Source organism: Megasphaera vaginalis (ex Bordigoni et al. 2020) (genome assembly GCF_900240295.1).
GTDB lineage: Bacteria > Bacillota > Negativicutes > Veillonellales > Megasphaeraceae > Megasphaera > Megasphaera vaginalis.
Genome location: NZ_OEQB01000005.1, coordinates 170969 through 214085, shown reverse-complemented (window position 1 = coordinate 214085; position 43117 = coordinate 170969). Strand labels below are relative to the sequence as shown.

General features: G+C 45.0%; 30 protein-coding genes, 1 rRNA gene and 1 pseudogene. 26 read left to right on the top strand and 6 right to left on the bottom strand.

Annotated features, from left to right (window positions below; translation table 11 throughout):
• Positions 1-8 precede the first annotated feature (8 nt).
• Positions 9-125 (top strand): 5S ribosomal RNA (rrf, locus tag C0977_RS08145).
• A 63-nt stretch (positions 126-188) separates the two neighbouring features.
• On the opposite strand, the gene C0977_RS08140 is transcribed toward rrf, so the two are convergent.
• Complete coding sequence (locus C0977_RS08140; RefSeq protein ID WP_101913051.1) at positions 189-2084, bottom strand: sigma 54-interacting transcriptional regulator; 1896 nt, start codon at positions 2082-2084, stop codon at positions 189-191.
• Positions 2085-2315: 231 nt separating this feature from the next.
• On the opposite strand from C0977_RS08140, the gene C0977_RS11185 reads away from it, so the two are divergent.
• From C0977_RS11185 to C0977_RS08105, 8 genes are all read left to right on the top strand, one after another.
• Positions 2316-2741: a hypothetical protein gene (locus tag C0977_RS11185; protein ID WP_234987619.1), complete on the top strand. Its 426-nt coding sequence runs from the start codon at positions 2316-2318 to the stop codon at positions 2739-2741.
• A complete protein-coding gene (locus C0977_RS08135; protein WP_234987618.1) occupies positions 2650-3456 on the top strand; it encodes an aconitase family protein in 807 nt (268 codons plus the stop codon). Before C0977_RS11185 ends, C0977_RS08135 begins: the two co-directional genes overlap by 92 nt.
• A gap of 12 nt (positions 3457-3468) precedes the next feature.
• Positions 3469-3981: a 3-isopropylmalate dehydratase small subunit gene (locus tag C0977_RS08130; protein WP_023054277.1), complete on the top strand. Its 513-nt coding sequence runs from the start codon at positions 3469-3471 to the stop codon at positions 3979-3981.
• A 2-nt stretch (positions 3982-3983) separates the two neighbouring features.
• The gene (locus C0977_RS08125; RefSeq protein WP_101913049.1) at positions 3984-5237 is read left to right on the top strand and encodes an aconitase/3-isopropylmalate dehydratase large subunit family protein; all 1254 of its coding nucleotides are present in this window, start codon (positions 3984-3986) and stop codon (positions 5235-5237) included.
• 11 nt (positions 5238-5248) lie between these two features.
• Positions 5249-5869, top strand: coding sequence for an RraA family protein (locus C0977_RS08120; protein WP_101913048.1), 621 nt, complete (start codon positions 5249-5251; stop codon positions 5867-5869).
• A 13-nt stretch (positions 5870-5882) separates the two neighbouring features.
• The gene (locus C0977_RS08115; protein WP_159459051.1) at positions 5883-6866 is read left to right on the top strand and encodes a 2-keto-3-deoxygluconate permease; all 984 of its coding nucleotides are present in this window, start codon (positions 5883-5885) and stop codon (positions 6864-6866) included.
• 297 nt (positions 6867-7163) lie between these two features.
• The gene (locus C0977_RS08110) at positions 7164-8930 is read left to right on the top strand and encodes a 1-deoxy-D-xylulose-5-phosphate synthase (protein ID WP_101913046.1); all 1767 of its coding nucleotides are present in this window, start codon (positions 7164-7166) and stop codon (positions 8928-8930) included.
• A gap of 111 nt (positions 8931-9041) precedes the next feature.
• Positions 9042-10220: an alanine racemase gene (locus C0977_RS08105; protein WP_101913045.1), complete on the top strand. Its 1179-nt coding sequence runs from the start codon at positions 9042-9044 to the stop codon at positions 10218-10220.
• 103 nt (positions 10221-10323) lie between these two features.
• Here C0977_RS08105 and C0977_RS08100 read toward each other — a convergent pair whose 3' ends face one another.
• The gene (locus C0977_RS08100) at positions 10324-11205 is read right to left on the bottom strand and encodes a DMT family transporter (RefSeq protein WP_023052597.1); all 882 of its coding nucleotides are present in this window, start codon (positions 11203-11205) and stop codon (positions 10324-10326) included.
• 232 nt (positions 11206-11437) lie between these two features.
• On the opposite strand from C0977_RS08100, the gene mgsA reads away from it, so the two are divergent.
• The 10 genes and pseudogenes from mgsA (at position 11438) to C0977_RS08050 (ending at position 27832) form a co-directional block, all read left to right on the top strand.
• Positions 11438-11830 carry a methylglyoxal synthase gene (gene mgsA / locus C0977_RS08095; protein ID WP_101913044.1) on the top strand — a complete coding sequence of 131 codons (393 nt, stop codon included), beginning with the start codon at positions 11438-11440 and terminating at the stop codon, positions 11828-11830.
• Between the two features lie 24 nt (positions 11831-11854).
• Positions 11855-13603 (top strand): pyruvate kinase, encoded by a 1749-nt coding sequence (gene pyk, locus C0977_RS08090; RefSeq protein ID WP_101913043.1) that lies wholly within the window; start codon positions 11855-11857, stop codon positions 13601-13603.
• A gap of 868 nt (positions 13604-14471) precedes the next feature.
• The gene (nifJ, locus tag C0977_RS08085) at positions 14472-17990 is read left to right on the top strand and encodes a pyruvate:ferredoxin (flavodoxin) oxidoreductase (RefSeq protein WP_101913042.1); all 3519 of its coding nucleotides are present in this window, start codon (positions 14472-14474) and stop codon (positions 17988-17990) included.
• Between the two features lie 155 nt (positions 17991-18145).
• Positions 18146-19561: an FAD-binding oxidoreductase gene (locus C0977_RS08080; protein WP_101913041.1), complete on the top strand. Its 1416-nt coding sequence runs from the start codon at positions 18146-18148 to the stop codon at positions 19559-19561.
• Positions 19562-19782: 221 nt separating this feature from the next.
• Positions 19783-21453 carry a dihydroxy-acid dehydratase gene (ilvD, locus tag C0977_RS08075; RefSeq protein ID WP_101913040.1) on the top strand — a complete coding sequence of 557 codons (1671 nt, stop codon included), beginning with the start codon at positions 19783-19785 and terminating at the stop codon, positions 21451-21453.
• Positions 21454-21476: 23 nt separating this feature from the next.
• On the top strand, positions 21477-21917 hold the full coding sequence (locus C0977_RS08070) for a MaoC family dehydratase (protein WP_234987617.1): 441 nt from the start codon (positions 21477-21479) through the stop codon (positions 21915-21917).
• 18 nt (positions 21918-21935) lie between these two features.
• Complete coding sequence (locus tag C0977_RS08065; RefSeq protein WP_101913039.1) at positions 21936-23078, top strand: acyl-CoA dehydrogenase; 1143 nt, start codon at positions 21936-21938, stop codon at positions 23076-23078.
• A gap of 36 nt (positions 23079-23114) precedes the next feature.
• Positions 23115-24392, top strand: a pseudogene (locus tag C0977_RS08060) (MFS transporter).
• A 307-nt stretch (positions 24393-24699) separates the two neighbouring features.
• Positions 24700-26271: a histidine kinase gene (locus C0977_RS08055; RefSeq protein ID WP_159459050.1), complete on the top strand. Its 1572-nt coding sequence runs from the start codon at positions 24700-24702 to the stop codon at positions 26269-26271.
• Between the two features lie 7 nt (positions 26272-26278).
• Positions 26279-27832, top strand: coding sequence for a response regulator transcription factor (locus tag C0977_RS08050; protein ID WP_159459049.1), 1554 nt, complete (start codon positions 26279-26281; stop codon positions 27830-27832).
• A 336-nt stretch (positions 27833-28168) separates the two neighbouring features.
• On the opposite strand, the gene C0977_RS08045 is transcribed toward C0977_RS08050, so the two are convergent.
• The 3 genes from C0977_RS08045 to C0977_RS08035 form a co-directional block, all read right to left on the bottom strand.
• A complete protein-coding gene (locus C0977_RS08045) occupies positions 28169-29371 on the bottom strand; it encodes an IS256 family transposase (protein WP_101913036.1) in 1203 nt (400 codons plus the stop codon).
• A 292-nt stretch (positions 29372-29663) separates the two neighbouring features.
• Positions 29664-31289, bottom strand: a complete 1626-nt coding sequence (hcp, locus tag C0977_RS08040) for a hydroxylamine reductase (protein WP_200814247.1) — start codon at positions 31287-31289, stop codon at positions 29664-29666.
• Between the two features lie 18 nt (positions 31290-31307).
• Positions 31308-31664, bottom strand: coding sequence for a cupin domain-containing protein (locus C0977_RS08035; RefSeq protein WP_101913035.1), 357 nt, complete (start codon positions 31662-31664; stop codon positions 31308-31310).
• Positions 31665-31854: 190 nt separating this feature from the next.
• Between C0977_RS08035 and C0977_RS08030 the strand changes: the two genes are divergently transcribed.
• Both C0977_RS08030 and C0977_RS08025 read left to right on the top strand, forming a co-directional pair.
• Positions 31855-32814 (top strand): L-lactate dehydrogenase, encoded by a 960-nt coding sequence (locus C0977_RS08030; protein ID WP_023052673.1) that lies wholly within the window; start codon positions 31855-31857, stop codon positions 32812-32814.
• A gap of 106 nt (positions 32815-32920) precedes the next feature.
• On the top strand, positions 32921-34135 hold the full coding sequence (locus C0977_RS08025) for a L,D-transpeptidase family protein (RefSeq protein WP_023052660.1): 1215 nt from the start codon (positions 32921-32923) through the stop codon (positions 34133-34135).
• Between the two features lie 161 nt (positions 34136-34296).
• On the opposite strand, the gene C0977_RS08020 is transcribed toward C0977_RS08025, so the two are convergent.
• Entirely contained in the window at positions 34297-35835 is a 1539-nt protein-coding gene (locus tag C0977_RS08020) for a phosphate--AMP phosphotransferase (RefSeq protein WP_101913034.1), read from the bottom strand.
• A gap of 220 nt (positions 35836-36055) precedes the next feature.
• Between C0977_RS08020 and C0977_RS08015 the strand changes: the two genes are divergently transcribed.
• From C0977_RS08015 to C0977_RS07990, 5 genes are all read left to right on the top strand, one after another.
• The gene (locus tag C0977_RS08015) at positions 36056-37096 is read left to right on the top strand and encodes a CobW family GTP-binding protein (protein WP_101913033.1); all 1041 of its coding nucleotides are present in this window, start codon (positions 36056-36058) and stop codon (positions 37094-37096) included.
• A gap of 1 nt (position 37097) precedes the next feature.
• The gene (locus C0977_RS08010) at positions 37098-38663 is read left to right on the top strand and encodes a permease (protein WP_101913032.1); all 1566 of its coding nucleotides are present in this window, start codon (positions 37098-37100) and stop codon (positions 38661-38663) included.
• On the top strand, positions 38660-39424 hold the full coding sequence (locus tag C0977_RS08005) for a TIGR03943 family putative permease subunit (protein ID WP_234987616.1): 765 nt from the start codon (positions 38660-38662) through the stop codon (positions 39422-39424). Before C0977_RS08010 ends, C0977_RS08005 begins: the two co-directional genes overlap by 4 nt.
• Positions 39425-39592: 168 nt before the next feature.
• Positions 39593-40420, top strand: a complete 828-nt coding sequence (locus C0977_RS08000) for an ATP-binding protein (RefSeq protein WP_101913030.1) — start codon at positions 39593-39595, stop codon at positions 40418-40420.
• A 451-nt stretch (positions 40421-40871) separates the two neighbouring features.
• Positions 40872-42698, top strand: coding sequence for a subtype B tannase (locus C0977_RS07990; RefSeq protein WP_101913028.1), 1827 nt, complete (start codon positions 40872-40874; stop codon positions 42696-42698).
• Positions 42699-43117: the final 419 nt, after the last annotated feature.

The following is a 43117-nucleotide window of genomic DNA, read 5'->3' as shown; positions in this document are numbered from 1 at the left end:
GAGAGGAATTCAGTGACGATAGCTGTAGGGATCCACCTGTTCCCATACCGAACACAGCAGTTAAGCCTACAAACGCCGAACGTACTTGGGGGGAGGCCCCCTGGGAGGATAGGAAGTTGCTGATTACGAAAAAAGAGAGACACACAATCGTGTGTCTCTCTTTTTTTGTCACCAATGGGGTGTAACCACTAACCACTAACCTCTTTTTTGATACGCCATAGCGTAGTACGACTGAGACCAAGTTCTTGAGCCAATTCTTCGTAGGTTTGGCTGAAAAATAGATGTAATAGTTTCAAGCCGGCATAAAAGGATGCCATATCTTTAATAGGGCGTTCCAATAGGGCATGATATTGTGTGTAAATGTCATGCCGCAACGTATCTTGCCCGATGGCATTCAATAAAGATTCATAGCGGTGCTGAACAGTGTGACGCGCAGCTTTTTTTAAGAGGAGCACATAGCGAGTGCTTACGGCGCGAAGTTCTCGAACATTTCCTGGCCAACTGTACTGTGTTAAAATTTCCTTCATCAATGGCGTCAATTGGTGAGCGCGTTTATCTGGTGACAACTGCATAACATAGCTTTGAAATAACTCGCAGATGTCTTCTTTCCGGGTACAGAGAGGGGGCAATGTGATGTGTAAAATATCAAAGCAGCAGCGCAAATCGGAACGCAAATGGTGGTATTCCTCATCGGTTACGATTGTGTAGAAAACGATGTCAAAGGTAATCGGAGCGATCATACCGGGGTGAAAAAATTGTTGTTGCTGTATGATTGACAATAAGGCTGCTTGTAATTTTGGCCCGGCAATCGATATATTTTTAATAATCATACTTCCTTCGTTAGCATTCAAAAGCAATCCGTCTACAGAACGTTTATCTATGCCATAGCCATAAAGCATTGTCGCAACATGGTCCTCATCAAGGGTTGCACAATCTAAAATGATGCAAGGTTTGCTTGCCCGTCGTGAGGCGTTATGAAGGCAGTGGGCTATCTCTTCCCGGCCGGAACCGGAAGGGCCGATGATGACGGTGGGATGTTCAATGGGAGAAAGATGGTAACATTCTGTGACTACGCGTTTCATGATTGGAGAGTTCATCGTAATTTTTTCCAGTTTATAAATCGGTTTAACGACGAATTTGGGGCGTGAGCGTTCTTTCTTCAAATTATGAGGATTTGGATGAATTGTCAACAGGGTGCCGCCTGTATGCATTCCGACCATGATTTTTTGAAAAATGCATCTCATCATCGTATCGTTGATGAGATGATAACTGTCATTTTGTAATAGGCCGCTTTTCACAAAACGGTGTAGCGGTAAGTTGGGAAATACTTCTGTCAAGGCACGATTGCTGACTTCGTGAAGACCCATACCGGTATATTGTTGCATCGTGCGGTTAAAGAATTCAATATTTCCTTGCGCGTTGGCAACGATAATTCCTAATTGCGCTGTATTGAGCACAGATTCGGCGATTGCTTTTCCACGTTCCGTATCATATAACGTGTGCGCCAGTTCTCCGGCCCGTATACAAGCATCACGGATTGCTTCCTTGCCGGCATAGAGTAAAATTGCCTGTTTATCTGCCGCCTTTGCAGCATGTTGCGTCAGATAGTTGCCGATGAAAATATCACAGGAGGCTCTTTTGACCAGCGGATAGACTTGAGGTATTTCATCATAAATAAGTTCTGTCAGCGAAATATTTGTCAATTCACGGAGTAGCGGTAAGTCAGGAGCAGGAGAATAACGGTAACGGACGAGCCCTAAATGAGTGCCGCCCAATTTTACAGCTTGGTTGATGGCTATGATGTAGTCAATGGGCCGAACTTCGTAAGGAATCAGCGGGTACGTGTAATAATTCATAAATCTCGCTGCAGAAGCGGGGCCTGCCACGAAAACTTCACAGCCCTGTTGTCTTGCCTCGGCAACGCAAATATCTTGCTTTTCGTCCAGTCCCGCATTGAAGATCAAATATTTGACATCATTGTCCGGCAATTTTTCGATAACGTCCTGTGCTAAGGTCATCGTAAAATCATAGGCTAAAATACAAACCTTGTAGGGCGTAATTGAAGATTCGGTATGGTTAAGCATACAAACTCCTTTATGCAAATGTTGACTACTTGCTTTACAACGGTGTTCATGGATAAAAAAGACGAGAATTTAGTTGGAAATTAGAAAATTTGTTTCATTTATAAAAATATAATATATTATGAAACATTTAACAAGATAACTCGGATAAAAACCGATAAATTGGTTGTCCCGAAAATACATTCTATAATAAGGGCATACAGGAAATGGTAGTTAATCTGAGGAGGAGACGGCATGAGAAATAGCTTTGTAAGGGAGATAAAAGAAAAACGATATCATCAACCATGGACTCTCCCTGTTGATTACAGCATTATTACAGATGCTGTTTCTGATGATTTTGTGGAAACCGTGCAGCATATTTCCATAAAAGATCGAGACAGGGTAATTGTTTGCATTGATCATGATACGCCAAACAGCAGTATTGCTATCGGAGCTAAACAGAGAAAGCTTATTGATTGGGGGGGTGCAAAACAATCTGTTATTGGAAACGTGTTGTGGCGTAGGGTACTTGCGAGTAATGGAAACGTACGGCAATATGAATCAGGTTATCGTCGGGACAGGGGAACATATGGCTGGATTTGGTGCTGTAGGGATACTCGGGTTAACGGTGACGGAAGCGGAATTGGCGGATGTATTGCGCGATCAGCATATTACGCTTAGCCAGCCGGAGTTATTTGTCATAGAACTGTCCGGTACTCCCGCTTCAAGGACCATGATGCAAGATGTCGCTTTGTGGTTGTTGGCGCGTCTTAAATCATTCGACGTAAAAGGGAAACTCGTGGTTTTTACAGGGGTAGGAATAGGGGACTTGTCACGTAGTCAGCGTTTTGATTTGTGTCATCTGACGCAACAGGCCGGTGCAATGAGTGCAGTTTTCAGTGACGGCGAGGCAAGACTGGAAGGACATATTAGGCTGTCTTTGTCGGATATACCGGCCATGGTAGCATTGCCGGGAGCCGTTCATCAGGCACAGCCTTTGTCCGATATAGAGCCTGTTAAGGTGGATGAAGTATTTATTGGCGGCTGTCGCGGTGGCAAATTGGAAGACTTGCGGATAGCGGCGTCGATTTTGCGTGAACAAAAGGTGGCATATCGAACCCGACTTATCATTGCTCCGGCGACGAGCGATATTTATCTGCAAGCCGCTAAAGAAGGATTGTTGGAAATCTTCTTGGATTGTGGGGCCATTGTCATGAATCAGGGGTGTAGCGTGTGCTGGGGAAAAGCGCAGGGAATTCTTGATGACGGAGAAGTGCTTGTATCGACAGGATCGTATAATTTTGACGGCTGTTCCGGATCAAAGACGGCCAGCGTTTATCTGAGTTCTCCGGCTGTAGCGGCGAAAACGGCTATTTACGGTGTCCTTGGCGAGTAGGAGGAAAAGTGTATGAAAAAGAAGTTTTCGGGGAAAATATGGAAATTAGGCGATGATGTTGATACCGATATCATCATTCCGACACAATGGCTTACACTGGATACGATGGATGAAATAAAGACACATGCTTTTGAACCGCTGCGGCCTGAATTAGCCGGCCAAATTCAGCCGGGAGATATTCTTGTAGGCGGCAGTAATTTTGGATGCGGCTCTTCGCGGGAACAGGCGCCGGAATGTATCAGTGCTTTACAAGTGCCTTGCATTATCGCAAAATCTTTTGCCCGGATTTTTTTCCGCAATGCCATTAATAATGGACTGTTGCTGTTGGAAAGTCGGGAACTGCCGGATCATTGTTCAGAAGGGGATATTGTGTCCGTTGATTTGAAGGCGGGTACAGTAGGTGTCAACGGACAGTCTTTTAACATTCCAAGCATTCCGGATAATGTGTTTAAGATTGTTGCTGATGGAGGCTTGGTTCGTCATATGCAGATCCGGAATCGCATCATAAAAAGAGAGGAGAAATGAAGATGGGACATACATTAGCGGAAAAGATCCTTATGCATAATACTGGTGTAAAAGACTGCAAACCGGGCGATATTCTAGTTACACATCCCGATTGTGTCATGTTCCATGACATTTATACGACGAATGTATACCGGAAATTTAAAGAAATGGGCTTTACGAAATCATGGGATTCGCAGAAGGTTATCATCATGTTTGACCACTTAATTCCGACTTGTCTGCCGCTGGATGGCGATCATATGAATTACGGTTACCGCTATGCAGAGGAATGCGGTGCCAGAAAAGTGCATGTTGGCGATGGCATTTGCCATCAACTGATGCCGGAAATGGGGTACGTCAGACCGGGAGATCTTTCTTTCGTTACAGATTCGCATACGACAACGTATGGTGCTGTCAGCTGTTTTGCCACGGGTATTGGCTATACGGAGATGGCAGCCGTATTGGGAACGGGGGAGATGTGGCTCCGCGTACCGCAAGCGATTCAAATCAGAATCGACGGTACTTTGCCGAAAGGAGTCTATTCAAAAGATATTGCTTTACGGGTGCTCGGAGATTTACAAGCTGCAGGCGGCACCTATAAATCGCTGGAATTCTGCGGCAGTACTGTTGACAAGCTGACTGTAGATGAGCGGTTGACGATTTCCAATATGGCTGTGGAATGCGGTGCCAAGGTGGGACTCTTTGCGCCGACGCCGGAAACAGCGGCATACAGTCAGGTACGGTATGACGATATTTCCTGGATATGTTTTGACGATGACGCCGCCTATGAACGGGTGCTGTATTACCGGGCAGAAGAGCTGGAACCGTATATTGCCGCGCACCCGCACGTAGACAATGTCAGACCGCTGTCAGCGCTGGCGGGCATGAAAGTGGATAAGGTTTTTATCGGCTCCTGCACGAACGGCAGATTGGCGGATCTGGAGATTGCTGCCGAAATTTTGAAAAACAGGACGATTGCTCCGGCCGTCGAACTGCTTGTTACGCCGGCGTCACGTAAGATTTTCAAGGAGGCCTTGCGGCTAGGATACGTAGAGATATTGGTCAAAGCAGGTGCCATGTTCACGCATCCATATTGTTCTCTTTGCGAAGGTCGCAGTGGTGGCTTGTTAGCTGACGGTGAAGTGCTTTTGGGCACGAACAATCGGAATTTTCTCGGCCGTTTGGGCAGTCCTGCATCCAGGACGTACCTTAGCTCTCCGGCGGTAGCGGCGGCCACTGCCGTTACCGGGAAATTGACTAATCCGGTTGAATTGGGATAGGAGGAGAAGTGGTGAATTTTCAAAAAGATGATTGGCAAGGTGTTTCCACGACGTCTCTTGCCGATGCGTTACAAGGTGTTGGCACGATGAATAGCCATATCAAACCGCTGAATAAATATATGAGGATGGTCGGGCCGGCTTTTACTGTACAAATCATAAAAAATGACTGTGCCGTTGTTTTTAAGGCACTGCATGACGCTGCTCCCGGTGAGGTCCTGGTTATTGATACCGACGGTTCCGCAGATGTGGCTTTTTTAGGTGAAATTGTCGTTCATATAGCCCAAAAGCGAGGGCTGGCAGGCATTGTTATTGATGGCTGTATTCGTGATAGTCTGGACATCAGTGAAGGATCATTTCCTGTTTTTGCAAAAGGAGCGGTACCTAAAATTCCTGCTGCCGTTTACTTGGGAAAAACGCAGCAGGTGATACAATGTGGTGGTGTCGTCGTGAAACCGGGCATGATTATTTATGGTGATGCCGATGGAGTAGTTGTTGTGCCGGAAGAAAAGCAGACCGATGTCGTAAAAAATGCAAAAAGTAAAGAAGCGGCAGATCGATGGAAACTGACCAGGATGATACCAGATTCCGATATGCTTCAGAAATTCCTTGACGAACAATGTGTTCATGAATAAAGGAGAGATAAACATGAGTTATATTTTATACGATATCCCCTGTATGGCCTTTCGGAAGATCCCAGCGGCAGCCATGATTATTCCGATGTTTTTATCGATTATTTTCAATTCTCTGTTTCCTGATTTTGTCAATATGGGCAGTCTTACAACGGCACTTTTCGGGAAAAAGGCTGTTGTACCGTTAACTGGGGTGGTCTTATTCATGGCCGGAACGGGATTACGATTAAATGAAGCGCCAGAAGCATTGAAGCGTGGCGGCATGCTCCTGCTGGGGAAATTTGCAGCCGGCTATGTGACGGGAACCATTTTTGGCATGATCTTTGGACCTGCAGGCGTTTTCGGTGTTTCAGCGCTGGCTGTTTACACGGCGCTGCTCAGTTCTAACGGTTCTATTTATCTTGCCATTACTGCCGAATACGGAGAAGATATTGATCTCGGCGCATACAGTTTACTATCTTTAAAAGACGGACCTTTTCTGGCTATGGTGGCGCTGGGGGCTTCCGGGGCAACGCATATTCCGCTGATGTCACTGTTTGCGACGATTTTTCCTATGCTGTTCGGTATCGTGTTGGGGAATCTGTATCCCGGTGTACGCAACTATTTTAAGGGAGGTTCACGGCTGATGATTCCTTTTGTCGGCATTTCAATTGGATCATCCATCAATTTGGGCATGATGTTTTCTGCCGGTATTGGCGGCGTTCTCTTGGGCGTGGTAGCGTTCATCGTTGGCGCGATTGTGTTGACGGGAATCGATAAACTTATTTTGCACCGCCCCGGATATGCAGGCGCATCGCTGGCTTCTGTTGCCGGATCGGCAGTGGCGACGCCGACGATTATTGCCGGAGTTGTGCCGGAATTGACGGACGCCGCTGCGCTGGCTTCTGTGCAAATTGCGGCGGCAGTTATCGTGACGGCGATTTTATGTCCTATGTGGACTGCCTGGGTATTAAAGAAATGGGGAGCTCCTCAGTATTCACCAGAAGTGGAGCATTCATAAATATGTTCTGTTCGATGCGGTAACAAATTCGTGTTTCCTGAAAGTCGATATGTATCATTTGGCTTTCAGGAAATTTTTTTGCAGTTTATGCCAGCCGGAAATAGCTGGTTTATTATTGATGACTATGTCGTAACGGATTTTCGGTTACTCACAAAAAGGGGCTTTCGTTCTGGAGATGTGCAGTGTTCCGGCAGGGATAGGGCAGATTTTTTTGCGAACCGGACTATGCTTGAACGTGTAAGAATGATACACTATTATCACAGGCAATATACTATTTTGTTAACAGAGAGGAAGACCATGCAATATTTGTCACAGATAGATAGTCCGAAACAATTGAAACGACTTTCCCTTCCTGAGCTGGAAGTGCTTGCCGGTGAAATTCGACAGGTCCTGATTGACAGCGCATTGGCTTCAGGCGGTCATTTGGGACCGAATTTAGGCGTTGTGGAGTTGACACTTGCGTTGCATTATGTTTTCGATTCGCCGCGGGACAAGTTTATTTTCGACGTGTCGCACCAATGTTATACCCATAAGATTTTGACGGGGAGAAAGCGGAAGTTTCTCGATCCTGCCGCAGATTCTCTGTTTACCGGATATACGAATCCCCGGGAAAGTGAGCATGATACCTTTTTGATGGGACATACGTCTACATCGGTCAGTTTGGCGGCGGGATTGGCGGCCGGCAGAGATCGCTGCGGCGACGACTACCGGGTTGTCGCCGTTATCGGTGACGGCGCCTTATCGGGCGGCGAAGCCTTCGAGGGATTGAATAATGCCGCTGAATTGGACGGTAATTTGCTTATCATCGTCAATGATAACGATATGTCCATTGCCGAGAATCATGGCGGCATATATAGAAATTTACGGGAATTGAGGCGAACGGGGGGACAGTCGGCCAATAATTTTTTCACCGCCTGCGGTCTGGCCTATCGCTTTGTAGAAGACGGGCATGACCTGGGCGCGTTGATTCGGGTTTTTACCGAAGAAAAGGATCGTCAGCGTCCTCTCGTCATTCACGTCTGTACACAAAAAGGGAAGGGCTATGAGCCGGCGGAAAGAGACCGCGAGGCTTATCATCATCTTCATAAGCCGGGGAAGAGCGTGGCCGGTGAACGCGGCGACGCCATTACGCGGCAGGTTCTGCTGAAAAAGATGGCGGCAGATCCGTCTGTCATCACGGTCTGTCCCGCCGTCCCCCGCAACGTGGGAGCGGATACGGCATTTCGGGAGCAGGCAGGCCGGCAGTATATTGATGTCGGCATTGCCGAAGCGCACGCAGTTTCTTTTGCGGCCGGGATGGCAAAAGCCGGCGCTAAGCCTGTCGTCCTCGATTATGGAACCTTTCTGCAACGTACGTATGACCAGCTTATGCATGATCTGGCAATTAACGGCAGCAGCGCCGTCATCCTCTCGTTTACGTCAGGCGGCGGCATATCCGCCATGGATGCCGCGCATGCCAGCATGTACGATTTGGCTATGACGGCCTCTATTCCGGGATTGCTCTGCCTGGCGCCGGCCACGAAGGGGGAATTTGTGGAGATGCTGGAGTGGGCTGTCGATCAGCAGGAAGAGCCGGTCGTAATCAGAGTACCGAATCGGATCTATACGTATCAGGCCGGCAGACCGTTTACAGCGGCGAACAGGCGGCAATTTCAACTGGTCAGAACCGGTAAAGAAGTCGCTTTCATCGGCTTGGGACAGTTTTATGATCTGGCTTGTCAGGCATGCAACCTGTTGGCGCGGCGATACGGCATTGCAGGAAGTCTGATCAATCCCCGCGTGTACAGCGAAGTGGACGAAACGGTTCTGCAGGAGCTGGCAGCGTCGCATCGCTTGGTGGTGACCTTGGAAGACGGCATTGTCAGCGGCGGTTTCGGGCAGCGTGTCGCCTCTTTTTACGGAACGACTGCCGTACAGGTGTTGTCTTACGGGGCGGAAAAGGAATTTACGAACTGCGTACCCTTGTCAACGCTGTACAGTCGCTATCGTTTGGATCCAGCGTGTATTGTCGCCGATATCGCCAGAATCTTGCAGGCGCAAGAACCGGAACGGACTGAGGAGTAACGTGAAAAAAAGAACGGCCGCAGTTTTTTGACAGCCGAGGCACCGTGACCGTTTGTCATTTTTTTTCGCGCCGACGCTGCGCGAACCGATGATAAGGTGGAGGTGAAGCGCATGGGGCAATCCTTTATTCGCGATCATGCGCCCTGTTATATTTACGATCAGGCTTGTATTACGGCTCGGTGTCTGCAGTTGAAGGCAGCGCTGCCGGGACTTTCCGTATTGTATTCGGTAAAAGCCAACCCGTATCCGCCAGTTGTCAAAGCGGTGCTGTCCCAGGTCTTCGGTGCCGACGCGGCTTCCGTCCGGGAAGTGGAATTGGCTTTGTCGCAAGGCGCTGCGTCCGATCGTATTTTTTATTCGTCACCTGGGAAAAGTGACGAAGATATATGCCGTGTTTGGGGGAAATGTGTCTTTGTTGCCGACAGTCTCGGCGAAGTGGAACGCTTGGCTGCGGCTGCGGCGGCAAGACGGGAAATTCTTTCTATCGGCCTGCGCATTCAGCCGCAGCGTTCTTTTGACGGAGGACTTGCCGGTCCGTCCCCATTCGGTATTGATGAGAAGCTGCTGCCGCAGTTGGCAGCTATTGTAAAACAATGGCCCCAGGTGCGCATTACGGGCATTCATGTCCATTTGCGTTCTCAGGTGCTTGATGCGGTTCGGATCGGCGCGTATTATCGGGCCTGTTACGAGTTGGCCGAACGGGTGTCGGTTCTTTTCGGCGTTGCGTTGCAATATATTAATTTTGGCAGCGGCATCGGTGTCGTATACGGAAGCGGAACGGAGGCGCCTGTTGATTTTTCCGTGTTGGCGGCTGCTGTTTCGGATATATGCGCTCGTAATGCCGCGGCTTTGCAGGCGAAGTTGTATATAGAAAGCGGCCGTTTCCTTACTTGCACGGCCGGCACGTACTATACGCCGATTATCGATAAAAAAACATGCGGCGGAAAAACGTACCTTGTCGTGCAAAATGCTTTAAACGGTTTTTTACGGCCCGTAATTGCCCGATTTGTTCGGCAGTTGGCGCAAGACGCCGAACCTGCCGGCATGGAGCCGTTGTTTACGACGTACGATTCATCCCGCGTTTTTCTGCTGAGCGACGTGAAAGAAATGGAAAGGGTCACCGTTGTCGGCAATCTCTGCACGGCTCTGGATATTCTCTGTGAAGATGTCGTTTTGCCGAAAGCGGCGGCAGGCGATATACTGGCTTTTTCTCACGCCGGCAGTTACGGTCGGACTCTTTCGCCGCTCTTTTTCTCCAGTGCGGGAGATGTGGGAGAATATTTGGTGTAAAAAAGTGCCTGCATTCAGCTGAACAGCGAATGCAGGCGCTTTTTTGCCGGATTCTGTCTGGCGCCGGATGTCGGCGGGGATGTCAGTCGGCAAGGTCCGGCCGTTATTTGGTTGCCGGCGCACGTACGATGGTCACGATACCGGCTAGGATCATGACCATGCCGATGGCGATTTGCGGGGTCAGCGGTTCGCCGAAACAGATGACACCGCCGAGGACGCCGACGACAGGGACGCCGAGAACGGCGGTGGAAGCGGTTGAGGCTTCGATCAGCGTGAGCAGATGGTTCCAGAGGAAAAAGGCCAAAGCCGAAGCAAAGAGACAATTGTATAGGAGGCAGGCAGCGGCGAGGGGCGTCCAGACAGCAGGCGGCGGTGGCGAAATCGCCATGTAGGCGAAAAGACTGAGCGAGCCGACCACCATTTGCCAAGCCGTGTATTGGATGATGTGACACGCAGCGCGGCGGCCGTTTCGTTGATTTTCCGTTATGACGCGGCCTTGGATCTTCATGAGGATACTGGCGGCAGCCCAGGCGACGGCGCCGCCTAAGGTAATAAGAATGCCGTTCGTACTGCCTATGACGTCTACTTTCATGAGAATGAGGAGTCCGGCCATGCTGACGGCGATGCCACCGAGCTTGCGTACCGTCAGCCGTTCGTTCAAAATGAAATGGGCCATTATGGCAACCCACACAGGCATGCTGTAGTTCAGTACCGCCGCGAGCCCTGCACCGAGGGCGACGACGCCGATCTGTATGGCAAGATTATTGACGGCGATCTGCAGGATTCCGGTAACGGCGATCCATTTCCAATACGGCCGCGGCGGCAGCGGCAACTTCAGCCAGGCGGCTGTCGCCAGAAGCGCTATCGCGCCGCCGGCAAAGCGGAGTGCGACGAACATGGTCGGCGAAAAGAAAAGGTTGGCTTCCTTCATTACGACCCAATTGAAGCCCCATAACATGTAAATAACAGAAAGTATTTTCAGCAATACACTCTCCCCCTTCTTCTCTTATTCTCCTCTTGGAGCGAGCGCTTTGTCAAGAATGGGAAAAAACGTATGATCTTTGTAAGAATGTCCTTTTTCCTGGCGTTTTTCTTGCAATCTCCCGAGGGATACGATACAATCACTGTAGACACGGAAAAGGTGTATTGCTATTGTTTATGTGGGACAAAAAGAGAACCGGTGGGAACGGAAACGTATTAGGAGAAGGAGAGACCCGATGAAAAAGTATATTGCACTGATTGCGCATGATGCGAAAAAGGATGCGATCGTAGCTCTTGCCGATACATTTCAAGCGTTGTTGAGAAGGTATCCTTTAGTCGGTACCGGTGAAACGGGGCGGCGGATTCATGCCGCGATGGGACTTGACGTCAAGCAGATGCAGCCCGGTCCTATGGGCGGCGATCAGCAGATCGGCGGGATGATCGCCGCCGGGGAAGTATTGGCAGTCGTCTTTTTGCGCGATCCGCTGACGGCGCAGCCCCATGAGCCGGATGTATCGGCTTTTTTGCGGCTTTGTGACGTTCATTCGATTCCTGTTGCGACAAATGCGGTCAGCGCTAGGATTTTGCTGACCGCTCTTGATGGGCAGATGGCTGTGTTTTCTGAATAAGACAAATATGGGGAGATAACGAACATGTTGAAAAAAACCAAAATTGTTTGCACCTTGGGGCCGAGCTCGGAAACGCCGGAAAAATTGGAAGCCATGATTCAAGCGGGAATGAATGTGGCTCGCTTTAATTTTTCGCACGGTTCACATGATGAACATAAAGGGCGGATAGAAGCCGTCAGAGCGGCAGCCCAAAAGATGCAGCGCCCGATCGCGTTGATGTTGGACACGAAGGGACCGGAAATTCGCCTCGGTTTATTTAAGAACGGCTCGATCGAAATGAAAGCCGGCGCGCCGTTTACGTTGACGGCGCGGGACGTAATCGGCGATGAAACGATTTCGTCGATGAATTATAAAGAACTGCCGCAGGACCTTCATGTCGGCGACCACATTCTTCTTTCCGACGGGTTGGTCAACTTGGAAGTAACCGGTATTGAAGGCGAAGATATTCATACCGTCATTCTCAACAACGGGAAGATGAGTGATCGTAAGCGCGTTGCCGTACCGGGCATTGCCATCAATTTGCCGGCCGTTTCGGAAACAGATGAAAGGGATATCGAATTCGGCGTCCGCATGAATATGGATTGGATCGCCGCTTCATTTATTCAACGTGGCAAGGATGTCGTGACGATCCGCAAGATATTGGAAAAACACAACAGTCCGATGAAAATCATTTCCAAGATCGAATGTCAAGCTGCCGTACAGAACATCGATGAGATTATCAAGATGAGCGACGGCATCATGGTCGCCCGCGGCGACCTCGGGGTGGAGGTGCCGGCAGAGGAAGTTCCGGCACTGCAAAAGATGCTGATCATCAAATGCCAGCAGGCCGGCAAGCCGGTGATCACGGCGACGCAAATGCTGGAATCAATGTGCAATAATCCGCGGCCGACGCGGGCGGAAACGAGTGACGTTGCCAATGCTATTTTGGACGGTACCGATGCGATCATGCTCAGCGGAGAGACGGCCGGCGGACTCTACCCGGTCGAAGCCGTGCAGACGATGGCTCGCGTCGCCTTGTATACGGAAGGAACCTTCGAACCGAATTCTCATGAAGATGAGCACGCGTCGTCATCGACGACGACGGAATCAATCGGCAGAGCGACGGTGCGGATCGCAAAGGATCTTCACGCCGCCGCGATTATCGCTTCTACCGAAGGCGGCAGTACGGCGCAGATGATTTCCAAATACCGTCCTGATTGCCCGATTATTGCCGTATCGCCGCACGAAACGATCATTCGGCGGCTGCAACTGAATTGGGGCGTTCATGCCGTTTTGGGAAAAGAAGCGGGAGATTCCGATGAAGTCGTTGAAAATGCAATTTTTGCGGCGCTCGACAATGAGTTGATTAAAGCCGGTGATCTCGTCGTTTTGACGGCAGGCGTCCCGGTCTCGCAGGCAGGTTCGACGAATATGATCCGTGTGCAAGTGGTCGGCGACGTCTTATTGCGAGGTACCGGCATCGGACGAAATTCGGCGATCGGTAAGATCTGCCTGGCCAAGGACGAGTCTTCGTTGGCGGCGGACTTTACAGATGGAGCCGTCCTCGTCATCCGCAGTGCAGTACCGGCGCTCATCCCTTACATGAAACGGGCCGGCGCCATTATTTCCGAGGAAGTTGGGCTTTCCAGCGAATCGGCTATCGTTGCTATTACCTTGGGGATCCCGACGATTATCGGGACGACAAATGCCCTGGAGCTTTTGGAAAACGGGGAAACCGTTACGGTTGACAGCAGCCGTGGCACCATCTATCGCGGCGAGGCCAACGCACGGTAGTTAGGGTACGAAATAATAAAAAGAAAAAAATTATGTGCATAAATTTTTAATAGAACAGTCACAGTATAAATGTATGTATAATAACTTTTTACACTTTAAATAATTATGAACTATAATTTCAATTAATTCTTTTGTAAGAGATAAAAGCCTACAAATAAACCTACCTGATGCCAGGGGGAGTATTTGTAGGCTTTTATCTCTTATATATGATATGTATTGAATGTAAATTTATTTAAATAATATTAGTGATATGAATTCTAATGGTTCGTCATTAACATTTAAAAGACTATGTTGATTGCCATCTCCACAAAATAGTATGTCATCCTGATTAATAGAACGGTTGATTCTGTTATTTATACCAGTATCGGTACTCTAAGTATATAAATAGTTTCACTATCTTTACGATGTAGATGTAAGCCGATTTTGCAGTTTTTATTAAGTCTATTGTGTGAAAAGACTCTTTCGTTTCTATACATTTCATACTCTAATTCTACAATTGCTTCAGATTTTAAATGGCCATGACCGTTATTTGAAATATTTGATAATTTCGGAGAAATTTTATGTTTCTTATGAAATTCGTGGATGAATCATTCTTTTTTTAGGATATTTTGAGGTTATTTTAGAATATAATGATGTGATTTTGTAAATGTCAATTTTTTTTCTGATGTAATATATACAGATATATTATACCCATAGAATTAATAAGTGAACAAAAATACTAATGAAAATGTCAAAAATTTCAAAGAAAAAAAATATAAAAAGCTATATCTTAAAAAAAGATACCGATTTATAAAAGGCCATTTAAGGTATTGGTAACACAAGTGTAGAGCCATGTATTTATCGTAGAGTATAGAAGAGGTGTAGTTAAATGACTAAGGGTAAAGAATTTAAAACGATGGATGGAAATACGGCAGCTGCATATGTAGCATATGCATTTACCGAAATTGCTTCTGTATTTCCAATTACACCATCATCTCCAATGGCTGAACATATCGACGAATGGGCGGCGGAGGGACGTAAAAATTTATTTGGTCATACTGTAAGAGTCCAGGAAATGCAGTCTGAAGGGGGAGCAGTTGCGACGATGCATGGGGCTTTACAATGTGGCTCATTAGCAAATACCTTTACATCATCTCAAGGTCTTATGCTTATGATTCCAAGTATGTTCAAAATTGCTGGTGAATTATTACCGGGCGTATTTCATGTAGCCTCCCGTACTGTGGCATCTCATGCATTAACCATTTTTGCAGAACACAATGATGTTATGACTACTCGTTCTACAGGTATTGCGATGCTAGCAGAATCTAGTGTTCAAGAGGTTATGGATTTATCTGCGGTGGCTCATGCAACGGCTATTTCGAGTCGAATTCCCTTCATGAATTTTTTTGATGGATTTAGAACTTCTCATGAAATACAAAAAATAGAAGTGCTTGATTATAAAGAATTAAAAGAATTTCTTGATGAAAAATCTTTATTAGAATTTAGACAACGGGCTTTAAATCCAGATAATCCTGTCTGGAGAGGCGCCTGTGAAACTGGGGACATTTATATGCAGCACCTTGAATCACGTAATAAATTCTATGATGCTATTCCCGATATGGTTGAAAATTATATGAAGAAAGTCAAAGAAATTACAGGACGAGAATATCATCTTTTCAATTATACAGGCGTTGCAGATGCTGAAAGCGTTATCGTAATTATGGGGAGTGGTGCGGAAGTAACGGAAGAAACGGTAAGATACCTGAATAAACAAGGTCGTAAAGTCGGATGTTTAAATATTCATTTATTCCGGCCGTGGTCTGAAAAGCACTTTATTGATGCGATACCCAAAACGGTTAAGAAAATTGTAGTATTGGATCGTTCGAAAGAAGCAGGTGCCAATGGTGATCCTGTATATCAAAGTGTGGCATCAACATTTGCAACTGTAGATAGCGCTCCTAAGGTGTATGCTGGTAGATTTGGTCTTGGGGGCAAAGAATACTTACCGGCAGATGTGGTCGCCTGTTTCGACAATCTGGAAAAAGAAATTCCTAAAAATCACTTTGTCGTAGGTATTGTTGATGATGTCACTAATTTGTCTTTAGATAGAACTGAGGCGCTAGACCTTGGACAAACTGGGCTTCATGCTTGCAAGTTTTGGGGATTCGGTTCAGATGGTACAGTAGGCGCTAATAAAACGGCAATTAAGATTATTGGCGATAATACAGATTTATATGCTCAAGGATATTTTGCTTATGACTCCAAAAAGTCTGGTGGGGTAACAGTTTCTCATTTGAGATTTGGAAAAGAAACAATTAAGATGCCCTATTTAATTCATACAGCTGATTTTATTGCGTGTCATAGACAATCTTATGTGAAGAATTTTGATTTATTACAAGGAGTAAAAAAAGGTGGTACTTTCTTATTAAATTGTACTTGGACAATAGAAGAGCTGGATGAAAAATTACCGGCTTCTTTAAAACGCAGTATCGCAAGAAGTAATGTCAAATTCTATATTGTGGATGCCGTTGGCATTGCTAAAAAAATTGGATTAGGCGGCCGCATTAATATGGTGATGCAATCAGCATTTTTTAAATTAGCCAATGTTATTCCGTTGGATTTAGCGATTTCTAAATTAAAAGAATCAGTTGTTACTTCTTATGGAAATAAAGGGCAACATGTTGTCGATATGAACTGGGAAGCGATTGACGCAGGCGTTAATGCTATCGTTCCGGTAGAATATCCTGCATCATGGGAGCAATGCACTGATGATCTTGTTGATGAAATGAATCATTCGGAGTTCTTTAAAAAATTTGCAGCACCTATGGAAGCTCTGCAAGGAGATTCTTTCCCTGTCTCAATTTATGATGGTTGGGAAGATGGAACGTATCCTTTGGATACTGCAAAAGAAGAAAAAAGAGGCGCTTCTGTATCAGTGCCTAAATGGGACGTATCTAAATGTGTGCAGTGTAATAAGTGTTCGTTTGTATGCCCTCATGCAGCTATTCGTCCCTTTTTGACTACTGACTCAGAAGTAAAAGAAGCTCCGGCCGGATTGGAAACAAAAAAAGCGGTTGGTAAAGAAGCGTATAATTTCAGTATTGCCGTATCGGTAAAGGATTGCCTCGGTTGTACTTCTTGCACGAAAGTTTGTCCTGCAGGGGCTTTGGAAATGGCTGATTATGATCAAGAAGAATATAAATCTGATTTGTGGAACTATTTAGTGAAACTCCCGCAAAAAGAAAACTTTATGAATAAAAATACGGTAAAAGGCTCGCAATTTGAAATGCCGTATTTAGAATTTACTGGGGCTTGCGCTGGTTGTGCTGAAACACCTTATGCAAAAGTTATTACCCAGTTGTTTGGAGATCGGATGATAATTGCTAATGCCCATGGGTGTTCTAATGTTTGGGGGGGGAGTGCCCCTACAAATGGATATAAGAAAAATCAGCAAGGTCATGGACCTGCTTGGGGCAATTCTCTTTTTGAAGATAATGCTGAATACGGTTATGGATATTTCTTGGGGGATCGGAATAATCGTCAGTTATTGAAAGGTTATGTTGACGAGGCAATGTCTGTTGCATCGTCTGAATTAGCGAGTGTCCTTAAGAATTGGGCAGATAAAATGGAAGAGTCCGAAGGCACGCGTGAACGTGCGGATGCCGTTGTTGCTGCTCTTGAAAAAGAAAAAGAAGGCAAGTTTGAATTAGAACGTATTTATGATTTAAAACAAAATCTCATTAAAAGAAGTACGTGGATTTTCGGCGGTGATGGCTGGGCTTATGATATTGGTTTTGGCGGATTAGATCACGTGTTGGCACTTGATGAAAATGTAAATGTGTTTGTTTTTGACACAGAAGTCTATTCTAATACAGGTGGACAACCGTCTAAAGCAACACCTACGGCGGCAGTGGGAAAGTTCGCTACAATGGGTAAACGTACGAAGAAAAAAGATTTGGGTATGATGTGCATGAGCTATGGATATATATATGTTGCTCAAGTTGCGATGGGTGCGGATCCTAATCAGTTTATGAAGGCTATTGCAGAAGCCGAAGCTTATAATGGTCCGTCTATTGTCATTGGGTATGCACCGTGCATCAATCATGGTTTGAAATCAGGGCAAGGTAATAGTCAACTTGAACAAAAACGAGCTGTGGATTCGGGGTATTGGCACTTATACCGGTATAATCCGGATTTAAAAGACCAAGGGAAAAATCCTTTCAGTTTAGATTCGCAAGTACCTCAAGGTAATTTCCGGGATTTCTTATTAGGAGAAGTACGGTTTGCTTCCTTGCAAAAAGTAGATGCTGCATCGGCAGAAGCTCTTTATGCAAAGACAGAAAAAGATGCTAAAGATAGATACGAAAATTATGTTCATATGCAAGAGATTATGAAACCAAGAAAATAATTTAAAATTTGTAACTAATAGTTTTTTGAACACATTTTTTTGAGAGGTGAGATCAGTGGTTAATTGAACTTGAATTGTATTTATATGCTCTCGTTCAAATAACCACTGATTTATTTTATTGTATGAGAATACAATATGAAGGGGAAAAGGATAAAATGAAAAATTATCATGCAGTGGATTCCACAATTATTAAAGAATTAAAAGAGATTGTGGGTGATCATTACGCAGTAAATGATGCTGATCGTTTAGAAGCATATAAAACTGATGAAGAAGCGAATCCTAAATATCATCATTTGCCGGAGGCTGTGGTTTATCCAGAGACAACCGAACAAGTTGCTGCGATTATGAAATTAGCTAATAAATATATTATTCCGGTTACGCCTAGAAGTGGAGGAACAGGGTTAGCAGGAGGAGCGATCCCTGTATTAGGGGGGATCGTTTTAGCTTTTGATCGGATGAATAAAATTTTAAAATTGGATCCTGATAATTTGTTTGTTCGAGTACAAGCTGGAGTTCAGACTATTGATATACAAAATGCAGCTAAAGAAGAAGGCCTAATGTATGCAGGAGATCCATGTAGTGTGGATGCTGGCTGTGAGATTGGTGGTAATGTGTCCACTAATGCAGGAGGAAATAAAGCCGTACGATATGGTACGACAAGACAACAAGTGTATTCCGTTCAGGTTGTAACTGCCGCAGGAGAAATTGTTGAGTTTGGAGCTAGATTAAAGAAAAAAAGCACAGGGTACGCTATGGAGCAATTGATTATTGGGGCGGAAGGGACTTTAGGAATTGTTACGGAAATTACTTTAAAATTGCAACCGCTACCAAAGTATACGTCAGACTTATTGGCTGTATTTACCAATTTAGATAATGCGCTTAGTGTACCCAATAAGATTCTCAAAGAAGGCGTTTGTCCAATGTCTCTGGAGTTTATGGATACGAGTTGTATTCAACTTTGTAAAAAGAACTTAAAAGTTGATTTGCCTGATGCGGATAAAGAGAATGTTGTATATGTCATTATTACAATTGACGGATTAACAGAAGATGAGATTGATCAGAAAATGGAAAAAGTTGACTTAATCTGTTCGCAAATGGGGGCTATAGATATGCTTATGGCAGATCAAGACCGCATTTGGAGAGCACGAAGAGATATAGCGGAGGCTACTAGAATAGAAAGTTTAGTGTTTTATGCAGAAGACATTGTTGTGCCTGTAGATCAAATTAGTGTTCTAATAAAAAAATTAACTGAGTTTGAAAATAAATATTCTATTCGGACAATGACTGCAGCGCATATTGGCGATGGTAATATACATGTACATGCAATGCAATGTGATACGCCGAATGCGATTTGGAATCAGAAACTTGATGATTTTCATAATGATTTGTATCATTTTGTCTATTCTATAGGAGGAAAATTATCAGGAGAACATGGAATAGGATCTAAAAAAATTAAGGAAATGAAATTATTTACAGATCCGATAGAAATGAAATACATGAAGAGAGTAAAAAAAGTATTCGACCCAAATTTAATTCTTAATCCAGGGAAAATATTTTTATTTGAAGAATGAGGCGTCAAATACTATTTTGATTTATTAAATTATAGATAATTATATAAGTGTGCAAAAATATTAAAGTTGATGTCAAAAATTTCTACAGTCAAATAAAATATAAAATGATATTCTTTGATTAAGAAATGAATTTTATTATATGCAAAATACGCATATTAATGATTGTTAAAAATAGCACAAATATTGACGTGGTTTCACACGAATATAAAGGAGATAATTTTATGAGAAGCGAAGTCACAACAAAAGGAATTGAAAGAGCGACACATCGGGCGTTGTATTATTCCATGGGATTCATTCCTGAAGATTTAGAAAAACCGATAGTAGCAGTTGTTAATTCACAAAATGAGGCTATGCCTGGTCATGTTCATTTGGATACAATTGCTAAAGCTGTAAAAGAGGGAATTATTGCAGCCGGTGGCACACCGGTGGAATTCCCTACGATCGCTATTTGTGATGGAATTGCACAAGGTCATTATGGGATGCATTATCCGTTGGCAAGTAGAGAATTGATTGCAGACTCTGTAGAATGTATGGTTAATGCTCATCAATATGATGCCATGGTTATGATTACAAATTGCGATAAAATTACGCCAGGGATGCTTATAGCATCGGTTCGTCTAAATATCCCCACCATTCTTATTAGTGGTGGAGCTATGATCACTGGATGTATTGATGGCAAAAAGATTAATTATACAGATCTTATGGCGGATCAAGGTGACGTGGTTCGGGGAGTTATTACTCGTGAAGAGCTGTCTCGGCGCGAACAAGTCGCTTTACCGGGGTGTGGTGCTTGTAATTTATTGGGAACGGGAAATACCATGAATTATATGACTGAAGCTTTAGGGATGTGCCTACCTGGATCGGATATATTGGCTGGAACGGGTCGACGATTAGCTTTAGCTAAAAGAACTGGTATGAAGATCATGGAACTCTACCGTAATAATATATTACCAAAACAAATTGTTACTAAAGAAGCTATTGAAAATGCAATTGCAGTTGATATGGCGATTGGTGGATCTACCAATACAATATTACATTTGACGGCATTAGCCTATGTGGCTGGGATAGACGATTTCAGTGTTGATTGTTTTAATAAAATGGCAGCAAAGGTACCTCATCTTGTGAAAATCAAACCGGCTACCAACGGATGTTATCCTGCAGATTTTCATAATGCGGGTGGTGTAAAAGCTGTTATGAAAAATTTAGATGCAATGGGACTAATTCATAATGATTTATTAACGGTAACAGGTAATACTGTTGCTGAAAATATAGCTGACGGTCAAGTAGTTGATGACCAAGTCATTCGCAATAGAGATAATGCATACTCTCAGACTGGAGGACTTGAAGTCCTGTATGGAAGTCTTGCTCCGGAAGGCGCAGTTTGTAAGAAAGCGGCAGTTGATCCAGAAATGTTATACCATCAAGGAACGGCGCGCGTGTTTGATCATGAGGAAGAAGCGGTTGAAGCCATTTATGGTGGAAAAATAAAGCCAGGAGATATTGTAGTTATACGCTATGAAGGGCCTAAAGGGGGACCGGGAATGAGAGAAATGCTCACCGCAACAGCCGCAATTGTTGGGATGGGTCTTTCGAAAGAAGTTGGGCTAGTAACAGATGGAAGATTCTCGGGCGCTACATCTGGTGCTTGCGTTGGTCATGTTTCTCCAGAAGCAGCGGAAGGAGGGCCCATTGCGCTTGTAAAGGAAGGAGATCAAATCGAAATCGATCTTAATAACTGTAAGGTGAATCTTTGTATAGATAAAAGAGAATTAGAACGGCGAAGAGAAAAGTGGAAGAGACCCAGCCAGAATTATTTGCAAAAAGGAAGTTATTTAAAGCGGTATTCTAAAATAGTGAAGTCTGCAATGGATGGAGCTGTTTTTGAGGATTAATTTTTATAAAAGGAGGCAGTGCAATGGTAATGCATAGAGAATTTGTTCCAGAACGTGCTTATGAGAGTATTGAAATAGGGGAGACTGCAAGTATTACAAAAACGATTACCGAATCTGATGTAATAAATTATGCGGGGATTATAGGAGATTTTAATCCATTACATGCGAATTCGGAATATGCTAAAACTTCTATGTTTGAAGAACGAATTTGTCATGGTATGCTAACCGCTTCATTTATTTCAACGTTAGTGGGATGTGGTATTCCTGGAAAAAATGGCTTGTATCTCTCCCAAGAAATAAAATTTGTAAAACCTGTAAAAATTGGAGATACAATTACGGCTACAGCAGAAGTAATTGAAAAGATTGATGCAAAACGTAGGATAATTATGAGTACTATTATAAAAAATCAACATGATGAAGTAGTAATTGATGGTAAAGCGGTCGCTATGGTTATGAAAAAATAAAATTTAGGAGGTAAATATATGTCAATATTAAATGAAGAACAGGAAAGTTTAAGAAAGGTTGTTGCTGATTTTGCAGCACAAGAAATAGCACCTAAAGCAGCTGAATGGGATGAAAAAGAAGAGTTCCCCTGGGAAAATATTCACAAAATGGCAGGATTAGGTTTGATGGGAATGCCTGTTCCAGAAGAATTGGGAGGTGCCGGAACCGATACCGTTACTTATATAAGTGCTATTGAAGAGATATCAAAAGCGGATGCATCTACAGGGGCCATAATGGCAGTGCATACTTCAACTGGAATTATGCCTATTCTCTATAATGGTACGAATGAACAGAAGAAGAAATATATACCAGATTTAGCAATGGGGAAAAAAATAGGAGCATTTGCGTTGACGGAACCTAATGCGGGATCTGATGCCGCCGGCGTTCAGACTACAGCACTTTTAAATGGAGACGAATATATTTTAAATGGGAGTAAATGTTTTATTACAAATGGTGGTGAAGCGGATATCTATACGGTTCTTGCGAGTACAGATAAAAGCCAAGGGACCAAGGGAATCACGGCATTCATTGTCGAAAAAGGGATTCCGGGATTTTCTTTTGGAAAAAAGGAACATAAGTTAGGTATCCGGGCATCAGAAACTCGTGAATTAATTTTTCAAGATTGTCATATTCCTAAAGAGAATATACTTGGTGTTGAAGGCAAAGGTTTTTCTAGTGCAATGGTGGTTTTAGATGGGGCTCGTATTGGTATTGCATCTCAAGCGGTAGGTATTGCGCAAGCTGCATATGAAGCTGCTTTGGAGTATTCTAAAATTAGAGTTCAGTTCGGAAAACCAATAGGGAAACAGCAGGTGATTTCATTTATGTTGGCTGATATGGCTGTACAAATTGAAGCTGCTCGGCAATTAGTTAGGCATGCTGCGGAATTAAAGGATAGAGGTTTTTCCTTTTCTAAAGAGGCCGCGATGGCTAAAACTTTTGCTAGTGATATCGCTGTGAAAATTGCTTTAGATGCTATTCAAATTCTTGGTGGATATGGATATACACGTGAATATCCGGTTGAACGTTATTTGCGTGATGCTAAAATCACACAAATATACGAAGGGACTAATCAAATTCAGAGATTAGTTATCTCGCGCTCTATTCTCGGTAAGTTTTAATTTATTATGTGAAAATAAATCGGGAGGGTGGATTTAATGGAAAGTAAAGCATTTGATGAGTTAAAAACGATAAGTAAGCTTCGATGGCGTCTAATTCCACTAGTTATGCTTATGTATATGATATCTATAATGGATCGGGTAAATATAAGCTTTGCCGCATTAGAAATGAATCGTGAATTAGGTATTACTCCAGATGTGTTTGGTTTGATTGCGGGGATATTTTTCTTAGCATATTTTTTCTTTGAAGTTCCGAGTAATGTCCTTATGCATCGATTTGGAGCACGTATTTGGATTTCTAGAATTTTAATTAGCTGAGGCATTGTTACTATTATTACGGCCTTTGCTGATTCGGTTTTCCATTTAGAAATTTTGCGAGTGCTATTAGGGGTTTGTGAAGCAGGATTCTATCCCGCTATGATATTATACTTAACATATTGGTTTCCTGAAAAATATTTTGCCAATACAGTATCCATTTTTATGTGCGGTCAAGCATTAACCAATATTATTACAGGACCTATATCTACTTTTATTCTAGATAATGTAGCATGGTTAGGACTTCCTGGATGGAGATGGCTATTTATAATTGAAGGCATTCCTGCCGTATTGTTGGGAATTGTTGCGTTATTTATTATGATAGATAGACCAGAACAATCTAAGTTCCTAGATAAAGAGGAAAAGGAATGGTTATTAACGACTTTGGCGAAAGAACGTGAAGTAAAAAGTGCGATTGTTCCGACTAATAAATGGAAGGTTTTTCTTGATATAAAAGTTTGGCATTTATCATTTTCCTACCTTTGTTATGTTATTACTTTATATGGTCTTGGATTGTGGATGCCACAAATTATTAAAGCTTTATCTAGCACCTTGACTAATACTTCAGTAGGCTTAATTTCATCTATTCCATATATTTGTGGTGGGATTGCGATGGTTTTAGTTGCTCGACATTCAGACAAAACGATGGAGAGAAGATATCATGTTGCATTACCGATTGCAATTGCTTTCTTTAGCTTGATTGGATTGACGTTAACTCATAATTTATGGCTGTCGGTTGTCCTTTTATGTGTTAGTACGGCTGCTATCTATTGCTTTGTAGGAACTTTTTGGACATTACCTACAATGTTCTTAACTGAAGCTTCTGCTGCCGTTGGCATTGCGATTATTAATTCTGTTGCCAATTTAGGTGGTTTTATTGGACCATATGTTGTAGGATATCTTAAAACGATTACACAATCAGATGTTTTTGGAATGTATTTTTTAGCAACGTTTGCTCTTTTGGCAACAGCATCTGTGTTATTTTTAAAGAAACGATATTAACTTTAATCCGTGCGGAAGGCTACATAATAAATCAAAATACATTATGTGGTCTTCTGCTATTTGTACATGTTGAGTATGGTAGTAATTTTTGTTTATTATAAAAATATTTTGAAGATAGAATTATTTTAATAAAAATTAAATAAATATGTAGTTTTTATATCAGTGGTATAGTATAAAAGCTTTTGGATTTTTGTAATGAGTTGTGAAATCACCAATTAAGAGAAGGAATAGGGGGATACTAAAAATTAATGTAATAATCTCCTAATGAAAGATGCCAAGCAGCATAATATGGGGAGTGATATTATTAATGGAAATTAGGAATAAGATTAGAGAATTTTATAACGTGAAAATTATAAAAGAAGTTACTTTTGTGTGGGGAGAACAGTGTTGGTTACAACTAGATCCAGATGATTCTAAATCTCAACCTATTATTTCTGTCGTTACGGTGTATCCCTTACATGAGCAAATGCCTCATGAACATTTTGGATACCACGAAGTCCTTGTAGGGATTACGGGTACATGTATTCATTGGTGTAACAATAGAAAAATAATATTGGATCAAGGGAAGATTGGATATATTAGCACTAATAGTGTACATCATATCATTAATCCAACTAATTCTTCGGTGGCTTTTATTAGTATTATTTATTCAGATATTCCCCAAACTGTAAATAAAATAGGAGATTTAATAGATATTGACTATTCTAAACTACTTCAGGAGTATAATCTTAATAATCCAATTGATGGGTTTGCTGAATTATTTCATATGAAAAGTGTTATGACTGATGAAAAAGGACATGTTATTGGGAATCGAAAGAATCTGACAACCCTATGCCAATTATGTATTCAAGATAAAGTCGGAAACTGTCCTTTAGTGGATCCTCAAAATATTAAGAATGTGGTTTCTTCGGGTCCTTATCAGTGTCATTTAGGGGTAGCTATTAACCGCGGTCCAATTATCGTAAACGATAAAATTATAGGATATCTTTGTTGCGGTTTTGGACAACTTTCAGATATAACAGATTATCATTACATTCAAAGTCTTAGCGCGAAGATGAGAAAAGCGTATCTAGAACTGCCTTTTTTGTCTCGTAATCACCTTGTTTCTGTTGGAAAAACCATGTCATTCATGACCAATTCTTTGGTTGAACTATTGATTCAGCAGAAAACAGAGAGAGAATTAAAGAAATATAAAGATACGTTAGTTCAAGAAAAGAAGATGCAAACGATGCTTGTTGATTCATTGAAAAAGACAAATATAAAATTTTTAGAATCTCAGGTAAATGTACACTTTTTATTTAATACATTAAATACCATTGCTCAACAAGCCATAATAGATGGAGATGATAAAATTGCCATGTTGACGTATGCATTATCTAATTTATTAAGGCTTAGCTTGGGCAAAGAAAAGTCCTTAGTGAGGGTAGAAGAAGAATTAAAGTATATAAAAGATTATTTATATATCCAACAAACAAGATTTCCAGATCGATTTCGATTTAATTTTAATCTTGATTCCAGAATTCAAGCAATTACTATCCCTCTAATGTCTATATTAGTTTTGGTTGAAAATGCAATTTTACATGGATTTCAGGGAATTGCCTATGAGGGAGTATTATGTGTAAATGGAGTTATTAAAAATGGATGGGCAATTATAGAGGTTATTGATAATGGGAAAGGAATGCCCAAAGAAGAGATGTATCGACTAAAACATTTAGATAAAAAAGCGATAAATCAAAATAATTCTAGTGGACTCGGAATCAATAATATTTATTTTAGACTAAAACATTATTTTGATGGACAGTTTAAATTGGAATTTAATCATCGTACTGGTGGAGGAACTATAGCGAAAATAACAATTCCATATAAAAATAATGAATGAGGGATCCATGTATAAATTAATTGTCGCTGATGATGAGTACATTGTTCATCAATTTATAGAGTATGTTATAAAAAAATATCATTTGCCATTCGAAATTTGTGGCACGGCTAAGAGTGGAGAAGAGACGTTGGCTTTAGTTAAAAAATGTGCCCCGGATTTTATTATTTTAGATATTAATATGCCGGAAATTAATGGTTTAGAGGTAGCCAAAGAGATTCGAAAAATTAACACAGATATAATTATATATATATTAACTGCTTATAAAGAATTTGACTATATACATACAGCTATGCATGTAGATGTAAATGATTATCTTGTTAAGCCTATACGACCATTAGAACTTGTAAAAATTTTGAAGAAAGGCATTACAATCGTTTTGAAAAAAAGAATAGAGCAGTCAAAGAAAAAAAGAGTGGAGCAGCAATTGCAGGAAAAATCCGCAATAGTAATGAACAGGCAATTATTGGAACTGTTAAGAAATGGGGCAGAAGAAAAAGCTGTGTACAATCTTTTTTATAAGATTAGTCATAAAAAAAACTTCTCCCCTATTGCTATTATTGGAGTTGAACCGTGGAATAAGGAAGGTACTAATAAATTTAATGATATTAAAGATCTCAAACTATCTATATTGAAAAAATATGGGATCATATTGATGGACGAGTATAGGATTTTTATATTTTCAGAACGCTGGAATTTGGACATTCTAAAAACATTGAATGATAGTCTTATAAAAGACGAAAAAACATATGACATACATTTTTGTACTGCGGTGATCTTTATAGATAAAAACAAATCCATTTTTGATAGTTATCATCAATTGCAAGATAGGATTGATTTTAATTTATTTTGGCGGAAACCTCATAATCTCTCATACCTTAGTAAGAGCGAACAAAAAGATAAGGAGATAGCATTTGATAGTATATTTCGATTAATTGATAAAGCTGTTAAGGAATATGATGTGATACAGGCTAATAATATTGTTAAGCAATTATTTAATGAGATGGAAGACCTCGAGTATAAGCCAGGCTTGGCTAAATTAATAATTATTCGATTGGGGAGTGCATTAATTGATGGATATGGAGAATATATAGAAGATAACGAAAAAATAAGTTATAGAAAACGTTTTGTTTATAGAATTAACGAAGCTAATTTTGTAGAGGTATTATTTGATGAGATTTATATTATAATAAATAGTATTATATCTAAATTGTCTATGACTCAAAATAATGCAGAACAAATTGTTGGATTAGCGATGACTTATATTAATAATAATTATCGAAATAACATCACTTTAGAAGGGGTTGCAAAGAAATATTTTGTGAGTAGCGCGTATCTTAGTAGGATTTTCAAGAAATATGTAGGAAAACGATTTGTAGAATATCTAACAGAAGTTCGAATGAAAGAGGCAAAAATATTATTAGAGAAAGATAAATTTACGGTAACCGAAATAGCTCATCAAGTTGGTTTTAATGATACAAGTTATTTTAGTACAGTTTTTAAGAAATATTATACATGTACCCCTAGTGAATTAATTAACCTTAAAAAAAGAGATAGGAAGTAAGAAAAAAACATAATATATGCTAATTTGATGTATGTGAATAATATGAAGATAAATTAAATAATTGTAATTTATTATGATTTTTCTAAAATTATATAATGTTTTAAAATATTATCACCCAATCGGAAAGTGAGAAGCTTTAATTGATAAATTAATAGTTTGAGAGATAAAATGACTGAGAAGAGATAAATTTATCGGAATATTTGTAGATGATATTGATTGTTAAAATAAGATTGAGAATTAATTATCGATCGTTTTTTAATTGTTAGCAAAAAAATAATTAAGAGATAGTGTCAATAATCTTTCGCAAATTCATTTTCAGCCACCGGTGTACCATAGTTAACTGGTTGCAGACTGATCGTCAACCTTGCGCTGGAGTTCCAGATCAAACAGGTGATTCATGTTGAGATACCGCTTGGATCCCCATTCCGACGCTGCTACATGGCGCAGTCGGGCACAGACTAGCATCAAAGCACTTTGACCATCAGGGAATGCTCCAATCGCTTTTGTTCGGCGTTTGATCTCCCTGTTGACGCGTTCAGTGGTGTTGTTGGTCCGGATCCGGTTCCAGTGTTCCGTTGGATAGTCCATATATGTGAGCGTCTCTTCGATGCTTTCCTCCACTTTCCGGGCGGCAGCGGACAGCTTCATTTCGCGGAGTTGCTGTGCTGCAGAAGCTGCTTTTTCTCTGGCAGCCTTTTTGCTTTCCTGGGCATGGATGGCTTTCAGCATCATTGCGACGGTTCGCATCTTTGTTCTTGGTGTAACGGTGAATACATTTCGGTAGAAATGTACTGTACAGCGCTGATAGCGGGCTTCCGGAAAGACTTCAGGAATACTCTCGAGCATTCCAAGACACTTATCTCCAATGATGAGACGAACCCCTTTAAGCCCACGCTCTTTCAACCATACAAAGAAGTTTTTCCAGCTTTCGTGATCTTCTTTCATACCTTCAGCAGCTCCAAGGATTTCGCGATACCCTTCATTGTTCACACCGATGGCCACAAGGACAGCGACATTCTGGATTTCTCCGCCCCAGCTGCGTTTAAAGTAAACACCGTCAACGTAAACGTAAGGGTACTCCTCAGTAAGGGGACGAGAACGCCATTCCTCAATGTGTTCATATGCTTTCTTATTGAGGTTGCTGATGGTTCCGGGGGACACTTTGCTTCCCCAGAGTGCTTCCGTGATGTCTTCAACACGACGAACGGAGACGCCGGCCAGGTACATCTCAATCAGGGCTTCTTCGACGGAACATTCGCGACGCTTGTAACGTTCGATGATAGCGGTTTCAAACTGAATGCCCTTGAGTTTGGGAACTCTGCGCATCACATCACCGGATGTGGTGGAGAAATTTCTCTCATAATGACCGGAGCGGTAGCCCTTCCGTTCACCGGAACGCCCGTATTTACCAGCGTTCACAAGCTCATCAGCCTCATGATCAAGCAGAGCATTGAGGGTTTCCTCGACGCTGCTGCGCACCAGATCTTTGAGATTGTTCTTTATCAGATCCTCATTGAGCTGTATAATGTTATCAGACATAGCTAGTGCCTCCTCGGTGGGTTTTGTTTGGTAACTTAATTTTACCGACGGCAATAGACTATGTCTATTTTTTATGAAATTGAATTTGCGAAACTTATTATACCTTATCAATTAAGAGTATTCGTAGTATAAAATTTATTGGTTAGTATATTTAAGATTATAAAAATAGATTTAAACGTATTTCTAAGTAATTCTTTATTAAATAGATAGAGAAAAAATAGATAGAGAAAAATTAGCCTAAAGGCCATCTCTGGCTTTAGGCTAATCTTATGATATCTCATATGTTTTTAATTTATCCTAAGATTTTCTTCAAGTCTTCTTCCGGTGTGCTGAGCGGGCTGATGTTGTAGTTTTCTACGAGGTAGTTCAGCACATTGGGAGATACGAAGGCGGGAAGTGTAGGTCCGAGGTAGATGTTCTTGATGCCCAAGTAGAGGAGCGTCAGGAGAATACAGACGGCTTTCTGTTCATACCAAGAGAGGACGAGGCTGAGGGGCAGTTCGTTTACGCCGCATTCGAAGGCTTCCGCAAGGGCAAGAGCCACTTTGATAGCGCTGAAGGCGTCGTTACACTGGCCCATATCCATGATGCGGGGGAGTCCGCCGATGGTGCCGAGATCCAGGTCGTTGAAGCGGTATTTACCGCAGGCCAAGGCGAGGATAACGGAGTCTTGAGGCGCTTTCTGCACGAATTCGGTGTAATAGTTACGACCCGGACGGGCGCCGTCGCAGCCGCCGACGAGGAAGAAGTGTTTGATGGCGCCGGCTTTAACGGCGTCGATAACTTTATCGGCGACACCGAGAACGGTACCGTGGCCAAAGCCCGTCATGACCGTTTTGCCGCCGTTGATGCCGGTCATTTCATGATCTTCCGCATAGCCGCCGAGTTCGAGAGCTTTGTTGATAACTGGCGTGAAGTCTTTATTGTCATCAATATGCACGAGACCGGGGAAGGAGACGACTTCCGTAGTGAAGACGCGGTCGCTGTACGATTTGCGCGGCGGCATCAGACAGTTCGTCGTAAAGAGGAAGGCTGCCGGCACATTGTCGAATTCCTTTTGTTGGTTCTGCCAGGCGGTGCCGAAGTTGCCTTTGAGGTGTTTATATTTCTTCAATTCAGGATAGCCGTGGGCTGGTAACATTTCCCCGTGCGTATAAATGTTGACGCCTTTGCCTTCTGTCTGTTTCAGAAGCAATTCGAGGTCTTTCAAATCGTGGCCGGTCACGACGATGAACGGTCCTTTTTCAATTGTCAGGGGAACAGTCGTCGGCGTCGGCGTGCCGTATGTCGTCGTGTTGGCGCGATCGAGCATTTCCATGCAGGCGAAGTTGGCTTTACCTGTTTCCAGTACGATCGGCAAGAGTTCATCCATGCCCCAGTCTTCGCCGAGCGCGTGGAGTCCTTTGACGAAGAACTGATTTACTTCATCGCTGGAGTGACCGAGCATCAGCGCGTGATATGCGTAGGCAGCCATGCCGCGCATGCCGAAAAGGATCAGGGATTTCAATGAACGAACGTCTTCGTTGCCGCTCCATACTTGCTGGATGTTGTAGTTGGCGGCGGCTTTGTCTGCCGCGGAAGAGCCGCCGAAAAGCTTGCGCACTTTGTCGAAAGCGCCTTCGTTGCCGGCAATGAGCGCCGCCTTTTCGGCGTTGACTTTATCGGTCATGGCCTGAATCGTGTCGACGTTAAAGTCAACGTTGGTGATTGTCGTGAACAGACCTTCCAAGATGACACGGTACGTGTGCGCCGTGGCCGGAACTGATTGACAGGTACGGGCAAGACCGATCAGGGCGCCGGTCAATTCGTCCTGCAAGTTTGCTGCCGCCGACGATTTGCCGCAGACTCCTGTGCCGCCTGTACAGCCTGTACCGCCCATTGTTTGTTCACATTGAAAGCAAAACATTTTCTGATCCATGAAAATACCTCCTAAGCTTTAATTAATTTCCTGTTTATGAGGAAAGACGACAGTAAGAAGCATCTTGAAGTCATTTAAGGCAAAAACGGCGTGAGGCTGTTCTGCCGGCATGACCAGAGACTGACCGCTTTCTACTGTATAGTCTACACCGCTGATCGTTATTTTTCCAGTCCCTTCAAGAACGGTGACCAGGGCGTCGCCTTTTGATTCGTGCGTGCTGATTTCTTCTCCTTTGGAAAAGGCGAAGAGCGTCAGGCTGACGGCGTCATTCTGCGCCAGCGTCCGGCTGACGACTTGTCCCGGCACGACGGTTACAAGACTGGCCAAGGCCAGAACTTTTTTGTGCTCCATATTCTTGATCTGCACTTCTGCCATAGAAAACCCTCCTTACTGGAAATTTCGTAAACTTTCGTCGTTTTACTTCTTCAGTATACGGTGAATTGTCGAACCCGTCTGTTGTATATACAACGGTAAAATCTTTTTTACGATCTTTTGCATCACCTCTGTTTCGGCAGCCGGTTATGTTATAATAAAATCAGAATGATAATTAAGAGGAGGATTTGTAATGATGCAGACACGTAAAGTGGTGATTATAGGGGCCGGGCACGTCGGTTCCCATGTGGCGCTGGCTCTGCTCCAGGCAGGCCAGGCTAATGATATCGTGTTGATTGATAAGGATCGGGAAAAGGCATTTGGACAGGCTCTTGACCTGGATGATGCTGTCAGCGGCAGCCTTTGCGGCCGCGACACGCAGGTCCGCGCCGGCGAATACGGCGAGCTTCAAGATGCCGATGTGCTGGTTATGGCTTTCGGCAGAAGCCGCCGTCCCGGTGAGACACGGCTGGATATGTTTGATGACTCCATTCGTATGGCCAATGACGTTATCGGCGAGTTAAAAAAGGTTGATTTCCGGGGGATCATGGTCAGCATTTCCAACCCTGCCGATATTATTTGCGAGTATATTCGTCGGCGCATGGGCTGGCAGCGGAATCGGTGTTTTTGCACCGGTACGAGTTTGGAAACGTACCGGCTGCTGCGGGTCATTGCCGGGGAAACCGGGGTCTCCCGCCGTTCGATTCAGGGATTTTGCATGGGCGAACATGGCAACTCGAGCTTTGTCGTATGGTCTCGCGTCTTGATCAACGGCAAATCGTATTTGGAGCTGCGGAAAGAACGGGCGGCGTTGGCAGCGACGACGCTCGACGCGTTGCAGCGTTCCGTAAAACAGGCCGGTGATGTGGAAGTAGATGGTAAGGGGTGCACGGAATTCGGCATTGCCAACGTGGCCTGTATGTTGATTACGGCGATATTCCAGGATCAGAAGTTGGTTTGGCCTTGTTCGACGGCGTTGGATGGCGAATACGGAGAACGCAATGTCGCCGCCGGCGTTCCCTGCATTATCGGCAAAAACGGCATGGAAGGCGTTTTGGAAATGGAATTGACGGAGTCGGAACAGCGGCAATTTCATGATTCCTGCGATGTTTTGCGCAGTTTCCTCGACCGCGCCGAAGCGTTGCCGCATTAAAAACGATACCTTTGGAGAAGCGCGTGACGGCAGCTTTTTCGTTGCCGTACCGTTAGATTTATATTATCGATGATAAACAGTTTACTATCAGAGTTGGAGATTGAAAATGAATAGGAGAAAACGATCCCTTTTTGCCCGGCGCCGCAGTTTTTTGATTGCCGCTCTGGCCGCATTGACTGTCGGAACGGCTGTGGCTGCAACGCCGGCGGCGACGGTTGCGCCAGCGGCGAAAGCTGCACCTGTTGCCAGTGTTTCCATTCATGCCGATAATCCTGCGACTGCGCCGGCAACGGTGCGGAAGCAGTCGCAGGAAAAGAAGATAGTCCTGAATCTGGCAAGTCGGATGTTAACGCTTTATGAGGGGAAGGTGAAGATTCGCATGTATCCCGTAGGCGTCGGCAAGTATGCGACGCCTACGCCGATCGGGTATTATTCCGTGCAGGTGAAAGAAGTGAATCCGACATGGATTGATCCCGACAGCCGGACGGAGATTGAATCGGGGCCGACAAACCCCCTGGGGTACCGCTGGATGGGAATACACGGAAATTACGGGATTCACGGGACTAATCGGCCGGAGTCCATTGGCGGCTACGTATCTAACGGCTGTATTCGTCTCCTGGAAAAGGATATAGAAGACCTGTACGACCACACGCCGGTAGGGACGCCGGTAGAAATTTTTTATGATCGCATCGTCATTGACAGCGCGCCTGATCATACGGTGTCTTATTACATTTACCCCGACGGTTACGAGCGGCAGCCATTGGAGGTGGAGGCCGTGAAAAAGGCGTTAGCCGGCTACGGTGTGGATAATTTCGAATCGGCTGAAGCTATTCAGGCGAAAATCGCCGCTTCCGACGGCAAGCCGACGTATGTTGCTAAAGCCTATGATCTTTTGGTGAACGGCCGGAAGCTGCCGCTTCGCGCTTTGGGCAAGAACGGCAAGGTCTATTTGCCGGCCGTTGCCGTTGCGACAGCTCTGCGGGCCAATTTAACCTGGAACGCTGCTGAGAAGATGTTGACGGGCCCTTATGCCGCAGTGCCGGGGAGCGTGCACAGCGATGTCGTTTATGTCGAAGCGGCTGATGCCAAATGCATGTTCCATCTTGACGGCGGATTGACGCCGGAATTGACCTATTCCCTGATGTCGATCAAGGAGGCGGTGTCGCCGGCGCCGGCAGCCGGGCAAGAGGCCGGTAAGGTCCGCGATAAAATGCCGGTAAAGGAAACGGTCAAAGCCCCGGTTAACGATACCGTAAAGGAGAAGACGAAGCGCATCGATTTGAAAGAGAAAATACAGCAGAAGGGCGCGGAAAAAGCGTAGTATCTGCATCGCCGGTTACGGCGTCGCGAGGCGATAGAGGCGTCGTGCCGGCACAAGACGGCTAGACAGCGAGACGAGTGCGCGCATGACCGGCAAAGATAACGAAGGGGCTCCCGTTTTCGGAAGCCCCTTCGTTGCGGTTGTTACCGATAATGGCGGTCTTACGTGCCGATCGTTTCATATTCGTTCCAGAGATTTTTCCAGTTAAACTCTTTCGCATGGTTTTCTTCGTAGCTGCGCAGTTTCCGTTCGCTTTGCGTGACAAAGGTATGGAGAACTTTCAGACGGGCATGGTATTTGACGTTTCCCTCTACGATTATCCACGGCGCCGTCGATGTCGATGTGCGGTAAAACATTTCCTGATAAGCATCGTTGTACAGATCCCATTTATCGCGATTGCGCCAATCTTCGTCGGTGATTTTCCATTGCTTTTCCGGTGTATTTTGCCGATCGTTGAAGCGGCGCAGCTGCTCTTCGCTATCGATAACCAGGAAAAATTTCATAAAGTTGACGCCAATGTGCTTTAAGAACCGTTCCATGGCGTTGATCTCTTCGTAGGCGCGCCGCCATTCGCGGGGAGCGGCCAGCCTTTCCACGCGTTCGACCATGACGCGGCCGTACCAGGAACGGTCAAATATCGTGATTTTTCCCGGTTCCGGTATTTTCGTCATGAAGCGCCGCAGATAGTGAAAACTTAATTCTTCCGCCGTCGGCGCCGCCGTGGTAGCGATCGTATAGCTGCGCGGATCGATTTCCTTTGTCAGCCGTTTGATGCTGCCGCCTTTGCCGGCGGCGTCCATGCCTTCAAAGACACAGATCGTCGGGATATGGCAAATATACATCATATATGCAAGACGACGGGCTTTTTCCTGCAGCTCTTTCAAGCGTTGCCGGTAGTCCTGTTCTGCAACTTCCAGCGTCAGGTTCGCTGGGAAGGCGCTGGGATAGGACGCGATTTCGGCCGTCGTTTTTTCTTCCCGCGATGCGGCATTCAGCGCCTGCAGGCTGCGGAAGGCGTCAAGGCCGGCTGTCAGCTCGTCTTTGACGATGGACATGGCTGCGCGGCAGCCGTCTTTCATATCATCCATCGCAATCATGTGCCATTGGCTGTAAAGGCGGTTTGTGCGGCTGATAATTTCGGCGAAGTGATCGGCGAAGTCGGCGTATCGCTTTTCCTGGTCATAATCCAGCGTCGACAGGATTTCTTTTTTAAATTCCGTCTTTTCAATGGCGCGGATCCGATTTTTCTGTTCGTCGTGACTGATTTGGAGAAACAGCTTGATCACGATCATGCCGTCATCGGTAAGCATGCGAATAAAAGCCGTCAAGTCTTCGAGCCGTCCGTCCAGCGTTTTTTCGGAAATCTCCGGATTGTGGAGAATGCCGTTGTAAATAGAGCGGTCGAAGATGGTAATATGTCCCTTGCGCGGCAGGGCGGCCCAGAACGAACGGAAAAGCCGGTGGCTGTGTTTGGCTTCCCAGTGAGAAGGCATCTCCACGACTTCATAATACCGAGGATCCAATTCCTGCGTCAATCGCGAGATCACTTCGCCTTTGCCGGAATTTTCCCAGCCGTCGATGAGGATGCAGACCGATCCCTTTTCGGCGATAATGCTGCGCTGTAAGACGGCCAATTCTTCTCCCAATACGGCCAGACTTTTTTTCTCCTTTCTGGAAAGTTCTTTTATATAGGTACTCATTGCGTCACCTCCGCTGCGAAAATAAAACGGGTCAACTGTTCTTACTTAATATAATTGGCTGTAAAGCGGTAAAGTCCTTTTTCTGGAGCAAACAAATGAATAAAGAAACATATAAATGAGATAAATTATTAAAATAAATTTAATTTTTCACCTCTTTAAAATCCGTTTAAATACTGCTATCATGTAGTGATTGGAAGATATTATAAAGGAGAAATAAGGAATGAAAATACCAGTAATTATCATTTCCGGCTTTTTAGGAACGGGAAAAACAACATTTATCCGGCAGCTTTTAACGGAATTCGGCAATACGGAACGGATTATGGTCATTGAAAACGATTTCGGTACCGTTAATTTCGATGCCGCAGTATTGGCCAATGACGGTATTCGCATACAGGAGCTGACGTCGGGCTGTATTTGCTGCAGTCTTGCCGGCGATTTTCGCAGCTCGCTGCGGCAGGTGCTCTGCAAGGCCGATGTCGACCTGATCATCATCGAACCGTCCGGCGTTGCCAAGCTTTCTGATATTATAGCTATTTGCGACAGCGAGGAACTGAGGGACAAATTGCTCCTCGTCCGCGCCGTTACGATTGCCGACGGGCAGCAGAGCTTGCTTTATCTGCGGAATTTCGGGGAATTTTTTACCGATCAGATCGTCAACGGCGATGCAATTTTTATCAGTCATACCGATGAAGATAAAAAGCGGACGGAAAGGACGCTGGCGGCAATTGGCGAACTGAATTCGGTGGCGCCGGTTTATACGCAGCCTTGGAGCGAGTTGAATCTGAGGGAGTTGCTTTTGACGCGGCGAAAGACGGCTGACGGCGTCGTCGCACCCGATTCGGACGGACATGGCCGGTTGGAACAGACACACGACGGCAGTCACGATCACCATGATCACGGCCACGATCACCACGGCCACGATCACCACGACCACCATGACCACGACCACCATGATCACGATCACCACGGCCATGATCATCATCACCACGGTGCCGCCGATGTTTTTACGGCTGTTACTGTCGACGTTTCCCGGCAGCGCCCGGTAGATGATTGGAAAGAGCTGGCAGCAGTCACGCTCGACGGCGCTTACGGTACGGTCTTGCGGCTGAAAGGGGTGGCGGCCGTGCCGTCAGGCGCCGTGATCCTTCAATACAGCGGCGGCCCCGTCCGTTTGGACGAAACGACGCTGGAGCCGTCGACGTTGACGATCATCGGCTCCCATTTACAGGAGGGAGCCCTCAAAGCGTTGTGGGAGGCGTAAGATGAAACGAATTCCCGTGTATATTGTTACCGGTTTTCTCAGTACCGGTAAGACGCGTTTCATCAATCACGTTTTACCGTGGCGCGAGACGACGGCCGGTGTCGTTTTGATGGAAGAGGGAATGACGGCGCCGGCTTGCGATCATGTGCTGACCGTACCGTTGGCGGCTGACGGAAATATACGCGGCATCGCTTATTTGCTGCGCCGTTATTTGCGAGAACATCCTGTCGGCGAGCTTTGGGTAGAGTGGAACGGCATGGTGCCTTTCCGCCTGGCGGAGGCGCTCTTTTTTCATCGTGATCTGCGGAATCTCATCGAGATAAAGACCGTTTTTTTCGTTACGACGGCGGCATTTTGCCTGCACCGATTGGGCAAGACCGGTACTGCCGTTGTCAGTCAGCTTCGCAATGCCGATAAAGTCGTTATGTTCGAGCCGCCGGCGCTGACGGAGGGGGAAACGGTGCATGCTGCCGGGCATATTGTAAAAACCCTGCGTCCCGATATAGGGATAACATGTTTCGGAGAGTTGTCGTCGGCGCAGCGGACGAACCGACTTTGCCGGCCTGTGAGGAAGACATCGCTGGTCCGGTTTTTCGTGCTTTTTCTCTGTCTTGCCGGTCTCTACGGCTTTTTTGCGACAGCCGGCGATCCTGATTACGATTCGCTCAATACGGTTTTGACGTATTCTATGGCGACGCTGCTTCAAGGACTGCCGTTTCTCGTGCTGGGAATTCTGTGTTCATCGGCCTTGCAGCTCTTTTTGTCGGCCTCTTTCATCGAAACCTTTTTAAGAGGAAATCTCTTGCAGGGCATGGTCAGCGCATTGGTTGGCGCAGTTCTCTTTCCCGTCTGTGACTGTGCGGCCATTCCTGTTTTTCGCGGACTCGTGAGCCGCAAGGTGCCGGTGCCGACGGCCATGCTTTTTATGCTGGCAGGGCCGCTGCTCAATCCGATCGTCATTTTATCGACGTACTATGCATTTATGGGCGTAAACAGCGTCGTCCTGGCCCGGCTCGTCCTCGGAACGGTTGCGGCCGTCACCGTCAGTCTCTCTTTTCTCGGCTACAAAGGCTTGGAGCGGGAGGATTTCCGGCAGCAGGTTCCGCTGGAATTTTGCGGCTTTGACGCGACTTCCGGCGCGCCATACGGCAAGGGCATGCAGTTTCTGCTTCACGCGCGGAGCGACTTTTTCCGCATGGCGCCGTATTTGCTTATCGGCACCGTCTTGTCGTCGCTGTTTCAGGTATACGGCGAAGGGGCTTTTTTCCTCTACGACTTGCAGGAACATGTGCCGGTGGCGATTGTGCTGCTTTTGGCATTGGCCTTTCTCTTGTCCCTCTGTTCGACGTCAGACGCGATGATTGCCCGCAACCTGAGTACCCGTGTGCCGCTGCCGGCGGTCATGGGATTCCTGATCATGGGACCCATGTTGGATGTGAAGAACTTTCTCATCCTTTCAGCGCTCTTTCCGAAAGCCTTCGTCTACAGGCTGACGGCGACGATCATTTTTGTTTCTTTTGTTATGGCTTGGCTTTATGCGCTTTTATGGGGAGGCGGATCCCTTTGATACGCTATACATCGGTCAACTTACAGGCGCTGCTGGAAGGCGTCAGCTTTCTGGCGGCCGGCGGCGTAACGGCGGCCATGCTGGCAACGGGACGCTACCTTTCCTTTGTCGCGCCGCGCCTCTTCCCCTGTCTGTGCCTGATGGCGGCCGTCATGACCGTCTGGGGGGGCGTATCGTTGAGACAGATGGGCCGGCCCGTTTATCGTTTTTCCTATGGTCATTGTCTGACGCTGCTTATTCCCGTACTCCTTTTCGCCGGTCCCCTGTTGCTGGGTACGGCGTATTCGCCTGGTATCGGCGCCGTAAGCGCGGCTGCCGCGGAGACGGCGGACGACGTGGCGGAGAAGCCCTACGGGATTGATTTTGATGCCGATCACGGTAGCGGCATCGACAACGAGGGCAAGCGGATCATCTTAACGACGGCAAATTATTATTCCGTCATTCTCACGTTGACGAAGGATATCAAGGCCTATGAAGGCTATGATATCTATATGATCGGATTCGTTTCCTACTCTGACGGTCGTCTTAAAGACAACAGTTTCGTTCTGGCCCGGTATCTCATGTTCTGCTGTGTCAACGACCTGTCGCCGTTTGGGTTGGATTGCCTGTACACGGGCAATAAACGTTGGCCTGAAAATCAGTGGGTCGCCGTCAAAGGAACGGTTACGAGCCGGACATACCATAGCAGGCCGCAGCCGACGATTCAAGTGGAAAAAATTGTGCCGGCCAAAAGGGTACCGGGCTATGTGTACCCGCAATAAAGCGCGGGCAGGCGTCCCGCTGCCGGTCCGGACCGCGTTTGCGAAGGGGCGGCAGTTGCTCTTTTTACTGGTCTTATGCCGGCTATGTGTGATATGATTGACCTATGTGAAATCGAGCGGCAATGACAGACCGCTTTTCGATATAGGATCAAGCAGGAGGACATAGCCATGGAAACGAAAAAAGAAGAAAATCCGGTCATCAATTTCATACCGGAAAAGCCGCGGTACACCTTTGATGATATTATTTTGCCCGATTATGTGCGCAGTCGGATCATGGATGTCGCCGATTCGGTTCGTTACGGCGATATCGTGTTTAAGACCTGGGGCCTAGGGAAGACGCACAAGCACGCTAAAAGTCTCGGGATTAATCTGTACGGGCCGTCGGGGACGGGCAAGACGATGGCCGCCCATGCCATTGCCGACTATCTGGGACGTAAGCTGATTACGATCAACTACGCCGAATTGGAGTCAAAATTCGTCGGCGAGACGCCGAAGAACATCAAGAAAGCCTTTTATGCGGCAACCAATACGGACAGCATTCTCTTCTTCGATGAAGCCGATGCCATTTTGGGGCATCGCGTGACGCACATGGCCAGTGCTTCCGACGTCAGCGTCAATCAGACGCGGTCGGTCATGCTTATGGAAATGAACGAATATGAAGATTTCATCATCTTTGCGACGAATTTCATCGAAAGCTTCGACTCGGCCTTTATGCGTCGTATTCCCGTTCACGTCCGCTTCGATCTGCCTGACGAAGGACAGCGGAAGCTGTTATGGCGGCGCTATATTCCCGACGAAATGCCTAACGATATCAATATCGATGCCTTGGCCAACGATTACGCCGGTATTTCCGGCGGTGATATTGCCAACGCCGTGCTGATGAGCGCTTTTAAGGCGGCCCGGCAGCACGACAGTCAAGTTACGGAGGCCTATGTGCGGGAAATGATTGAGAACGCGATTGCTGGGAAAAAGGCAAACGGTGCCGGCCGAAAATAACTAGATAACACTGATAAAAAGGGCTGTAACGAGACTGGAAATCTCATTTCGTTACAGTCTTTTTTTAGTCGCACTTTACTAATTTTGAGTGGAGACACTTTGTATGAAGCAAACAATGGTTACGGGTTTTACGCTGGTAACGTCGTCGCTCGTAAATTTATCCGGAGCGGCGTTTTTCCTTTTTACGCCGCTGTATATGTGTTTACGCCTGTTCGCAAAAAGATATTTATCTGTGACCGCGTCATAGGGCACATTTGCAGGACTGCTAATATCGTCTTTGTACTTGTCAGGCTTACGGCATTCATAACCGCTTGGTTTAATTGCGGCTCCTATTTTTACACCATTATTTATTCATATGATGAACAGATAGTTGATACTGATTTGATATCTACACGTTAATTGGATATACTTTAATTAATTTTCACATTGAAAAAGAAAGGGGAGATTCACAATGAGTAAAATGAAATTAACGGCTCTCTTTGCTTTATCCTTAAATCTGGCGACATCTATAGCCATACAGGCCAATGCGCCGGCGACTGATCAAGGGCAAGCCTCAACGGCTACGCAAGTGCATACAACTGCTGTACATCAAGACCGACATACTGCGGCGATCCAACTATCCACTTCAACAAAAACAGCTAGTAGAGAGGCCGCTTCCGGTAAAATTAACGTTGTCCCTGCCGATGCACCGTTAGCAGCTAAAACGACTACGAACAACTCCCTGATATTTACCCCGAATACGGGCTATACAACAGGTGCTGTTACCGTCAACAATCAAACGGTAGCTTACCGAGCGTATAAGGCTGTACCTTATGTAGCGAATCCCGTTGACGCTAAATACGAAAATATGAATATCTATATTCCGGAAAATTATTTTCACAATAAGCCCGTAGGCAACTATACCAAAGACACAGCCCCTATCTTTTTCCCCAACACTGTTGGCGGGTATATGCCCGGAGAAGCAGGTACCTTAGAAGCGCGTTGGGGCAATACGGAAAGCGCAGAAGCCTACGCCCTATGTCGTGGCTATATCATAGCCGCTCCGGGTGCACGTGGTCGCTCCCTTATCGGCGATGACGGTAGGTATACCGGTAAGGCTCCGGCAGGTATTGTAGATTTACAAGCAGCCGTTGCGTACTTACACGCCAATGATGCGGTCATGCCCGGTAACGCAGATCGCATCGTATCAAATGGTGGCAGCGCCGGTGGCGCTTATTCTCTGCTGGTCGGCGCAGCCGGAAACAGTCAAGATATGAAACCTTATTTAGAAGCGCTCGGCGCAGCTAATGACCGTACCGATATCTTTGCAGTGTCTGCTTTCTGTCCCATTACGAATCTGGATCATGCGGATATGGCGTATGAATGGTCTTATAATGGCGTGAATGAATACGCCGGCGGCATGATGATGGCACAGGGACAGTTACCGCTTATCAATAATAATCCTTCTAAGACGACGGCTACAGTGCCGCAACTTCCGAAAATTAATAATGGATCCGCGACAGCGGTAATTACTCCTGGCCAAACTACCGCTGAGAGTACAACTGCCGAACCGAAAATTATGGGAAACAAGAACCGCAATACTGCTAAAAAAGTAGCACTTACAAAAGATCAGATGGCGTATTCCAAGATGTTAAAAACAGCTTATGCGTCGTATGTAAATAGCCTTCAACTTAAAGATGCAAACGGACAGCTCCTGACCTTAAATACGGACGGCACTGGCACATTCTTTGACTATGCTAAATCGCTTATCATTAAAAGTGCAGAAGCAGCCAGACAAGACGGCATCGATATTTCTAAGGCAAACTTCTTAATGTATGATAAAAATGATCCCAGTAAGATGGTAGATGTGGACTGGTTAAAATATAATAAATCCGTAGGTCGTATGAAGACGCCTGGCGCTTTTGACAGTCGCGATAACAGTACTGGCGAAAACAACGAGTTCGGCACTACTACTATGAACAACTTACACTTTACCGATACAGCTGCCCTGTACGCCACCGATACGTCACCGGCTCGCGCAGATCAGCACATCGTTAATATGATGAATGCCATGTACTACCTTGGTAACAGTGGCGCTACCAATGCAAAACATTGGAGAATCCGTTATGGTGAAGCCGACAGCAATACGTCCTTCAGCATTCCGCTTATGGTAGCTGTCAAAGCGGCTAACCTTGGCTACGATGTAGATTTTGCTTTACCTTGGGGCGTAGATCATAAGAGTGACTATGATTTGAAAAATATGTTTGACTGGATTGATAAAGTTGTTGCTGAAGGCTAAACTTAAGGATCTTTACGCGTTACTAACTATAAAAGGTGACATTAACTGCCAATACAACGTGTACCAATAGCCATAAATACAAATATGAAGAATATAAATAAAAAGATGCGAGATACCTTACGCCAAACAGACGCGTAGGCTGTAAACTTAGTACCATCAATGAATACGTCCATTAAACGTAAGGGAATCGCGTAACGATAGTCCTTCGATGACCTGAGCAAAGAGCGTATGTCAGATCGTTAGATTTACGTTAGCTCAAAGCGTCGAAGCGCCATACGGCTGGGCGCTTTATATCTTCTAAAGCCATTGCATTGGACATTAACCGGCTGTTTTTCGAACAGTAAAAACGCCTTATCCCATGGACAATACATGGATTTTAAAGAAACGTCCAAGTGGCACTGCAACTTTGCTTTCTTTAG

Excerpts from the sequence above, each read along its gene's own strand:
- C0977_RS08140 (WP_101913051.1), bottom strand. The coding sequence starts at position 2,084 with ATGCTTAACCATACCGAATCTTCAATTACGCCCTACAAGGTTTGTATT.
- C0977_RS11185 (WP_234987619.1), top strand. The coding sequence starts at position 2,316 with ATGAGAAATAGCTTTGTAAGGGAGATAAAAGAAAAACGATATCATCAA.
- C0977_RS08135 (WP_234987618.1), top strand. The coding sequence starts at position 2,650 with ATGGCTGGATTTGGTGCTGTAGGGATACTCGGGTTAACGGTGACGGAA.
- C0977_RS08130 (WP_023054277.1), top strand. The coding sequence starts at position 3,469 with ATGAAAAAGAAGTTTTCGGGGAAAATATGGAAATTAGGCGATGATGTT.
- C0977_RS08125 (WP_101913049.1), top strand. The coding sequence starts at position 3,984 with ATGGGACATACATTAGCGGAAAAGATCCTTATGCATAATACTGGTGTA.
- C0977_RS08115 (WP_159459051.1), top strand. The coding sequence starts at position 5,883 with ATGAGTTATATTTTATACGATATCCCCTGTATGGCCTTTCGGAAGATC.
- C0977_RS08110 (WP_101913046.1), top strand. The coding sequence starts at position 7,164 with ATGCAATATTTGTCACAGATAGATAGTCCGAAACAATTGAAACGACTT.
- C0977_RS08105 (WP_101913045.1), top strand. The coding sequence starts at position 9,042 with ATGGGGCAATCCTTTATTCGCGATCATGCGCCCTGTTATATTTACGAT.
- mgsA (WP_101913044.1), top strand. The coding sequence starts at position 11,438 with ATGAAAAAGTATATTGCACTGATTGCGCATGATGCGAAAAAGGATGCG.
- pyk (WP_101913043.1), top strand. The coding sequence starts at position 11,855 with ATGTTGAAAAAAACCAAAATTGTTTGCACCTTGGGGCCGAGCTCGGAA.
- nifJ (WP_101913042.1), top strand. The coding sequence starts at position 14,472 with ATGACTAAGGGTAAAGAATTTAAAACGATGGATGGAAATACGGCAGCT.
- C0977_RS08080 (WP_101913041.1), top strand. The coding sequence starts at position 18,146 with ATGAAAAATTATCATGCAGTGGATTCCACAATTATTAAAGAATTAAAA.
- ilvD (WP_101913040.1), top strand. The coding sequence starts at position 19,783 with ATGAGAAGCGAAGTCACAACAAAAGGAATTGAAAGAGCGACACATCGG.
- C0977_RS08070 (WP_234987617.1), top strand. The coding sequence starts at position 21,477 with ATGGTAATGCATAGAGAATTTGTTCCAGAACGTGCTTATGAGAGTATT.
- C0977_RS08065 (WP_101913039.1), top strand. The coding sequence starts at position 21,936 with ATGTCAATATTAAATGAAGAACAGGAAAGTTTAAGAAAGGTTGTTGCT.
- C0977_RS08055 (WP_159459050.1), top strand. The coding sequence starts at position 24,700 with ATGGAAATTAGGAATAAGATTAGAGAATTTTATAACGTGAAAATTATA.
- C0977_RS08050 (WP_159459049.1), top strand. The coding sequence starts at position 26,279 with ATGTATAAATTAATTGTCGCTGATGATGAGTACATTGTTCATCAATTT.
- C0977_RS08045 (WP_101913036.1), bottom strand. The coding sequence starts at position 29,371 with ATGTCTGATAACATTATACAGCTCAATGAGGATCTGATAAAGAACAAT.
- hcp (WP_200814247.1), bottom strand. The coding sequence starts at position 31,289 with ATGGATCAGAAAATGTTTTGCTTTCAATGTGAACAAACAATGGGCGGT.
- C0977_RS08035 (WP_101913035.1), bottom strand. The coding sequence starts at position 31,664 with ATGGCAGAAGTGCAGATCAAGAATATGGAGCACAAAAAAGTTCTGGCC.
- C0977_RS08030 (WP_023052673.1), top strand. The coding sequence starts at position 31,855 with ATGATGCAGACACGTAAAGTGGTGATTATAGGGGCCGGGCACGTCGGT.
- C0977_RS08025 (WP_023052660.1), top strand. The coding sequence starts at position 32,921 with ATGAATAGGAGAAAACGATCCCTTTTTGCCCGGCGCCGCAGTTTTTTG.
- C0977_RS08020 (WP_101913034.1), bottom strand. The coding sequence starts at position 35,835 with ATGAGTACCTATATAAAAGAACTTTCCAGAAAGGAGAAAAAAAGTCTG.
- C0977_RS08015 (WP_101913033.1), top strand. The coding sequence starts at position 36,056 with ATGAAAATACCAGTAATTATCATTTCCGGCTTTTTAGGAACGGGAAAA.
- C0977_RS08010 (WP_101913032.1), top strand. The coding sequence starts at position 37,098 with ATGAAACGAATTCCCGTGTATATTGTTACCGGTTTTCTCAGTACCGGT.
- C0977_RS08000 (WP_101913030.1), top strand. The coding sequence starts at position 39,593 with ATGGAAACGAAAAAAGAAGAAAATCCGGTCATCAATTTCATACCGGAA.
- C0977_RS07990 (WP_101913028.1), top strand. The coding sequence starts at position 40,872 with ATGAGTAAAATGAAATTAACGGCTCTCTTTGCTTTATCCTTAAATCTG.